Genomic DNA, 57,671 nt, shown 5'->3' with positions numbered 1-57,671 from the left:
GCAGATGACGGCCGTCCACTCCGAGGGCCTGGCGCTGCGGCGCTGCCTCGCCTGGCAGGGCCAGGACCCCGTGGACTCGCCCGTCGGCCGGTCCTTCGGCCCCCGCTCCTACGGCCACACCGGCTTCACCGGCACCAGCGTCTGGATCGACCCGGACACCACCCGCTACGCCGTCCTCCTCACCAACCGGGTCCACCCCTCCCGCACCACCGACGGCATCGTGGCGACCCGCCGCGCCTTCCACGACGCGGCGAGCTGACGAGCCGAGGCGACGCGGCAACCTGACGCGGCGAGCTGATGCCGCGTCAGCTCACGTCAGCTCGACTCGTCGCGCAGCCACTGCTGCTGCGCGCTGAAGAGGTTCGGCAGCCGGATCGAGGCGAGCACGGAGCGCAGCTCGCCGCGCTGCGTCCCGCCGACCAGGACGGCCGCCGACACCTCCCGCCAGTCCGTGACGGTGTCCAGCCGTTCCATGTCCGCGCAGCTCAGTCCGGCGAGGTCGAGGGGGATGACGGTATGGCTGAGGTGCCAGATGCCGACGTCGACCTGGCGCCGCAGCACCGCTGTCGGGACCTCGGGGAACCGGCAGTTGACGTAGGTGTACCCGCGGTCGGGGGGGAAGGCCGACTGCGTGAGGAGCACGTGGTCCGGTGAGTCGTCGTCGATCGCGACGCGGGCGCCGGGGCCGGGCGGGTCGTCGCCGGTGCGGGTGACCGCGACGAGGCGGTGGGGCGCGTAGTACGTGCCCGGCGCCAGCGTCAGCGAGGGCGCCGCGTCGGAGGCCTGGGTCGCACCGCGAAACGCCCCCGACGAGACGACGGCGAGGTCGTACGCGCCCGCGTGCAGGGCGGCGAGGCGCCGGGTACCGCCTCGCTGGTGGCGGATGGTGTGGGGCACGCCCAGTTCGGTGAGTTCGCCGGCGAGGGCCTCGGTGAGGGCGTCGATCTCGGCCGGGCCGCTGGGCGGGAAGAGCAGCCGCAGCGGGGCCAGTCCGGCGATGTGCCAGGCCGCGCCGACATGGAGCGACCCCACGGTGCGCCCCTGGTGGCCGTGCGACGCGGTCACGAGCGCTTCCTGGTCGGCGAGCGTCTTGATGGCCCGCTGGACCGTGCCCGCGCTGGCTCCCACGGTGCGCAGGTAGTGGCTGTTGGTGGGGAGCGTCTCGCCGACGCCGACCCGCAGCGCGTCCACCACGATCGCGCGCAGCACCTGGTCCAGCGGCCGACGGACGGCCGGCGCGGGCAACTGGTTCGTGCCGTGCACCTGGGAACTCCCGCTTCTCTCGCTCGCGCGACAGGACCGCGCGGTACGGCCCCCGACTGGTCACGTTACAGCGGGCCCGTGATCACGCTCCAGCGCACACAGCGTTGACACCTCGGCTCTTCGCCCGTACCTTTGCTCCGAAATTCGAGTACTCCAAATATGGAGTACTCTGGAACGGTCATCGGCCGAGGGAGTCCGGATGCATCTCACGCTGGAGGCGGTGGCGGCTGCCGCCGCGGGCGGCCTGTTCGCCGCCGCTGTCGGAGCCCTCGCGGCATTCGTGCTGTGCGGGCTGATGATCCTGGTCGGTGTCGCCGCCGTGATCGGCGCGGGGAACCCCTGGTTCCTGGAGCACGTCGCGCTCGGGGAGTGGTTCGGACCGCACATCGCCTTCGCCGGCGCGGTCGGCGCACTCGCCTACGCGGCGCGGCGCGGCAGGACCGCCACCGGTCGGGACATCGTGCCCGGGCTGCTCGGCCTCGCGGACCCCGGCACCCTGCTCGCGGGCGCGGCCTTCGGGGTACTCGGCCTGGTCGTCCAGAGCGCCCTGAACACGAGCGACTGGATGACGCGGTACGCCAACACCACCGCCCTCACCGTGGTCGCCTCGGCGTTCGTCGCGCGGCTGGTGTTCGGCCGGACCGGGCTGTTCGGCCACGCGGAGGTCAGCCGGCTCAGAGACCGCTTCCGCACCACGCGGACCGCGGCCTGGCTGCCGGCGCAGGAGAAGCCGGTGATGGCCGCACTGCTCGGCCTCGCCGTCGGGTTCCTGGCGTCCTGGTCGGCGGTCGAACTGGTCAGGACCGATCCGTCGCTGAGCCTGGCGGCCGGCGTCCTCGCCTTCGGCGTCTCCGCGCTGTCCCTGGTCTTCCTGGCCACGCCGGTGACCGTCCCCGCCACCCACCACATCACGTCCGTCGCCGCCGCGACCGGCCTGGCGTTCTCCTCCGTATGGGTGGGCGCGCTGGCCGGCTTGGCCACAGCCCTGGTCGGCGAGGGAGCCTCGCGGGTCTTCTTGATCCACGGCGACACGCACATCGATCCCCCGGCCGTGGCGATAGCCGTCATGACGCCGGCCTGCCTGACGCTGGCCACCGTGCTCACCTGACGGCTCCGGCCCGCCACCGCTCCGCACCGACAGAAGGAACAAGGAACACCGTGCCTGACATCTCGCCTCTCCTGGACCAGCTCGCCGACGACCTCGGGATCGATGCGATCAGTACCGACCCCGCGGCCCTCGCCGCCACCAGCCACGACACCTGGCCGGTCGCCACCAAGTGGAACCGGCAGGACAAGCACCCGTACCAGGCGCAGGCCGTGGTCAGGGCGGCGACCGAGCAGGACGTCGTGACGGTGCTGCGCGCCGCCGGCGCCACCGGCACACCGGTGACGACCCGGGCGCTGGGCTCGTCCGTCACCGGGCAGCCGCTGCCGACCCGCGGCGGCATCGTGCTGGACGTCTCCGGCCTGGTCGGGCCCCCTGTCGTCGACGAGATCGACATGACGGTGACCGTGCCGGCCGGCAACAACGGCGGAGAACTCGAGGACGCGCTCAACGCGTCCGGATGGACCATGCGCTTCTCCCCGCAGTCGCTGTACCGCTCGTCGGTCGGCGGGTGGCTGGCCACGCTGGCCACCGGCCAGTTCTCCTCCCGCTACGGCGGGGTCGAGGACCTGGTCGTCGGCTACCGCGTGGTGCTGGCCACCGGCGAGGCGGTGGAACTCAAGGCGTCCCCGAGGGCGGCCATGGGACCGGACCTGCGTCAGCTCTTCCTCGGCTCGGAGGGCACCCTCGGCGTGGTCACCCAGGTGACCTGCAAGATCGTCCCGCTGCCGAAGGAGCGTCTGCTCCAGACCTTCCGGCTGCCCGACCTGGCGGCGGGCCTGGACGTCATGCGCGGACAGGCCGCGCTCGGCCTGAAGCCCTTCCTGCTCCGGCTCTACGACGTCGACGAGGCCCGGCACGCGCTGAACGACGCGCACATCGACCGCCCCGTGCTGTTCGCCGGCACCGAAGGGGAGCCGGCCGTCGCGGCCGCAGAACTGGAGGTCCTGACCGATCTGGCCACCGCGCGCGGCGCCGACCTGCTCGGCCCGGAGCCGGCCGCGGCGTGGATGGCGCGCCGGTTCGACTTCTCCACCGTGGAGAAGCAGCTCGACGCACCCGGCGGCTTCGCCGAGACCATCGAGGTCGCCCACACCTGGCGGCACGTCCTGGAACTCCACGCGGCGCTGAAGGAGGCCCTGAAGCCCTTCGCGGACGAGGTGCTCGCGCACTTCTCCCACGTGTACACGCAAGGGACCTCGATGTACCTCATCCTGCTCGGCCACGCGCCCGACGACGCCGCGGCCACGGAGCGCCTGGAGACGATCTGGGCGACCGCGATGGAGGTCTGCCTCCAGCACGGCGCCGAGCTGTCCCACCACCACGGCGGCGGACTCGCCCGCTCGCCCTACTCGCGCCGCTCGCTGGGATCGGCCCACCTCGTGCTGCGCAAGCTCAAGCAGGCGCTGGACCCCGACGCCCTGCTCAACCCCGGCAAGCTCGGTCTGTGACCGGCCGGGCCACCCTCCCTCCCGGCACCGCCTCCACAGCGGCGCCCTCCCAGGACATGGAGCTCGACGATGAGTGACCCATCCCGCCTTCTCGTCATCGACGAGGGCACCACAGGAACCCGCGCCCTGGTGTTCGACGGCGCGGGCGCCGTGCGCGGCCGCGCCTACAGCGAGTTCACCCAGTTCCACCCGGCCGCCGACCGGGTGGAACACGACCCCGAGGAGATCTGGCGGCTCACCTCCGCCCGTATCGCCGACGCCCTGCGCGAGAGCGGCACCCGGGCCGAGGAACTGTCCGGCATCGGCATCACCAACCAGCGCGCCACCACGGTGCTGTGGGACCGCGGCACCGGCCGGGCCGTCGCTCCGGCCATCGTCTGGCAGGACCTGCGGACCGCGGCGATGGCGGACCGGCTGCGGCCCGAGTGGGGGGCGGCCGTCCAGGCCCGCACCGGCTGGACGCCGGCCCCGGTCTACTCGTCGCTGTCGCTGTGCTGGATGCTGGAGCACGACAAGGACCTGGCCCGGCGCGCCGAGGCCGGCGAACTGGCCTTCGGCACCATGGACTCCTGGCTCATCCACCGGCTGTCCGGCGGCGCCGTCCACGCGATCAGTGCGTCGAACGCCGCGGTCACCGGCTCCTACGACCTGCTCACGGACTCCTGGTACCGCGACTGGCTCGGCGCGCTCGGCCTGCCGATGAACCTGTTCCCGCAGGTCGTCGACGACTCCGGCCACATCGCCACGACCGACCCGGCCGTCCTGGGGGCCGAGGTGCCGATCGCCGCCGCGGTCGCCGACCAGTCGGCGGCACTGTTCGGACAGGGATGCGTCCACCCCGGCGACGCCAAGACCACCCACGGCACCGGGACCTTCCTCGACGTCAACACCGGCAGCACCCCGGTGATCTCCCGGCACGGGCTCAGCACCATCATCGCCTGGCGCCGCGACGGCCGGACCACCTACGGCCTGGAGGGGTACGCCCCGGTCACCGGCGCCGCCGTGCAGTGGCTGCGCGACGGGGCCGAACTGCTCGGCAGCGCCGCGGAGACGGAGGAGTTGGCCCGCAGCGTCGACGACAACAACGGCGTGTACTTCGTGCCGGCCCTGACCGGCCTCGGCGCCCCGTCCTGGGACGCCAGTGCGCGGGGCCTGCTCATCGGCATCTCGCCGGGCACCACCCGCGGCCACCTGGCGCGCGCCGCGCTGGAGGGGATCGTCTACTCCATCAAGGACTTCATCGAGCTGATGTCCGAGGAGTCCGGACGCGCCGTCACCTCGATGCGGGCCGACGGCGGCGCCTCCGCCAACGACTTCCTGCTCCAGTTCCAGGCCGACATGCTCGGCGCGGTGATCCACCGGCCCTCCAACGTCGAAGCGACCGCGTCGGGGGCCGCCTACCTGGCCGGGCTCGCCGTCGGCACCTGGTCCGACCCCGAGGACTGCTTCCGGGCCACCGGCGACGACGCGGTCTTCGTCCCGGCACTGGACGACGCCTCCCGCGACGCCCGGTACACGCAATGGAAGCGCGCGGTCGAGCGCGCGAAAGGATGGGTCGTCCAGCAGTGAAGCGATTCTCGCCGTCAGAACTGCCCACCGAGGCCGACCTCCTCGTCATCGGCGGGGGCATCACCGGGGCCTCGGTCGCCCGGGACGCCGCGCTGCGCGGGCTGTCCGTGGTCCTGGTCGACCGCGACGACTTCGCCGGCGGCACCTCCAGCCGGTCGTCGAAACTCATCCACGGCGGCCTGCGGTACCTCCAGACGTACCAGTTCAGGATGGTCCACGAGTCGGTCCGCGAGCGCGAGGTCATGATGCGCATCGCACCCCACCTGGCCGACCTCCAGCCGTTCATGTACCTGATCTACGACGGCTACCCCGAAGGGCGCGCGCTGCTCAACCTCGGCCTGACCTTCTACGACGCCTTCTCCCGGGCGCCGTTGAAGCGGTGGCACCGCATGCTGGGCCGCGACGCGGTGCTGCGCCGCGAGCCGCACCTCAACGCCACCGGCCTCAAGGGCGCCGGGCTCTACCACGACGCCCTCACCGACGACGCCCGCCTCGTCATCGACGTGCTGGAGTCCGCGTCCCGGGCCGGCGCGCTGCTGGGCAACCACCGCGAGGTCACCGGCTTCCTCCGGGACGGCGGCCGGATCGCGGGCGCCGAGGTCGTCGACCGGCTCACCGGCGAGCACATCACCGTACGGGCCAGGACCGTGGTGAACGCCGCCGGTCCCTGGGTGGACCGGGTCCTCGGGCTGGAACGCGCACCCGAACACCCCACGCTGCGCCCCACCAAAGGGGTGCACATCGTGCTGCGCACCGAGGACTTCCCGCTGCACACCGCCGTGTTCCTGCGCTCCCCCTCGGACTCCCGCGTGGTGTGGCCGACCCCCGCGGGCGACGGCCGGCATGTGTATGTCGGCACCACCGACACCGACTTCAGCGGCTCCCTGGACGAAGTCGTCGGCGACGAGGAGGACTTCACGTACCTGCTCGAAGCGGCCAACCACGCGCTGCCCGGCGCGCACGTCGACAGCAGCCACATCGTCGCCTCCTGGGCGGGCCTGCGCCCCCTGATCGCACCCCTGCCGGGAACGTCCAACTCGGCCGCGTCCCGCGAGCACAGCATCACCGTCGGCGACTCGGGCCTGATCACCGCCGCCGGCGGAAAGCTGACCACCGCCCGCCTCATGGCGGCCCAGATCGTCGACACGGCCGCCGGGCAGCTCGCCGACCGGTGGGGTCTGCACGGCCTGCCGCCGTCCAGCACCGGCAAGGCCCCGATCGCCGGCGGGGACCCCGGCGAACTCGCCGGCGCCCGGCAGGCGTTGAGCACGGCACCCGTCGCGGAGGCCACCCGGCAGCGATGGCTGCGCCGGTACGGCGGGAACGCGGCGCCGCTGGCCCGCGCGGCCACCCGGCACGCGGCGGACGGCGAACCGATCGGCGACAGCGTGCTCACCCCTGCCGAGATCCGGCACGCCGTCGTCCACGACATGGCCATGACCGTGTCGGACGTCCTCGTCCGGAGGACCGGCTCCTTCTTCTGGTCCGCCGACGGCGACGCCGCCGCCGTCGAGCAGGTCTCCGACGCCCTGGAAGCCGAACACGGCTACTCGCCGCACGACCGGGCCCGCCAGCAGGCCGACTACGCGCACTGGGTCGCCCGCAACCGGGGAACCCGGCCGCGATGAGCGACGATCACGGCCCCGGGGACACCGACGGGGAGCGGTGCGGGGGGACCCACGGGGGAATCCAGGTGCCCGGGGCGTCGGGGGTGGGGGCGGTGGCCGCGAGGTGGGTGCGGAGGGTGGCGAGCGCCGGGTGGGGGTTGTCGCGGTGCCAGAGGAGGGAGTGGGGGTAGACGGGGGTCGGATCGGTGATCGGGATGCGGCGCAGGTCGTAGCCGGCGGGCCAGACGAGGCGGGCCCGGGTGCCCATGAAGGTGGCGAGGGCCGGGGTGTCGGCGATGGTGTCGAGGAGCGCGTCGGAGCCGAAGTTGGGGCCGGTGGCCTCGATGGTGAGGTCGTACGCGGCGAGGAGGTCGTCGTAGTAGGCGGCCCACTCGGTGCCGGGGGTGATGCCGGGCATCCAGATCCGGTGCCCGGCGAGCTGGGCGACGGTCACCGACCGGGCGTTCGCCAGCGCGTGGGCGGGGCCGGTGAGGAGCTGGAGCGTCTCGTCGAGTACCCGGACGGACTCGATGCCCTCGGGAAGGGGCCGCCCGGGGGCAGCGACGGCACGGAAGGACGCGTCGATCGCGCCGGACCGGATGGAGGCGACGGCCGTCTCGATGTCGAACAGCATCAGCACGTCGAGTTCGATCTCGGGGTACGCGCGGTGGAAGTCGCGCATCAGGCCGGACGCCGCGCCGCGCGAGGAGATGACGTCGACCCGCAGTTGCCGGCGGCCGGTGCCCACGGACGCGACGGCCCGCTCGGCGACGCGCAGCAGTTCGCGCGCGTGGGGCAGGAACGCCTGCCCGTCGATGGTGAGTTCGGCGCCGCGCGCGGTCCGGGTGAACAGCCGCACGCCGAGGGTGCGTTCCAGCGCGGCGATGCGCTTGGAGACGGCCTGCTGGGTGACCGCCAGTTCCGCGGCGGCCTCCTGGAACTGCCCCGCGTCGGCGGCGGCGACGAAGGTCCGGACGGCGGCGAGATCCATGGTGACAACCCTAGTCCCACAACCGGTGGTTGTGGGACGGCGGTGCTTGGGTGGTCCTTCGGCGATGCTTCGGCGGTGCTCGGCGGCGGCAACCGCGCTCCCGGTGACGCCTCCGGTCGCGCCTCGGTTGTGCGGGCCGGCGGCGACGCCTCGACCCGCCCTTCGGCGATCGGATAATCGGTTGCCGCCGGCGCCGGCGGCGGATGCAATGTCCGCCATGGCCATCCAGGTGCGCCCGCCTGGTGAGAGCGGCGGCGTGCCACCCGGCCCCGCCGAACCGCGCTCCGCGACCCGGGCGCACCGCACCCGACTCGTCACACGGGAGACGCCGGCGCATGAACACGCCACCACCGCAGCCCGAAGCGGACCGGACCGACGGATCAGCGGTCCGGATCGGCGCCCTCGTCCCGCTGACCCCGCCCGGCTGGGTCGAGGCGGGCCGGCACCTGCTCGCCGGGCTGGAACTGGCAGCCCGCGAGGTCAACGACGCCGGCGGTATCGCCGGGCGGCCGCTGGAACTGCTGGTCCGGGACACCGCGGCCGATCCGCGGCGGGCCGAAGCGGCCATCGACGAGCTGGCCGGCCTGGGGGCGGTCGCCGTCGCGGGGGAGTACCACAGCGTCGTCGCCCGCGCCGCCGCCACCAGGGCCGACGCCCTCGGCCTGCCGTTCCTCTGCTCCTCGGCGGTCCTCGACGCGCTCACCGAGCAGCCGACACGATGGGTCGCCCGCCTCGCCCCGGCGCAGTCCCACGGCTGGCGGATCTACGCCGACTTCCTGCTCGCCGCGGGTCACCGCCGGATCGCCGTGGCGACCCAGCCGAGCGCCTACTGGGCGGCAGGCACCCGCATCCTGCGGGACCACCTCGCGCCACGCGGCGGCACCGTCCTCGAACTCGACGCCGCCGCGCTCGACCCCGCCGCCCTGTGCGACGGGCTCGCCGCCGGTCGCGCGACGGCCCTCCTCCTGCTGGTCGGCCACCCGGAACCGGCGGTGCCGATCGTCACGGCGGTACGCCGCGACCCGCGCCTCGCCGGGATGCTGCTCGGCGCCCCGGCCGGGCAACCGGAGTTCGCCGGGTGGGAGACGGTGCTGGGCGCCGACGGCGCCGCGGTCCCGTTCCTGCGCTACCTGCCGGAGCAACTCGGCCCGCTCGGCGTACGCGTCGGGACCGCGCTGCGCGAACGGCTCGCCGAAGCGCCCTCCTTCGTCGCGTTCGAGGGCTACGACACGGTCACCGTCCTCGCCGACGTGCTGCGCGCGCACGGCACGGACCGGGCACGTATCGCCGAGTCCTGGCCGCACGTCGCGGTCGAGGGCACCCGCGGGCAGATCCGGTTCACCCGCACGCCCGGGATCGGCGTGTGGCAGTGGGCGTGGCCGCCGGTCCGCGTCGTCGACCGGGACCCGGCGGCACCCGACCGCTTCCGCGTCCGCCACGCCGGCTGAGGGGGGTCCCGCCGGGGGAGAGCGGGCGGCGCTGCCTGCGCGTCAGGGCCGACGCCCCCGGTCGTCACATGCGCCGCATCCGCCTTGCGAACCTCGCACGCCTCCCGCACCTCCCGCACCTCGGCGGAGCAAGTGCGGCACAGAGGTGTCGCGGGCCGTGTGCAACGTTGTAATCTCGGCTCGGCTCGAACGTGATCAGACGTGTTCTCCCCCCTCGACCGTCTATCAAGGAGGCGGTCATGCCCCGCACAGCATCCAGCCGTCCGCTGCGATCCGCCGGGAACGTCGCGCTCGTCCTGCTGCTCACCGTCCTGTGCTGCATGGGCCTGAGACCGTCGAGCGCGCACGCGGCCGGCGGGACCTTCCGCAACCCGCTGGGCACCAGCCCCGACCCCTACATGACCTACTACCAGGGCAACTACTACCTGGCCGCCACCGAGGGCGACGCCGTGCGCATCGCCGTCGCGCCCACGCTGGGCGACCTGCTCACCGCGCCGCGCGTCACCGTCTGGCAGGACCCCGACGCCTCCCGCAACCAGCAGGTGTGGGCGCCGTCGTTCTATCTGATCGACGGGCACTGGTACATCTACTACACCGCCGACAACGGGGTGGACGACAACCACCGCCTCTACGTCGTCGAGTCCGAGGGCACCGACCCGCTCGGCCCGTACCACTTCAAGGCCGAGCTGCAACCGCCGAACGCCCCCGACGAGTGGGCCATCGACCCCGTGCTGCTGCGGCAGAGCGACGGGAACCTCTACCTGCTGTGGTCCGGCGCCGGCACCGAGGGCCACAACCTCATCTACATCGCCCCGATGTCCGACCCCTGGACGGTCTCCGGCGACCGCGTGTACCTGCCCTCCGACGGCGGCTGCTCCACCATCCGCGAGGCCCCCTCGATCCTGCAGCACGACGGCACCACGTACCTCGTCTACTCCACCTGCGACACGGGCCTGCCGGACTACCAGCTCTGGATGAAGTCCATTCCGAGCAGCGCCGATCCGCTCCAGCCGGGCAACTGGACCCAGCACGCGGGAGCGGTCTTCTCCCGCAACGACGCGACGGGCGTGTGGGGCCCCGGCTCCAACGGCTTCTTCAAGAGCCCGGACGGCACCGAGGACTGGATCGTCTACCACGGCAAGAACACCTCGGACTACACCTACGACGGTCGCACCACCCGTGCGCAGAAGATCAGTTGGAACGCCGACGGCACCCCGGACCTCGGTGCGCCGCTCGCCGCCGGCGCCACCCAGGACCTGCCGTCCGGCGACCCCGGCGGCGGCTCGTACTGGATCAACGACACCGGCAGCAGCAGCGGTTCGGGCTCGATCGCCTACACCGGCGACTGGAACTCCGGCGGCGGCTGCGGCGTCCAGTGCTTCTGGGGGGACGACCACTGGAGCGCCGAGCCCGGCGCCACCGCCACCTGGACGTTCACCGGCACCCGGATCGCCCTGCTGTCGGTGCGCGACACCGGCAACGGCATCGCCGCCTTCTCCGTCGACGGCGGCCCGGAGACGACCGCCGACTACTACGGCGCGATCCGGATGGGGGAGCAGCTGAACTACGTGAGCCCCCAACTCGCCTACGGGCAGCACACGTTGCGGGTGCGGGTCACCGGCGACAAGAACGCCTCCTCCGGTGCCGCGTACATCTCCATCGACCGCGCCGAGGTCTACTCCAACTGACCTTCTTGCCGAGGCTGTTGAGCGGCACCAGGCCATTCGGACCGGCCGCGGTTCCTGACGGCACGTCAGGAACCGCGGGCCGGTCAGTCGCCCAGCACCAGCCGTTCGAGCGCCGCGCGGGCCCGCGCGTCGGCCTCGGCCCGCTGCGCCAGCGCCGCGGCCAGCTCGGCCGCCCACGCGTCCAGCGCCACGGGAGTGCGCGACAGCACCACGCCGCGTACCACGGTGGCCACCTCGCCCTGCGGCCGTCCGTGCGCCAGGGTCAGGATCAACCGCCGGTCGTCCAGGGCGACTTCGAGCCGCTCCACCCGTCCCTCGCGTCCGGCGAGCCGGTCGCTCATGGTGCGCTTGCGCTCGGACGTCACCGAGCCGGCCGGCAGCGCGTCCGCCAGCGACCCGGTCAGCACCTTGGCGTAGATCTCCAGGTCGGCCGAGTCACGGCGCAGCGCGGCGGCCACCATGTCGATCGACGCGCCGGAGGCCGGCTCCCCGCCGTCGCGCGTGCCGCCTTCGCCCGTACCGCCTTCGTTGCCCGCCCGCCCCTGGAACGGGTCCTGCTCGCTCATCGTCGTCCCCATGCTCGTGAAGTCGTCCTGTCCCGCGGATGCCGAGCCTGTCACCCGTCGAGACTGAGCACCATCGTGGGCCGCTCGATCTCGTGGTCGGGCCGCAGCGGCCGGACCGCCGTGCCGATCGAGAAGAACTCCGTGGTGTGGCCGCCCCACCGGTGGTTGTGCGCGTTGAGCTGCACCCCGACCACCCCTTCCGCCTGGAGCGCCTCCGCCTCCGCCTGCATCCGCGCCATGGCCAGCTCGCGGGCGTCGTACAGCGCCTGCGTGAACTGCTCGATCTCCACGTTCCGGCCCATGTTCGACATCACCGAACCCATCTTCTGGTGCGCGATGTGGTAGACGCAGCTGCCCATCACCATGCCGAGCGGCGCGTAGCCGGCCCGGATCAGCGTCCAGAAGTCCTGTCCCGACAGGTCCGAGGTGAACGGCTGTCCCTTGTTGTTGCGCCAGGTGCCGCCGCCGGGAGGAGCGGCGTCGCCCTTGACGGCGGTGCCGATCGCGATGAACTCCGCGATGTCCTTGCCGAACTCCCGCGCCTCCACGGTCAGCCGGACCCCGACGATGCCGTCCGCGCCCAGTGCCGCGGCCTCCGCCTCCATCCGGGTCATGGCCAACTCCCGGGCGTGGTACATCGCCTGGCTGAGGGTGTCCAGCTCCTGGTTCTTGCCCCAGCGGCCGAACTGGATGCCGACGTGGTAGATCGAGCTGCCCAGGACCAGGCCGATCGGCTTGAAGCCCGCCTCCCGCACCAGCAGGAACTCGTTCACCGACAGGTCGCTGGTGAAGATCGACCCGGCGCGGCCGGGCGCCAGCTCGGACAACCGACGCATCGCGTCTGCGGGAACGCCCTCGGCGCTCGGCTGTTCGTTCGTCATGTCAGTACCCCTCGTCAACCGTGCGATGGTGCGATGCGAAAGCGGTCAGGGACGGTGGCGGCTCCGCGGCCGGCCGGCCGTCCCGGTCGTTCTGGTCGTCCTCGTCCTCGTCCTCGTCGTCCTAGTCGTTCAGCTCGCTGATCTCCTGGACCAGCCGCCGGTACTCCGCGCGGTCCGCGTACGGACTGGACGCGACCGTCGCCAGCCGCTTGCGCAGCCTGACCCCGCGGTCGCCCAGCGGCATCACCGACAGCGTGCGCGGCGGCTCCTTGCGGACGTGGAAGCGTGCGATGCTGGTGCCGATCATCGTCGCCTCCGCGACGTGGTCCTCCTGGTCGGAACTGCCGGACCGCAGGCAGCTCTCCGCCCACACGCGCAGCTCGCTGTCGGCCATGACGACCCCGTCGCCGCCCCGCCGGGCGCTCTGCGCCCTGAGCTGGCTCCGGGCGTCGGAGCGGACCGCGTGGACCAGGTCGCTCCACCCGCTCACCTCGATGTTGGACCAGGAGAACGTCTGCGACGCGGTCCGGTAGTCGTCGTGCCGGACCCCGATCGACATGCCCACCAGCAACTCGACCGGCACCCACCCGGCACCGAGCAGCTTCGCGAAGCCCTGCCCGTCCAGATGCGAGGTGAACGGCTGCTCGACGTGCCGGCTGCCCCGCGCCCGCACCGCCGTGCCGATCACCTTGAACTCCAGGCAGTTGGCCTGGCCGATGAACGGTGCCATGGTCAGCGCGGCAGCCACCACGCCGTCGCCCCCGAGCGCCCGGCACTCCGCGGACATCCGACCCAGCGCGGTGCGCCGGGCCTCGTCGAAGACGCCGACCAGCGCCTGCGACGGGGAGCCGCCCCCCGACAGCGCGACCGGGGCGCCGGTCCTCGAACCGAAGGTATAGCTGTACCGGGCGCCCGGGTACTGGCAGTCGTGATAGCCCCAGTACCTGCCGCTGCGACCGATGTGGAACACCGCGGAACCCATCACCTGGCCGACCGGTTCGAAGCCCACGGAGCGGATCGCCGCGAACTCCCCGGTGGACAGCGCGGACGTCCACGTCCCGCTGCCCCCGGCCGAGGCCAGCCGTTCGGCCGCGGCGGGCGGAAGGCCCTGCCCGCTCCATGACACCGACATCGGTCCCCCGTCTCCCACTGGGCGTAGCAGCGATGCTCTGCCCTGAACCTTAGAGGCTCCCACCCCCACCCCGCTCAAGGACGCGCTCCACCACGACAGCAGGATCAGTCCGGCGAGCGGCACCACCGCCGTCGTGAGGGCCATGACGGTGTGCTGGGCGAACACGGTTCCGGGCGGGCCTGTCGGAGCGATCGCGTTGCGACGGGTTTCTCATTGGAGCGGGCCGGCTGCCTGTGGGAGGGTCCGGGGTGTGATCAGCCTGGACGGGGTGCCGGTGCGCGAGCTGGTGCTCGTGGGTGGAGCCCGGCCCGCGGACGTCGTGCGTGTGCATCGCGAGGCGCTGGACGTGTTGCGTTCGAGTGTCGATGCGGCCCACGTCGATGCGTACAGCGGTGACGCCTGGCCGCCGGAGGTTCTGGCGTCGTATGAGCGCGTCCTGTCGCAGGCGCGGGAAGAGGTCGCGCGCGGACGCCGCTCCAGGCGGGCCGATCCTGGGATGGGGATCGACATCGACGTCGGGGACGACGGGCAGTTCGCACTGCTGTCGGACCTGGTCCCGTACACGATCCACGCCGAGGGCCGGCGGGACGGCCGCGTGGTCTTCACCGCCGACGACACCGGTACGGCCCTGTGGATCGAGGTGACGCGGGAGCAGGAAGCGGTGCTTCGGTCCCGATTGGACCTGCTGGGGATTCCGCCGGGCACGCTCGCGGCCCCCGGGCGGTAGACCGTGAGGTGGACGTGGCGCCGGACGCCCGAGGAGTGGGACCCGCGTTGGGTGTGGCGCTGTCGCCGCGCCGGCTTCGGGTGCGCCGCGGGGCAGGGGAATGGGGTGGAGGCGGGGGCGCGGGGAAACGTAGGGTGCCGGGGTGGAGGCAGCTGACTTTTACACCGGCATCGTCGCGGAGATCTACGGGCCGCTGAGGTCGGCCGTCCAGGACCCGGAGTCGTCCGCGGCGTTCGTGCGGGAGGCGGGCTCGCCGGCGCTGGAACTGGGGTGCGGTGACGGTGATCCGCTGCTCGATCTGCGCGGGCGCGGCTTGGACGTGGAGGGGGTCGACTCCTCGGCGGACATGCTGGACCGGTGCCGTCGCAGGGCGCGGGAGCAGGGCGTCGACGTGGTCGTGCACCATCAGCGGATGGAGGCGCTCGACCTGCCGCGCCGCTATCGTGCGATCTTCCTCGCCGGGCCGACGTTCAACCTCCTTCCCGACGACCGGGCCGCGTCGGCCGCGCTCCGGGGCATCCGTGCGCACCTCGCCGAGGGAGGCACCGCCCTGGTGCCGCTGTTCGTCCCGACCCCCACGCCCGCCGAGGACATCGGCCGGCTGCGCACCGCCGTGGCGGACGACGGTGCGGAGTTGCGCGTGTCGGTGGTGTCCGAGGAACGCGACGACGACGCGCGGACGCAGACGACGTTGCTGCGCTACGAGCGGCACGGCGACGGGGAGAGCACCGTCGTGGACCGGCCCTGGGTGATCCACTGGTACACCCGCTCGGGTTTCGAGCGCCTTGCGGCGGAGGCAGGCCTGGCAGCGGTGTCCGTCCAGGACGTCCCGGGTACCACCCTCCTGCACCACCGGCTGCGGGCCCGCGGTCCGCACGCCGCGTCACACGCTGCGTAAGGGAAGCATGGGCATGGCTCTCGACTGGGAACTCGGCAGAACCTTCGACAGCGCGTCGGGCGAGGTGCGTTGGGAACGGTTCGGTGATCCGGCGGCCGAGCCGGTGGTGCTGCCGCACGGCACGCCCTTCTCCTCCTACGTCTGGCGCGCCGTCGCCCGCGCGCTCGCCGCGCGTCACCAGGTGTACGTCTGGGACATGCCCGGCTACGGTGCCTCCGCGAAGTTCGACGGGCAGGACGTCTCGCTGGCCGCCCAGGGCCGGGTCTTCACCGAGCTGCTGGCGCACTGGGGCCTGGCCGAACCCCGCGTGGTGGCCCACGACTTCGGCGGAGCCGTCGCCCTGCGCGCGCATCTGCTGCACGGCGCGCGCTATCAGCGGCTCGCCCTGGTCGATCCGGTCGCCCTGGCGCCTTGGGGCTCACCGTTCTTCCGCCTGGTCGGCGCGCACGCCGAGGTCTTCGAACAGTTGCCACCCGACCTGCACCGGGCGCTCGTCCGCGAGTACGTCGGCTCGGCGAGCAGCCCGGGGCTCCACCCGGCGACCCTCGACCGCCGGGTCGCACCGTGGCTCGGTGCCGACGGTCAGCCGGCCTTCTACCGCCAGACCGCCCAGGCCGACCAGCGCTTCACCGACGAGCTCCAGCCGCGCTACGGCGCCCTCGCCCTCCCCGTCCTGGTCTGCTGGGGCGAGGACGACACCTGGATTCCCGTCGCCAAGGCCCACGAGCTGGCATCGCGCATCCCCGCCGCCGAGTTGCACCTGCTCCCGGGCGCCGGCCACCTGGTCCAGGAGGACGCCCCGGCCGAACTCACCGCGGCCCTCCTGCACTTCCTCGCCTGACCGGCACGCGCTGACCGGCGACCCGGCGAAGGAGGAGGCGCTACGCCGGGTCGGCTCCCACGAGACCGTCACCGACCCGGCCGCGCTCCAGCGGCTCGACCCGGTGCCCGGCCTGGCCGAACTGGTCGGCCCGCCTGTTTGGCGATGGGCTCCAGGGGCGCGTCCGGCTCCTCCTCGGCGAACACGCGCACCGCGGCCGCGTGGATCTTGGCCCTGTTGCGCCGCGCGTCGGCTCGCAACGGGCGCTGTGCACTGTCGGCCATCGACGGTCGCCGCTCCCTTCTCGGATTCCGGGCAACGTGCCATCCCGCCCTCCGCCATCGGTTGCGCGATCGAGCGGCCCGACCTCATCGACGTGAGCGAGATCGTGGTCCGCCCCACCGTCCGAGCATGAACCCGGCGAGGCTGTCGGCAGCACCCCCCAACATACCGACGGGCAGGGTGCGTGCCGTCGCCGTCCCACAGGGTCCGGCCCGCGCCGGCGGTGGCTTCCGGCGCGGGCATCGGTACGCGGCTCCTCCCGAAGGCGCCGGGTTACGGCCGGTAGGCGCGGACGGCGACGATGTGGGCGTGCGGTGCGCCGTGGACGCCGTCCACGGCGATGCGCAGCGCGCCGGTGCGCACCGGCTCCGGGAGGCGGTGAACGCGGTGGCGGCGGCGGTTGGCGCTGACGGTGACGCAGGTCCGCCACTCCCCGTCCTCGTCCCGGACCTGGACGCGGTAGTCGCTCACGAGTTCCGGCATGATCTCGAACGGTGTGCGGTGCCGGTGCAGGTTGTTGAGGTACTCGTCCACGTCGTCGTCGAGGACCACGTGGACGCTGCCCAGTTCCTGGGGCTCGTCCCATGCGAGTTGCAGCCACTCGCCGGCGGCGGTCGTGGGGTCGGCGTGGTCGACGGCATCGGCGTGGTCGGCGGGGTCGGGCAAACGGGCGGAGGACCACATCTGGGGCCCGCCGTAAGGGCGTTGATAGCCGCCGACGGCCTTGTCCGGGGCGAACGCGGCGGTGGCCGGCTCGGCGCGGAAGCAGAAGGAGCGGCGGCGCAGTTCGCGGGCGGACCATTCGAGCACCCGCTGCCCCTCCTCCTCGGGGATGTCGTGGTCCACGCCCGGGTCGCCCTCGGCCCTGCGGCGCAGCGAGAGCACGCCGTCGACCCGCCCGTCCCACAGGTGCAACTCCGCGTCCGGGCAGGCGCGGACGATGACGACGACGTTCCCCGGGTGCTCCGGTCGATACGCGAAGACCGCGGTGGCCCAGTGCGGGTCGCCGGGCCCGACCGGCACGGTGGTGGCGGCGATACGGTCCACCGGCACCCCGTTCTCCGGCAGGCCGGTGCCCCACAACTCAACGGTGAGCGTGGCCCCTTGGGGGTTCCCGGTCCGGACCAGCAGGTCGATCGAGTCCAGCGCCGGATCGACGGGCAGCAGGAGCGCCACGTCACGGGTGAGCGGGTAGGGCTCCGTTCGCGCGTCAGGCTCCGTCCGCGTGCCGGGCTCGGTCGGCGCGCCGGGGGGCGGGGCGCCGAGGGTGTCCTGGGTGGAGGAGGCGGTGACGCGGGCGGCGCGGGCGAGGTCGGCGGGGTCGGTGTTCCGGGCGCCGATCACGGAGGCGTCCTGCCGCAGCAGGGTGCGGGTGACCAACTCGACTTTCTCGGTGGCGAGTTGGCGGGGTGTGACCTGGTGTTCCGCGCACAGGGCCGCCGCGGTGCCGGCGGCCTCGCCCAGCGTCGCGCAGGTCGCCATCACCCGGGTGGCGCCGAAGGCGATGTGGGTGGCGGAGATGTTCCGGCCGGCGAGCAGCAGGTTGTCGACGTTCACCGAGTACAGGCAGCGCAGCGGGATGTGGAAGACGCCGTCGGCGTAGCGCTGCCTGGCGCCGGGCTCCTCGGCGTACATTCCCTGCACGGGGTGCAGGTCGATGGACCAGCCGCCGAAGGCGACCCGGTCGTCGAACTGCCGCTGGTCGAGGATGTCCTGCTGGGTGAGGGTGTGGTCACCGACGAAGCGCCGGTACTCCCGCTTGCCGGGCAGCGCGCCGACCCACTCCAGGGTGAGGGTGTCGGCGTCGAACTGCCCGGAGTTCTTGATGTGGTCCCAGATGCCCATGACCACCGACTGGAGTTCGTCGCGGATGCGCTCGTTGTCGTGGACGGTGTCCAGCTCGCCGCCCCACTCGATCCACCAGTAGTCGCAGCCGTTGTCGCCGGTGCGCAGCACCCGGTTGCGCAGGATCGGCGTCGTGGACAGGTCCTTGGCGTACGACGGGGGCACGAACTTCACCGGCCGGCCGGCGTCGCGGGTGGAGAAGAGGATCGTGGAGCCCAGCAGCGCCCGGTCGGCGGTCTCCGGCGCCCAGCTCTCCCCGTACTCGGCCCGCGCCTCCCGCCCGATCCGGTAGCGGGCGCCGGCCAGATGCCCGATCAGCCCGTCGCCGGTGCAGTCCAGGAACTGCCGGCCACGGAAGACCGTGGTGCGCTCCGCGCCCATCGTCCAGCCGGTCACGGCGTGGACGTGGCGGACGTCGTCCGGGCCGGTGGCCTCCACCTCGCGTACGTCGGTGTTGAGGTGGAGGTCGATCAGGGGCTCGGCGAGGACCGCGTCGAGGACGACCTGGTCCCAGTAGTGCGGGTTGCCCTCGGGGTTGCGGTACTGGTTCTCGGTGTAGAGCTCGCCCATGATGCCGGTCTCGCGCGCGTAGCGCTGCACACCGTGTGCGGTCGCCCCGCACACCCAGACCCGTACCTCGCTGCTGGAATTGCCGCCCAGCACGGGCCGGTTGTGCACCAGCGCGACCGTACGGCCCAGCCGCGCCGCGGCCACCGCCGCGCACACCCCGGCCAGGCCGCCGCCGACCACCACGACGTCGTAGCGGCGTTCCTCAGCGAGCACGGCCGGTCTCCGTTCCGGTGGTGGGCGCGAACCGCGAGGGCAGCCAGTGGAGTTGGCGCAGCGACTGGAAGGGGCCGCCGCCCTCGTGGTCGTTGAAGGGGTAGACCTCGATGCTCTTGTCGGTGCCGCGGTAGGCGTTGAAGGCCGCGAAGACCGTCGAGGGCGGGCAGGTCTGGTCCTCCAGGCCGACGGAGAACAGCGCCGGGGCGGTGGCGCGCGCGGCGAAGTGGACCCCGTCGAAGTACGACAGGGTGCGGAAGACCTGCTCGGTGTGGTCGCGGTGGGCGCGCAGGTAGCGGGCCACCTCGCGGTAGGGGTCGCGGTCGGTGAGGCTGACGGCCCGCTCGAAGTGGCACAGGAACGGCACGTCCACGGCGACCGCCGCCAGGTCGGGGACGAGTCCCGCGACGGCCAGGGTGATGCCGCCGCCCTGGCTGCCGCCGGCCACCGCCACCCGCGAGGCGTCCACCCTCGGGTGGCTGCGCGCGGCTTCCACCGCCCGGACCGCGTCGGTGAAGACCCGCCGGTAGTAGTAGCCGTGCCGGTCGCCGATCCCGCGGGTCATCTGGCCGGGCTGGGCGGGGGTGCTGCCCACCGGGTCAGGGGTGTCGCCGACCGACCCGCCGCTGCCCTGGCCGCGGGTGTCCATCACGAAGCAGGCGAACCCGGCCGCGGCCCAGAGCAGATGCTCGTGCGGCAGGCCGCGCCCGCCGTTGTACCCGATGTACTTCACCACCGTCGGCAGCGGTTCGCCGCCGCCGGCCGGCAGCACCAGCCAGCCCTTCACCGGGTGGCCGCCGAACCCGGCGAACGTCGCGTCGAGCACCTCCACGCCGGGCAGCGGCAGCTCGACCGGCGTGAACCGCGCGTCGATCGCGGACGCGCGGGCCTCTTGCAGCGTGCCGTCCCAGAACGCGTCGAAGTCGTCGGGCGCGGGCAGGTCGGGCCGGTAGCTTCGGAGTTCTTCCAGCGGCAGGTCGAATCGCGACATCAGTGGCTCTCTGTGGTGGGTCGGTGTGCTGTCGGTCGGCGGAGCAGGGTGCCGGGGTGGCACGCGGTGGCAGATGGCGGGGAGGTGTCGGTACGTGGTGGCAGGTGGCGGCTGGGCGGCGCGGCCCAGGCGGGAGCCGGGCTCGCCGAGGCGGGCGGACACGGGTGCGCGGGGCGGCGGATCAGGGCCGGTCGGGCAGGCGGAAGCGGGCCTCGATCCGGGCTCGTCGGGCGCGGCCGCGCAGCAGCACCACGCCGAGCGGCAGCCCGGTCGGGTTGCCGTCGGCGACGGCCGCGTACGCCACGAAGCCCTGCGGTACGTCGAGTTCGAGCACGGGCGACCCGGCGGCGTCCCACGCACCGGTCAGCCGGCGGTCGGCGGGAACGGGCAGCCGGCGGACCTCGCGCAGCCAGCCGTGGCCGGTGTCGTGCTCCGGCTCCCGGGGGCTGCCGCCGGTGGCGGTGGATGCCGAGCCGGCGTCCTGGTCCAGGGCGGCCTGGTCCGAAGTGTCCTGGTCCGGGCCGTCGTCGGTGAGCAGGGCGGGGTGCCCGGCGCCGGGCGCGAACGCGCCGTCGCCGTGGAAGACCCACTCCAGCAGGCCGGTGGCGGGCGCCTCGGTCTCGAAGACGTCCGTCCAGCCGTCGTCGGCCAGTTCGAGCGTGCGGCGCAGGGTGTGGCCGTCCCAGGCGGACTGCGCCGACACCCGGTGCTCGGAGGCGTGCAGCAGCCGGCCGGTGTGGGCCGGCTGGCGCCGCCCGTCGCAGATCATCAGGTTGTGGGCGACGGGGGAGCGCATCCAGGCGGTGAAGCGGGCGCCGTAGCCGCTGGTGCCCAGGTCCAGGCTCTGCCAGCCGCCCGCGGTCTCGGCGTCGACGGCGAGCTTGTCGCGGTGGTCGTGCCATCCGCCGTCCGGGCCGAACCGCAGGGTCAGCCGGGCGCGGTCCGAGCGCAGCAGCGCCACCCCGGCCTCCGGCCAGACCAGGGACCGTTCTTCGTCGCCGGGCGGGGTCGGCAGCTCGTCCGGTCCGAAGACCAGGGCCGCCACCGAGCGGCGCGGGCCGAGCACGCCGACGCCACCTGGCAGGTCGGCACCGGCCCACAACTGCACCGGCCCCGGCCGCGGCACGCGATAGTACGGCGCGGGGTCCACCGGCCGCTCGGGCAGCAGCGTCCAGGCGGCTTCCGCGTGCGGGGCGAAGTCCGCGGTCCAGCAGTCGGGCCACCCGTCGCCGTAGGCGGGCAACCGGCTGTCGGAGTAGGCCAGTTGGGGCGGGGCGCTGACGGCGCGGGACAGGCGGGCGGCGGAGTCCTCGTCCAGGCCGTCGAGGCCGGTCGCCTCGCGATACGACAGCAGTGCCGCGACGGCGTAGTAGTGGTAGTGGGCGTTCGACTCGAACCACAGGCCCTCGGCGTGGAAGCCCCGGGCGATCTGGGCCCGGGCGCCGAACTCGCCGTCCCGGCACCAGTCGAGCAGTTCCCGGTCGGCCAGCAGCGCCGCGCATTCGGCCACCGCGGCCAGCAGCCAGCAGTGGATGTTGTGGATCGCGGAGATCTGGGGGCGCAGCAGGTCCGCCACCGCCCGGGCGAACCGCGGCAGCGCGGCGCGGGTGCCCGCGCCGAGCGCGTCCGGCCCGGCCCAGCGCAGCGCGCGCAGCAGCAGGACCGCCCAGACCGCCTCGTCCAGCGACTGCGGCTGCACCCGCCCCCGGCCGGCGTGCACGCCGTGCGGCTGGTAGTCGAGGTAGTCGCGGGTGTACGTCGCGAAGATCCGCTCCAGTGCGGCCCGGGCCCGCTCGCGCTGTGCGGGTTCGGGTGACAGGCGCAGCAGCAGTGCGGCGCGCTGGGCCTGCGCCGCCACGCAGTTGTGCACGGTGGTCCGCCAGGCGCCGTCCCACGGTTCGCCGCGGTAGACCCGCCCGCACGAGGCGCAGACGTGCCGGTGCGGGGAGTCCGGGGCGAAGGTGAGGGCGGAGCCGTCGTCGTCGCAGAAGTAGTGGTGGGTCCAGGCCGTCGGGGTGGCGGGACCGGGGATGACGAGGCCGGGCTGCCAGCGGTCGAAGTCCGCACGGACGTGGTCGGTGATGTCGCGCGCCCATGCGTGGTCGTCGACACGTCGGACGACCTCGGGCCAGTCGGGGGTCATGGAGTCTCCTCGTCCCGGAACGCTAGGAGAAAGCGGTTTCTTATGTCAATGGCCCAGCACGGAAACGGTCTACGGCGAGCGGCGGGTGCGCATATTTCGAGAGCGCTTTCTGCGCATCGAGGCGCCGGCCCCGCCGACACCACTGGACCCGGCCGTCGGCACCCGCCACCTCGGCCCCGCGCTACATGTACGTACAAGTGGTTGATTCCTGCCCGTCGCTTATAACAAGTTCGGGCCATGAATGCTTCGGAGGAGACGGTCCCGGTACGTGCACGGGGGAGGCGTCGGCCCCGAGCCTGGTCCGACTCCGTTCGCGGAGTGAGGAGTTGGCGATCGGGAGCCGGGAGCCGGGAGCCGGGAGCCGGGAGCCGGGAGCCGGGAGCCGGGAGCCGGGAGCCGGGCACCGGGCACCGGGCACCGGGAGCGAGGAGCTGGAGCCGCCTCGCCGACCGCGCCCCTCGGGTGTTGTTGACGGTCACCGTGGCCACGTCCGACCGGTAGCGGTCCTCGGACCACTCGATCGGCACGCCCGGCGCGTCGACGGTCAGGCGTCGTTTCCTCAGCAGGGGAGTCCCCGGCGCGAGGTCGAGAACTCCGCGCACAGCTCGGCCTCCGACGGCAGATGATCGCCGACCTGGTCCTCGCCGCTTCGGACGCGCCTGCACAACCGGGCCGCGATGGCGCTGTGCAAGGGCTCCCTCACGCACCTGACGGTACAGGTGTGTTCGCGTGGTCGTGTGTGCGGGCGGCGGGGCCTCGGAGTCGGTCGGGGTGTCATGACACAGCGGGCCGCGGATCGCCGAGCGCAGGTGGATTCGTCCAGATCGCGAGCTGGTGTCCAACTCGCCCAAGGGTCCGCCCAGGTGAACAGCGGATGTCTTGTACGTACAAGTCATTGACGCGTTCCCGAGTGGGCTGCGAGAGTTCTGCCAAGCTCGAAGCTCGAAATGAGAAGGCCGAGCGGACTCCCCGGGTTGTCCCGGCCCTCGCTCGCGTACCGGATCGGAGCGCGCACGGCAGGTCGGCGCAGGCCCGCGGGGAGCCCGGCGGCCGTGACCGCAGTCCGGTCACCTCGGCACCATCCCTAGCGAAGGACAACCATGCCCGAATCCGTACAGCTGGTCTGCCTCGACATGGCCGGCACGACCGTCGAGGACGGCGGCGCTGTTCTCGCGGCCTTCCACGAGGCGCTGCCCGTGGCCGGGTTCACCCCGGGGAGCCCCGAGCACGCCGCTGCGGTCGCCTACGCGCTGGAGACCATGGGCCAGTCGAAGATCGCGGTCTTCCGGGTGCTGACCCGGGGCGACGAGGACCGTGCCGCCCGCGCGAACCAGGCGTTCGAGCAGGCGTACGCGCGCTCCGTGGCCGAGAACGGCGTCGCTCCGCTGCCGGGCGCGGCCGACGCCATCGAGCGGATGCGCGCCGCCGGCCGCCAGGTCGTCCTGACCACCGGCTTCTCCCCGGCCACCCGCGATCAGATCCTCGACGAGCTGGGCTGGCGCGACCTGGTCACCCTCGCCCTGTCGCCGGTCGACGCCGGCCGCGGCCGCCCCTACCCGGACATGCTGCTCACCGCGCTCCTGCGCACCGGCACCGAGTCCGTCACCCGACTCGCCGCCGTCGGTGACACGACCAGCGACCTGCTGGCCGGGCACCGCGCGGGTGCGGCAGTGGTGGCGGGGGTGCGGACCGGCACCCACACCGACGCGGACTTCGCGACCGTGCCCCACACGCACGTCCTCGGCAGCGTGGCGGACCTGCCCGACCTCCTCAACGCCTACGACGGGGCCCTCGTGTGACCGCCGCGTCGCGGTGGTCCTCGGCGCGGCGCACCCCTCCTCGGTTTCCCTCCCCAGTACCGACAGTACCGACGTTCCCGGCGCTGCCCGAGACGTGCTCAGCCCTGTGAAAGGCCCCTCCCGTGCCGCTCTTCGACCTCCCACCGTCCGAACTCGCCGGCTACCTCGGCGACCTCCCCGAGCCCGAGGACTTCGACGCCTTCTGGGAGCGTACGATCGCGGCCACCCGCGCGCTTCCGCTGGACCTCGCCCTCGCCGAGGTGGAGACGCCGTGGCGGCTCGTCGACACCTATGACGTCTCCTTCGCGGGATTCGGCGGCGCCCCGATCAAGGCGTGGCTGACCGTGCCGGCGGGGGCGACGGGCCCGCTGCCGGCGGTCGTGCAGTACCACGGGCACACGCGCGGCCGGGGCTTCCCGCACACCGACCTGCTGTGGGCCACGGCCGGATACGCGCACTTCTCCATGGACAACCGGGGCCAGGGCAGCGGCTCCGGCGGGCCCGGCGCCGGCACCCCCGATCCGGACGCGGCCGCGGGACTGCCGCACGCCCCGGGCTACCTGACGCTCGGGATCACCGACCCGGAGACCTTCTTCTACCGCCGCCTCTACACCGACGCCGCCCGCCTGCTCCAGGCCGCCGCGGCCACCGAACTGGTGGACCCGGCCCGGATCATCGTGACCGGCGCCAGCCAGGGCGGCGGGATCGCCCTCGCCGCGGCCGCGCTGGCCGCGCACGTCGACGTGGACCTGCTGGGCGTCGCGGCCGACGTGCCGTACCTGTGCGCCTTCCCCCGCGCGGTCGCGCTGGCCGACCGGCGGCCCTACGACGAGGTGACCGCGTACCTCGCGGCGTGGCGGGACCGGACCGAGACCGTCTACCGCACCCTGTCCTACTTCGACGGCGCGCTGCTCGGCCTACGCGCGAGCGCCCCCGCCCTGTTCTCGGTCGGGCTGATGGACCGCACCTGCCCGCCCTCCTCGGTGTACGCCGCGTTCAACCGCTACGGCGCGCACTCCGCGGGTCCGGTCGAGAAGTCGATCAACGTCTACGGACACAACGGCCACGAGGGCGGCGGGGACTACCAGACCGCGGCCCAGGCGGAGTTCTTCGCCCGGCTCGTCCACCAAGCCGTGAGGAGATCCCACGGATGAGTACCCCCCAACCCGTAGCGGACCCGACCACCGCGGGCCGGCGCCCGAAGGCGCTGCTGATCGTCGTGGACGGCACGCGCTACGACCGGCTGAAGGCCGCGCGTACCCCGGCGATCGACTCGGTCGGCGAGGCCGGCGTGCTGGCCCCCTCCCACATCACCGACACCGCCCTCACGCTGCCGGTGTCCGGCCCCGGCCACGCGAGCCTGCACACCGGGGTCTGGCCGGACAAGCACCTGGTGTTCGAGAACGAGTTCGCCGGCCACGACCTCACCCGGTACCCGCCGCTGTTCACCCGGATCGGCCAACTGCGGCCGGACCTGGTGACGTTCAGCAGCGCGGACTGGGCACCGATCAACGACTTCCTGATCGCGTCGGCCACCACCAGGCTCCAGCCGGAGGAGGGCGACCCGGTCCGCAACGACGCCGCCACCACCCGGGACCTCGTGCACGCCCTGAAGGACCGGGAACTCGACCTGGCCTACGCCTACTTCCATCAGGTCGACGCCACCGGTCACGCCGTCGGGTCCGACTCGGACGCGTACGGCGCCGCGATCGAGCGGGTCGACGGCCACATCGGCGACATCCTCTCCGCCGTGCGGGCCCGCCCGACCCACGCCGAGGAGGACTGGCTGGTCCTGGTCGCCACCGACCACGGCCAGACCGGAGACCTGCACGGCGGCGACGAGGAGACCACCAGGACCGCGTGGATCGCGGCGAGTGCCTCCTGGATCGACGCCGGCATCGCCCGCGCCCGCACCTGGCGGCAGGTGGACATCGTCCCCTCGGTCCTGCGGCACTTCGCGATCCCGGTGGACCCCGCGTGGGGCCTGGACGGCGTCCCGATCGGCACCCCCGGCCAGGACCCCTTCGACACCGTCGCCGTCCCCGAGGGCGCGACCTCGACCGAGCAGGTGCCGGCCGGCTGGTCCCGGCTGGAGCGCACCCCGGACTGCGGCGATCCCGGATACCGCGGATGGCGGCTGATCCGGCAGCAGGACTGGGCACGCGAGGACGGCGGCCGGGGCCGGGGCTCCTTCGTCCGCAGCCGGGACATGATCGCCGTCGCCGACTCCCGGCGCTGGGGCGGCACCGGCGACTTCGACTCCACCCTCTGCTCGCCGTGGACCCCGGTCACCCCCGGGGCGCGGTTCACGGTGTCGTTCCTGAGCCACTACCGCCTGTGGAACGCCATCCCCGAGTTCGGCGCCACCGTGCACGCCGAGTTCGACGACGGCAGCACCCACCGGCTCTGGCTGCGGCTGCGGCCCGAGCCGCAGCTCAGCACGCCGCTGACGCTCAGCGGACACTGCCCCGACGGCGCGGGCCAGGTCCGGATCGCCTGGCGGCTGGTCGACCCCGGCACCCGCGGCTACTGGGCGATCAGCGCGCCCGAGATCGCCGTGGCCACCGCCTGAGACGGCACCGGCCCCGGCATCCTCCGCACCACCCACTCACACGACCCATTTCCCCTTGAGGACAGCTCATGCCTGAAACATCTCGACGCGCCTTCGCCGCCGCGGTCACCGCGCTCGCCGCGGGCCCGCTGCTGGCCGGTTGCGGCCGCGTGGTCGGCGGCAAAAAATCCTCCGGCGGCTCCGCCAAGGGCTCCTTCACCTTCTGGTCGAGCTGGAGCGAGGGCGAGCCGCAGCAGAAGGTCCTGGCCCAGCAGATCGCCGCGTTCACCAAGGACACCGGCATCAAGGTCGACGTGCAGTGGGGCGGCCGCGACGTCTTCGCCAAGATCTCGCCGACCCTCAACGCCGGCACCACCCCGTTCGACCTGATCGACGGCGCCCAGCGCAACGTGCGCTCGGTGCTGGTCAGCACGGGCAACGCGCTGTCGCTGAACGACGTGCTCGGCAAGCCCGCCGAGGGTGAGACCCAGCCGCTGTCGGCAGCCGTCAAGCCCGCCTACACCGACCTGGTCACCACCGGCGGCGACACCTGGATGATCCCCTACGAGGTGGCCTCCTCCGGGTTCTGGTTCAACGCCGCCGCCCACCCCGACGTCGCCGCCAACCCGCCGAAGACCTGGGACGAGCTGACCGCCCTGTTCCAGAAGGCCAAGGCGGCCGGCCGCGCGCCGATCGCCCAGGACGGCGACATCGCCCTCTACAACCTCTACTACTTCGCCGAACTGGTGGTGAACCAGCTCGGCCCCGGCAAGCTGCGCGCCGCGGCCGGCGACAAGACCGGCGACGCGCTCAAGGACCCGGCGATCCTCGCCGCCGCCCAGCGGATCGAGGAACTGGTCACCAAGCACTACTTCGCGCCCGGCTACAGCAGCAGCAAGTTCCCCGCCCTCCAGCAGAAGTGGGCCGCGGGCAAGGCCGACTTCCTCTACTGCGGCTCCTGGATTCCCTCCGAGACCGCCTCCTACCTGGCACGCGGCTTCAAACCGGGCTTCTTCCCGATGCCGAACGTCGCCGCGGGCGACGGCGGCAGCCCCGAGGCGTACCTGATCGGCTTCACGGTGCCGAAGAAGGCGGCCCGCGCCACCGAGGCCAAGCAGTTCATCAGCTACTTCATGAACAAGCAGCGGCTGGCCGCCATCGCGACCGACACCGCCAACCTGACCCCGCGCTGGGACGTCGCCGCCCCCGCGGTGCTGGCCGGCGTGCAGAAGAACCTGGACGCCGCGACCAAGCCGCTGCACGGGCAGTACGACGGCCTCGTGGACTACCAGAGCGACTGGACCACCAAGGTGCTCGAACCGCTGGTGAACAGCCTCCTGTTCGGCAAGACCTCCGCCAAGGACTTCGCGGCCAAGCTGCCCGAGCAGAGCGCGGCGTACTGGTCCAACAACGGCTGATCCGGCCCCACCGCAGCGGCCGTACGTGCTGCGGGCTCGAACCCCCTTCCGGAGGTACCCCAGTGACAACGACCATCCGCGGCGCCGAGGACCGCCACCGCACCGTCCGGAAGGGGACGGCCGGGAACACCGACCAGGACACCCCGGGCGGACGCTCGGCACCCACCAACCCGCTCGAACGCTCCAAGCGGCGCCTGTTCGGCTGGTTCGTCATCCCCGCCGCCCTGCTCTACGCCGGGTTCCTGGTCGTCCCGGGCCTGATCACGGTGGGGCTCGCCTTCACCAAGTGGTCCGGCTCCGGGCCGGTCAAGCCGGTCGGCTTCCAGAACTTCCGCATGCTGTTCCACGACCCGACCTTCCGGTCGTCCTTCACCAACACCCTGATCATCCTGTTCGGCGTCGGCGCGGCGACCTTCGTGCTGGCCTTCATGATGATGCTCGCCCTGCGCGACATGCGGGGCCGCAAGTTCATCCGCATGGTGGTGTTCTTCCCGAACATCGCCCCGGGCGTGCTGCTCGCCATCGTGTGGGGATTCCTGTTCCAGCACGACGGCATGATCAACCAGATCCTCGGCTGGAGCGGATTCCACCACCCGCCCCAGTGGCTCGCCGAGGACAACCTGTTCGCCGTCGTCCTGGTCGGCCTGATCTGGATCAACACCGGCTTCTACACCACGATCCTGATGGCCGCCGCGGACCGTATCCCGCCCTACCTGTTCGAGGAGTGCGAGATCAGCGGGGCCAACGCCTGGCAGCGGTTCCGCTATGTCATCCTCCCGCTGACCTGGGACGCGGTCGGGGTCGCGGCGATCCTGTGGGCGATCAGCTCCGTCAAGATCTTCGAGTTCCTCTACGCCTTCGCCGGCGGTGGCGGCTACCTGCCGCCGCTGAAGATCTGGAACACCGCCGTCTACTCCTACTCCGAGGCGTTCGCCTCGGTCGGCACCCCCCGGTACGGAACCGCGGCGGCCTCCTCCGTGGTGACGATGCTGCTCGCCGCCTGTGCCGTCGTCCTGCTCAGCCGCGTCTTCCGCCGTGAGTCGGTGGAACTGTGAGGTCCACCGCCGTGACACCCCGCGAGCCCGCCCGCACCCGCTCCTCCCGCTCCCGCCCTTCCCGTACCTTCCCCGCCCTCATCGGCAGCACCGTCACCACCGCGGTGCGCGCCGCCACCTGGATCATCGCCGGATTCAGCATCTTCGTGGTCCTCTGGATTCTGCTCGCCTCGCTGAAGACCACCAACGAGATCTTCAGCAACCCGCTGTCGCTGCCCCACACCTGGCGATGGGGCAACTTCGCCGACGCCTGGCAGGAGAGCAACTTCGGCGTGGCGCTGGTGAACACCGTCGGGCTGGTCACCGCCACCGCCCTGGGCACCGTACTGTTCGCCGCGCCGGCCGCGTACGCGCTCGCCCGGTTCAAGGTGCGCGGCACCCGGGCCATCTCCCTCGGCTTCGCCCTGGGCCTGGGCGTCCCGGCCCAGATGGTGGTGCTGCCGCTGTACGCGGCGATGAACCAGGCCGGCCTGGTGGACAGCTTCCTCGGGCTGTGGCTGATCTACGTCGGCACCTCGCTGCCGTTCGCCGTGTTCTTCCTGACCAGCTTCTTCGCCTCGCTGCCGCGCGAACTGGAGGAGGCGGCGTCCCTCGACGGCGCCTCACCGCTGCGCACCTTCCGCTCGATCATGTTCCCGCTGGCGCGTTCCGGGATCGTCACCCTGCTGATCCTCAACGTCGTCGCCCACTGGAGCGAGACCACCTTCGCACTGGTCTTCCTGCAGAGCTCGATCAACGACACCCTCCCGCTGGCGCTCATCCAGTTCATGCAGCGCCTCCAGTACACCGGCGCGGACTGGGGCCAGCTCTTCGCCGGGATCGTGATCGTGCTCCTCCCGCTGCTCCTCATCTACATCTGGCTCGGCCGGCGAATCATCGAGGGACTCACCCTCGGCGCCGGAAAGTAACGGAAGGGAGCACCACCCCTCCATGAGATCACCGCTGCGCACCCTCACCACGCGCGCCCTCGCCTTCGCGCTGCTCGGCACCGGCCTCATACCCCTCACCGTCGCCGGCGGGGCCACGCCCGCCACCGCCGCCGACCCGCTGCCCGTCTCCGACCCGACCGGGTCCGGCAACTGGGTCTACTCACCGGCCTACTCCGACGACTTCGGCGCGACCAGCGTGGACACCTCCAAGTGGCAGCCGATGCCGCTCACCTACAGCGACGTGTGGCGCTGGGACGCCAGTGACATCGCCGAGTCCGGCGGCAACCTCTCGCTCAACTCCGAGTACGCGCCGAACGACTCCTTCAACGAGACGCCCTCCGGCTGGCAGACCGTCAGCGCCGACTCGTGGTCGCCGCTCGCCGACTACGTCACCACCACCCAGCACCGCTCGGGCTCCTCGGCGCTGGTGCACTACAACTACTGGAGCTACGACGTCACCACCCAGCAGAAGGTGAGCAGCCTCGCCGACGGCACCTACACCTTCTCGGCCTGGGTGTGGACCGGCGGGGCGAACGACCAGACCCAGTCCCTGGTCGCCAACAACTGCGGCTCCACCAACACCGCGACCTCGTTGTCCATCCCCAAGTCCAACGGCGCGTACACGCTCTACACCCTCAGCGGCATCAAGGTGACCGGCGGATCGTGCAGCGTCGGGCTCAAGAGCGCCTCCAACGAGAAGGGTTGGACCCGGCTCGACGACGCGAGCTTCACCGCGGACGGCGGCGGCACCAACCTGCTCACCGACCCCGGCTTCGAGACCCGGGTGAACACCCCCTACCAGTCGGGCGGGGTGATCAGCCTCGACACGATCAAGTACGGCTACGTGGAGGCGAGCATCAAGGCGTCCGCCACGGCGTTCCCCGGCACCTGCCCGGCGTTCTGGCTGGAGCACATCGACCCGGTCTGGGGCAACGAGATCGACATCGAGGAGATCGGCCAGAGCACCAGCTCGCCGAAGTGGGTCAGCATGACCGACCACAACTGGAAGTCGCCGACCTCCACGACGCTGACCAGCCACACCGGTGACTACACCGCCGGCAGCAGCCTCAACGGCTCCTTCCACACCTACGGCCTGGAGTGGGGGCCGGGCTACCTCAAGTTCTACGTCGACGGGGTGCTCGCCCGCACGTACGACAACACCGACTACAACCAGACCGGCATGAACATCATCCTGTCCCAGGGCATCCGCTCGCCGTACAACTCCAGCCCCACGGCGACCGGGTTCCCCGCCACCAGCCAGATCGGCTACGTGCACGTGTGGAAGAAGGCGGACATGGAGGTGGACGACGCCGACATGGTCCGCGGCGCCACCGCCACCCCGCAGGTGCCCGGCGACGGCCAGGGTGAGGACCTCTTCCGCTACGGCGGGACGTGGGCGCAGAACAGCGACAGTGCGGCCTACACCTCCACCACCCACACCTCCTCCTCGGCCGGGGCGACCTCGACCTTCGAGTTCTACGGCACCGGCGCCTCGCTGGTCGGGGCCACCGGCCCCGCGCAGGGGCAGGCCAAGGTCTCCATCGACGGCGGAACTCCCGTCGGCATCGACGAGTACTCCGCCACCGCCGCGGCGCAGCACACCGTCTTCAGCAGCACCGGCCTGACCGCCGGGCACCACACGCTGACCCTCACGGTCAGCGGCACCTCCCAGTCGGCCTCGGCCGGGACCGCGGTCAGCGTCGACGCGGCGCACGTGCTCAACTGACCTTCGGACCACGCCTCCCGGGCACCACCGGGGATGTGTACCAGGGCCGCCCCTTCCCGTCGGAGGGGGCGGCCCTGTTCCGTAGCGGCCGAGACGGTTTCATACGTGAATGAAGGTCGGTTCATTGAACGTCGAGTCGCCAGGACATCGCCCTGGGCTGCACGTTGAGGTCACTCCCTGATCCGAGCTTCACATGAGTGAACCCATGTGGGGAAGTGTTTCCTCGTCTTGAGTCTTGACCTCAAAAGCGACACCACTGCACACTGAGCGTCATCCCCCTCACCGGGCGCACCGCATCTTCACGCAGCGGACGGGCCGTTGCCGCGCTCCGGTGCCGCGTTCACGGCGTACGACCTTCGCGTGACCTTCACGCGCGTCTTCCTCAGCACCTCACCAGCACCTCAGCGAAACACGGCCGCCTGCCCCCACCGCGCGCGTTCCGCTGCCCGCAACGAGACGAGGAGCACCCCCCATGACCGGTTTCAGTCGTCGCGTCTTCCTCAGGGCCACCGGTGTCGGCTCCGCCGCGCTGGCCCTTCCCCTGGCGGGAGCGGTCGGGCGGGCGAGCGCGAGCAGCGCGGCACCGTCGAGGCCGACGGTGCTGCGCGGAACCGTGAACGCGTCCGGCACGTGGGAGGTGACGGCGAGCGTGCTGGGGTGGACGTTCAGTGGTTCGCTCGGCTCGGCGGCGACCGGGATCGCCACCCGCTCGGGTGCGGACGCGCTGGGCGGCTACACGGAGACGACGTTCACGTTCCGCGCGGGTGCGCGGAAGGGCGGTATCCGGGTCTACGACGGTGCGTCGGCGGTGGTCTTCACGGACACCTACGTGACGGCCGCGGCGAACGCGGGGCCGTTTCCGACGTTCACCGGATACCCGCGGCTGGCCCACCGGTTGAGCCACCGTGACTGCTTCGGGCGGGCGCAGTTCAACACGTTCGAGGGCGCGTCGGACAGTCCCTGGGTGTTCTTCGACGACGCGGGCGACACGTTCGTGGTCTCGGCCGCGAACCACTTCCAGGAGGCGCAGACCTCGCAGGGTGCGGACGGGTCGATCGCGGCGGGGGTGCTCGGCTCGATCGCGACGCTGCCGGCCGGGTACTCGCGGCAGACGGTCCTGTCGGTGAAGGCGGGGGTGGGGGCGGCGTACCGCGCGTGGGGCTCCGCGGTGCGGACCCTCGCGGGCAAGTCCGTGCCGGCCAGTGACACCGGGGTCGTGCTGAGCACGCTGGGGTACTGGACGGACAACGGCGCGGACTACTACTACACGTTCGACCAGGCCAAGGGGTACACGGGCACGCTGCTGGCGGTGCGGGACGAGTGGGCGGCGCAGAACATCCCGATGGGCTACATGCAGTTGGACAGCTGGTGGTATCCCAAGGGCCCGGACGGGAAGTGGGACGACCTGCCGGACGGCACGTCGCTGTACGAGGCGGACCAGGAGCTGTTCCCGGACGGATTGGCCGCGTTCCAGCAGGAGTTGGGGATGCCGTTGGTGACGCACGCGCGGTGGATGGACCAGTCCAGCCCGTACCACGGCCAGTACCGGTTCTCCGACAACGTCGTCATCGATCCGGCGTACTGGCAGAGCATCATGGCCTACCTGCGGGAGGGAGGAGTGGTCGTCTACGAGCAGGACTGGCTGTGCAACAACGCCAAGCCCGCGGAGAACCTCACCGACGCCGACGCCTTCTTCGACAACATGGCGCATCAGGCGGCCGGCAACGGGATGGACCTGCAGTACTGCATGGCGCTGCCGCGCGACTACCTGCAGAGCGTCCGCTACCAGAACCTGACCACGATCCGGGTGTCGGACGACCGGTTCGACCGGCCGAAGTGGGACGAGTTCCTGTACGACTCGCAGTTCGCGGGGGCGCTGGGGATCTGGCCGTGGGCGGATGTCTTCCTCAGCGGGGAGATCGACAACCTGCTGCTGGCGAACCTGTCGGCCGGGCCGGTCGGTGTCGGCGACGCGCTGGGCAAGGTCGACGCCGGCCACCTGCGCCAGGTCGCCCGCGCGGACGGGATCATCGTCAAGCCCGACACGCCGATCGTGCCCACCGACGCCACCTACGTCGCCGAAGCGGCCGGGAAACTCCCCCCGATGGTCGCGGCGACCCACGTCCAGCACGCCGGCGGCCTGGGCTACGGATACGTCTTCGCCTACGCCCGCCAGACCCCCACCCCCCAACAGCTCTACCAGGCCGAGGACGCCACGCTGTCGGGAGCGGTCGTCGGCAGCGACGAGGACGGCTACACCGGCACCGGCTACGCCGACTACCAGAACGCCGGCGGCGACTACGTCCAGTGGACCGTCCAGGCCGCCACGGCCGGCACCCACACCCTCCAATTCCGCTACGCCAACGCCTCGTTCACCGACCGCCCGCTGGCGATCAGCGTCAACGGGGGTGCGTCGCAGGCGCTGTCGTTCCCCTCGACGGAGTGGTGGACGAACTGGACCGTGGTCGGGCTGACCGTGACCCTGGCCAAGGGCGCCAACACCGTACGGGCGACCGCGACCGGCGCCGGCGGCGGGAACATCGACTGGCTCGGCGTCACCCCCGGCACGATCCCCACCGGCCCCGTCCAGACCGCGTCCTTCACCCTCGCCGAACTCGGCATCTCCACGGCCGCGTACGCCTACGACTACTACGCCGGCACCGGCGCGCTCATCTCCGCGGGCGGCAAGGTGAGTTCCACGGTGACCAGCGGAACGTACTGGGTGGTGGCCCCGGTCGGCCGTTCCGGGATCGCGTTCCTGGGCGACGCGGGGAAGTTCGTCGCGCACGGCGACAAGCGCATCCAGCACCTGAGCGACGACGGAAGCGTCCACACCACGGTCGCCTTCGCCGCGGGCGAGGGGCCGGTCACCCTGCACGGCCACGCGTCCCGCAAGCCCACCGCCACCGCCACGACCGGAAGCGTCGGTACCGTCACCTACACCGCGTCTACCGGCATCTTCACGGTCACCGTCACCGCGGGCGCGGGCAACCAGGCCGTCGTCACCCTCGCCCCCTGACATCACCATCACCCCTGACAGAAGGTGGGCACGGGAATGAGAGGACTTCTCGCGGAGGTCGCGGTCGCGGTCACCGGGCTCCTCGTGTCGGTCGGCGCGGGCGCGCCGGCCGCGACGGCCTCGGCCCCCGGGCCCGCCTCGGCCCCCGCTTCGGCCGCCGCGCCCGCCACCCTGCGGGTGATGCCGCTGGGCGACTCGATCACCTGGGGCGTCGGCAGCAGCCTCGGCAACGGCTACCGGGTCCCGCTGCGCGACGCGCTCAAGGCCGAGGGCCACCCCCTGGACTTCGTCGGCAGCCTGCAGAGCGGCAGCATGATGGACCCGGACAACGAGGGCCACCGCGGCTGGCGGATCGACCAGATCGCCGGCATCGCCGACTCGGTCCTCAGCACCTACCGGCCCAACGTGGTCACCCTGATGATCGGCACCAACGACCTCAACCAGGACTACCAGGTGGCCACCGCCCCGGACCGGTTGCACGCCCTGGTCGACCGGATCACCGCCGACGTGCCGGGCGTCACGGTGCTGCTCGCCTCGCTGATCGTGTCGACCAACTCGGTCGAGGAGCCGTACCGGACGGCGTTCAACCAGCAGGTGCCCGCGATCGCCCAGGCCGAGCAGGCGGCGGGCAAGCACGTCCGCTTCGTCGACATGAGCGCGCTGACCGCCGCCGACCTCTCGGACGCGCTGCACCCGAACGACGGCGGCTACCAGAAGATGGCCGACGCCTTCGACGCCGGGATACAGGCCGCCGACGCGGCCGGCTGGATCGGGACGCCGGGCCCCAGCGGCGTGGTGTACTCCGGCATCGCGGGCAAGTGCCTGAACGACGACCACGCCAGGACCGGCAACGGCACCCCCGTCGAGGTGCGCGGCTGCAACGACACCAACGCGCAGTGGTGGACCCGCCGCACCGACGGCACCCTGCGCATCTACGGCAAGTGCACGGACGCCACGGGCGGCGGCACGGCCGAGGGCACCCTGGTGCAGCTCTACGACTGCAACGGCACCGGCTCCCAGGTCTGGCAGCCGTACGACGGCGGCTACCGCAACCCGCAGTCCGGCCGCTGCCTGGACGACCCCGGCTCGTCCACCGTGGACAACACCCAGCTGCAGCTGTGGAACTGCAACGGCACCGGCGCGCAGAAGTGGACCACGCTGCAGGAGATGTGATCCCGCGTCACCCGGCCTCGGGTTGCCGTCAGTAGGGATTCCCGAGGTGCCGGCCCGCAGCGATCAGCTTCGCCACGGGCGGGTAGTCCTTCGGCTCCTTCCTCGGGTGGCGCCACATGAAGAGCCGGGCCGGAACCAGGACGACCAGCAGCGCGGCGGCCATGAACCCGGCGACGACCAGAGCGCTGTAGTGAGGGACGGTCAGAGCGGCGATGGCGCCTGCCGACGCGAGGAAACCGACGAACCCGCCGCCGATCCTCAGCGCCGAGTGGTACGTCGCGTACGCGAGGTTGATCCGCCGGCAGCGCGGGCAGCGGGGCACCGACACCTCCCGGGACCGCCACTCGTCGTGGTGCCCCACGACGACCCAGCTCCTGCACACGTCACGGCTCAGGTGCACCCGGTGCGCGGCAAGCGGGTGCGCGGGCCCGGCCCGGCAGTTCCAGCACACCGACGCGTCACCCATCGCCCCTCCGAAGCCGCCACCGCGGCGGGCGCGGTACCCCGATTGTGGCGGCGGCCCGCGGGAGGGGTCCCGCCCGCGCGGCCCGTTCTGGGGGAGGCTACGGGCTGGTGACCTTCCAGGCCGCCTCGATCATCCGGAAGATCTCGTCCACCGCGGCCTGCGGGTCGGCCTCCTCGCGGGCCACCGCGTAGGCGTCGATCGCGAACCGCGCGAGCGTCCGGCAGGCCGTCGTGCTCTGCGGCAGGTCGGGATCGGCGGCGATGGCCGTCGCCAGCGCCTCCGCGTGGCGCAGCCGCATCGACTCCTCGTACTCCCGCAGGGCGGGGGTCTCGTCGATCATCCGCCAGATCGGGGCGGCGCTGTCCGCCGTGCAGTGCCGGACCATGGCCTGGATCTCGCGGTGCAGTGCGGGAATCAGCGGCTCGTCCGGCGCGCGGCCGGTGACCGCCTGGGCCAGGCGCTGCTCGAAGTTCTCGTCCTGCTCGAAGACCAGGGCCTCTTTCGAGGCGAAGTGGGAGAAGAGCGTGGTGACGGCGACGTCGGCCTCGGCGGCCACGTCGCGGATGCCCACCGCGTCGTACCCGCGATCCAGGAAGAGCCGCAAAGCGGTGTCGGCGATCTTCCGGCGGGTCGCGGCCTTCTTGCGTGCACGGCGTCCGGGCTCCACGGTCATGCGATCACGCTATCAGATACGAAACTGAACCTGTTTCGAAAAGCTAACCGTTAGTGTTACGGTCGCCGGCATGAAGAAAGTGAGCTTCGCCGAGTTCGGCGGTCCGGACGTCCTGCACCTCATCGACGCCGAGGAGCCCCACGCGGGCCCTGGCCGGATACGCGTCGCCGTACGGGCGGCGGGCGTGAACCCCGTCGACTGGCGGCTCCGGGAAGGCCAGGTCCTGGGGGCCCATCCGATCCGGTTGCCCGCCGGAGTCGGGCTGGACGCCGCCGGGGTGGTGGACGAGGTCGGCGCGGGCGTCGAAGGGGTCGAGGTCGGTGACCGGGTGTTCGGCGAAGGCACCGACACCTACGCCGAGTTCGCCGTGCTGTCGGCCTGGGCCCGGATGCCCGAGGGCCTGACGTTCGAGGAGGCGGCCGGGTACCCCTCCGTGGTGGAGACCGCGCTGCGTATCCTCCGCGAGGTCGGGGTGCGGTCCGGGCAGACGCTGCTGGCCAGCGGCGCGGCCGGGGGAGTCGGATCGGCGGTGCTGCAGATCGCCCGCGACCGCGGCATCACGGTGATCGGCACGGCCGGCGCCGCGAACCAGGAGTACCTGCGGAGCCTGGGCGCCCTCGCCACGACCTACGGCGAGGGCTGGGTCGCGCGGGTGCGCCGGCTCGGCCGGGTCGACGCGGCGCTCGACCTGGCCGGCTCGGGCGTGATCCGCGAACTCGTCGAGCTGACCGGCGATCCGCGGAAGGTGGTCTCCATCGCGGACCTCGGTGCGCCGGAGTTCGGCGTGCGCTTCTCCGGCGTGGCCGGGAGCGTGCCGGACGCGCTCGCCGTGGCAGCCGACCTCATCACGCGGGGCAGGCTGTACATCCCCGTTGAGAAGGCGTACCCGCTCGCCGGGGCCGCGACCGCCCACGTCGACAGCCAGGCCGGCCACACTCGGGGGCGCCGCGTCCTGGTCGTCCGAGCCGGAACCCCCGGGTGAGCCGGATTCTCCCGCCGACCGATCACCGGGCGCCTCGCGGCGCGTCATACAGGTGACGACGATGTCCGTTCCCGATCCTGTGACCGAGCCGCTCGCGGCGGGCAGGCGCTCCGGCGCCGTCAGGGAACGCGGGCGGGCGACGCCGTACCGCTGAACGCACCGTAGGGACGCAAACCCCCGGTGGGGAAGCACAGTTGGGCCCGTGTGCGCCGGTTCGTCCCGGCGCGCCCGCGAGGAGCTCACCGCCTTCGCGACGTGATGTGCCGTGAAAGAGGAGGAAGTCGATGACCGTTCAGGTGGCGACGCTGAAAGCCCGCGCGGAAAGGCTGCGCGCGCTGCACACGGGCGAGCTCCTGGTGCTGCCCAACGTGTGGGACGCGGGGAGCGCGGCGGTCGTGGCGGAGGCGGGCTTCCCCGCGGTGGCCACCGCCAGCGCGGCCGTCTCGGCGACGCTCGGCCATCCCGATGGCGAGCGCGCGCCGTGGCAGGAGATGTTCGCCGCGGCCGGGCGGATCAGCCGCGCGGTGGAGGTCCCGGTGACGGTGGACGCGGAGGCGGGATACGGCATGCGGCCGCGGGAGTTGGTGGACCGGCTGCTGGACATCGGCGCGGTCGGCTGCAACCTGGAGGACACCGACCACCGGCAGGGCGGCCTCGCCGACGCCGGTGCCCAGGCGCAGTGGCTCGCGGATGTCCGCGCCGCCGCCGACGACGCCGGGGTCCCGATCGTCATCAACGCCCGTGTCGACACGTTCCTGCCCGCGAGCGAGCTGACCGGGCAGGCGCGGGTCACGGAAGCCGTACGACGCGGCCGGCTCTACCTGGAAGCCGGCGCCGACTGCGTCTACCCCATCGGGATGCGCGACAAGGACGACATCGCCACCCTCGTCAGCGGGCTCCCGGGCCCGGTCAACGGCAACACCGGTGAGGACCTCGACCTGGCGGCGCTGCGCGAACTGGGCGTGGCACGGGTGTCGTACGGCCCCCGCTTCTACCGCGCGGCCCTGGCCGATCTGAAGACCGCGGTGGAGAAGCTGCGGGTATGACCGCGCGCCGCGGGGAGGTGCGGGCCCACCGATGAGTCCGCGCCTCCCCGCGCGTCATACCTGTGTGGAGCAACCAGATGTCGACGCCGCGCGCGCCGGGAGCGCAGACGCCTTCGAGCGGCTGGCCGAACCGTACCGCCGCGAGCTGCAGGTGCACTGCTACCGCATGCTCGGCACCATCGAGGACGCCGAGGACGCCGTCCAGGAGACCTACCTGCGCGCGTGGCGGCGGCTGGACAGCTATGCCGGGAGCGCGCCGTTCCGGGCCTGGCTGTACGGCATCGCCACCCACGCGTGCCTGGACGCGCTCCGCCGGCGGAAGGCGCGGGTCTGGCCCACCGACGTCTCCCCGCCGGGTGATCCGCGCCGGGGGCCGGCGCCGCCGGTCGAACTGCCGTGGCTGCAGCCCTATCCCGACCGGCTGCTCGAAGCGGCCGCGCCTGCCGAGGACGAGCCGGAAGCGTTCGTGACCGCGAAGGAGACGATCGAGCTGGCGTTTCTGGCGGCGATCCAGCGCCTTCCGCCGCGCCAGCGAGCCGTCCTGGTGCTGCGTGACGTCCTGGACTGGTCGGCCAAGGACACCGCGCTCGTGCTCGGCTTCACCCGGGCAGCGGTGAACAGCGCGCTGGCGCGGGCGCGCGCGACCCTGGCCGACCACCTGCCCGCCGGCCGCAGCGAATGGACCCGGCGCTCCAGCGCGGCCGAGGAAGGCATGCTCCGGCGACTCGTCGCCGCTTGGGAGTCGTCGGACGTCACCGCGCTGGTGGCACTCCTGCGCGCCGACGCGCGACTGGTCATGCCGCCGAGGCTGTCGTGGTTCTCCGGGCGGGCGGACATCGAAGTGTTCCTGCGCGAGCACGTGTTCGGCGTGATGGGCGACGGATGGCGGGTCCGGCCCACCAGGGCGAACCGTCAACCGGCGTTCGCGCTCTACTGGCGGGCGCCGGGCGAGCCGGAACACCGGCCCTTCGGCATCGGCGTGCTCTCCGTCGAGGACCGGCGCATCACCGAACTCGCCGTGTTCATCCAGCCGGACCCGTTCCGGCACTTCGCGCTCCCGGCCCGGCCCTGACGGACGACGCGGGGGAGAGGGCAACGCGCGGGGAGGGCACGGGGAGAGGGCGACGCGCGGGGAGGGGTGGGGCCCGCCCCGCGCGTCGTGGCGGCTCAGACCGTCGGGGACTCGGCGGGGACGTCGAGGAATATCGCGTCGGCGACGAAGCCGGGGCCGTAGCTCACCAGCACGCCCGGGCCCTGCGCCGGGCCCTCCTCCAGGGTGCGGCGCAGGACGTCGAGCACGGCGCCGCCGCCGAGGTTGCCGCCGGTGAGGGAGTCCACGGAGTGCCGGCCGGCCTCCGGCGGGAGGCCGAGGGCATCGACGGTGTCGGTGATGATCCCCGGTCCGCCCGGGTGCACCACCGCCCACTCCACGCGCCTGCCGTCCAGCCACTTCACCAGGTGGGGCATGGACTCGCGGGCGCCCTTGGTGGCGTCCCGGTTGGACTCGAACGTGATCCGTCCCGCGCCCGGCACCCCGGCGGGGTGCAGCTCGCCCCAGTAGGGACTCTCGCCGGGCTGCAGCCACTCCCAGCTGTCGACGTCCGCGATCAGGCCGCCGCCCGCGGCGACCAGCCGGCGCGCGGAGTCCTCCTGCCCGGGCCCGGCGCCGGCCATGACGGTGGCGGCGGCGGAGTCCCCGAACAGTGCCCCGTAGAGCACGCCGGTCCTGGATGGCTCGCGCCAGGGCATGTGCAGGATCGACAGCGCCTCGCCGGCGACGACCAGGACCACGCCGTCGGGCCGGTCGGCCAGATACCGCTTGGCCTGGATCAGGCTGTGCGCGCCGCCCGCGCAGGCCAGGGTGGCGGCCGGCACCCGCGCCACGTCCCGGCGCAGGCCGAGCCGGTTGACCAGGGCGACGTCCAGCTGCGGAATCGTCCAGCTCGTGGTGTGGGTCGTCACCACGCAGTCGACGTCCTCCGGCGCCAGACCGGCCGCCTCCAGCGCCTGGAGCGAGGCCGTCGCCGCCATGTCCACCACCGCGGCGAACGCCTCTGAGTAGACCGTGCGGGAATCGCGCTCCCCGTCGCCGACGACGTCCAGCGGCGCCACCCACGGCCGCGACGTGACGCCCGTCGAGCGCACCATCCGCAAGGCGGCGGCGAGCCGCCGGCGCCGCTCCGGCGGCTGGGTCTCCAGCGGCCACCTCTCCAGCCAGTCCGCCTCGATGGCATCGGTCGACACCTCGTACGGCGCCCGCACCACCACCGGCTTGGTCACTGCCACTCGCATGCCGCCCCCTGCTTCCTCGGTCGAAAGGTCCGGTAGGGCCCGGTATGGCCGGGTTGGATTCATCGTGCCGGACGTCCGGGTCCTGGAGGCCAGGATGCCGCAGTGAGGGCCGCCACATCCGGGATCGCCCGCAGGAACTCGGGGCGGTGGCCCGCACTGTGACGAACGACTCCCGGCGAGGGGAGTCGTGACGGTGGGCTCGCCGCCGGTGGGTTCCGCGACGAACGGCTCCCGGCGTACGGCTTCGCGGCGTACGGCTTCGCGGCGTGCGGCTTCGCGGTGTGCGGCCTGTGGGCTTACGGTTCCGCGACGAACGCGCCTGGACGAACGGCTCCCCGGCGTACGGCTCCTGGCGAGCGGCTTCCCGGCGAAGGCGATCGGCGCGAACCCGCCCCCCTTCTCCCGCCCCGCCGCTATCCGGCCTCGCGCGTCGCCGGCTCCGGCAGTTCCGGCAGTTGCGGGGTGACGTCGGGGGCCGGGACCCCGACCACCAGCCGGAGGTCCGGCCTGCTGACGGGCACCAGCGCCGTGACGGTGATCTCGACGGCGCCGTCGGTGTACGGCCGCCACGGCGGCATGACCATGGGGCGGGTGGTTCCGTAGGCGCGCGGCTGGCTCTCCGCGGTGGCGCGCCAGATGCGGTCGACCACCGGGTCACCGGTCACCAGCCGGTCGACGAGCCCGTGCAGCGCCGCGTTGTCGGGGGACTGGATCAACTCCCGTCTCAGCTGGGCCAGCAGCAGCGGGGCCCATCGGGTCTCCCAGTCGGCGCACTGCGCGCGGCCGGGACCCCGCAGCAGCGAGACCATGACGTTGGTGCCCGTGTCGGCCATCCACGGCCAGTTGCCCAGGGCGCGCCGGTTGGCGGCGAGTACCTCGTAGTCGGCGGAGCACCAGTAGGCGCCGTGCTCCTCGCGGTCGAGCACCGACAGCAGGTCCGCCTGCACCCCGGCGTCACTGGGGGGCGTGCGCGGCGGGGGTTTGCGGCACCACAGGTACAGCAACTCCGTCTCGTCCGCGGACAGGTGCAGTACCTGGGCGATGGCCTCGATCAGCGCGGCGCTCACACCGTGCGCGGTGCCGCGCTCGATCCGGCGGTAGTGGCGCTCGTCGGTGTGGACCAGGCGGGACATGAGGGCCACCGTCAACCGTTCCGGAAGCGGCTTCAGTCCGGCCGCCTCGGGCAGGTCCCGAGGGTGGATACGTGCCCGCCAGGTCGGCAGCAGGTCCGTGCCGAGCCGCGGACGCTGACCCGGGTCCGCCATCCGGCACCCCCTGACGTCGCAAGCCCGTAATAAGACTGTTCGCCACCATAGGTGACATTCGGTGCCGGTGCCTGGTGACAGCCCGACCCGGGTCGTCGACTGACCCGGGTCGGCCGCCGACCCGGGTCACGTTCGACCCTTCCGGCCGCCGCCCGCAGGGTCTCCCCTGGAAGCATGGACACCACGACGCGCACCGGGCACAGCCGGCGGGACACGGTCCCGTACGAGGCGCACGTCCGTCGCACGCACGGCCCGCCGCCGGCCCGCCGTGCGTGCGACGGCGTGCGGCGGCCCGGAGCCGGACCCGTCCGGCGGCCGGCAGCTTTCGGCGGCGCCCCCCGGTCCGCCCGGTCCGCCTGGTCAGCCCCGCCGCCCGGCCCGGCGCCGCGCGCGGAGGTCCTGCGGTGACCCTCCCGACCCCCTGCTGGCAGACACCGATCCGCCCCGCCCCCACCCGCGACGCCGTCGTGCTCACCGATCCGGACACGACGCTGCCGATCGGCCCGACACTGCGCGCGGCGGGCATGACCGTGGCCGCCGCGACGGTGCCCGCCCTCCGAGGCGACCCCTACCGCGAGGCGATGGCCGCGCTCGACCGCGCGCCGCTGATCATCTCCGCGTGGTCGCATCCCGCCGTGAACCGCGCCACCAGCGCTCTGGTCGCGGCCCATGTCGCCCAGCGGTCAGCCACTCCCGGGACCGGGCCGGTGTGGATACGCCTGTCCCGCAACCCCCTCACGCCGGCCCCGCCCTCCACCGTCCACATCCCGCTGGACCGGTTCGGCGCGCTGGCGCCCGAGGCCCACGACGCGCTCCTGGACCTCGCCGCGAGCGACCTCGCCCGGCAGGTGCCCGGCGCGGCGCTTGCCGCCAAGCACCTCCTCACCGCCTTCGCCCGCACCCGCCGCGGCACCCTCACCCCGCCCCTGGCGATCCCCACAGCGGCGGAGCCCCTGTTCTGAGGACGACGTGGGCCACCGCGCGCCGCTCTCCGGGCCGATCGGGTTCCGCGCTCCGGCCTGACCGGCTTCACAAGGAGCCGTACGAGTCCCTGCCCGGTGGCACTCCCTTGGGTCGCCGTAGCAACGGCCGCAAAAACAACGGATATCGCCGACCTGGGACGATGACACTCGGAGTGGAGCGCAGTGTCGTCCGGTCCGCCCGTACGGCGGAGACCTCGCGAGAGCCCGGGGTGCCGCACAGCCGCTGACGGCGGGAACAGCAGTCCCCTTCACGCCGTGTCTTGAGGAGTGGCCGGCTCGTTCACCATGTAATGCGGTAAGCCGTCGATACGACAACGGTCGCCGTAGGGGATTGCTTGTAGTGGGGGTTCTCGGTGGCGACCCGTGTGTTCGCGGACGACGTCACTTCAGCGCCCGCGGCGGAGGTGGCCCGGCAGTCCGAGCACTTGCGGATTCCCGTGGGCGAGCTGCGGTTCTACGGGGAACGGACGCAGACCCGCACCGGGCACCTTCGCGAGGTGATCCGGTGCCTGAACTGGAAGCCCGCGAAGGCGCCGGAGCTGGAGGAGTTGGACGAGTTCCTGCTCGCGCGGGGCCGCTCTGACGGGTGGGGGAAGTCAGCGCGGCTCCGCTTTGCGTCGCAGGGGGATGAGCAGGGCCGGGATCAGCGTCAGCAAAGTGACGGCCAGGACCCACCAGAACGTGTCCGCGAAGGCGCGCGCCGGTGTGTTGAAGTGGTGGGCTTCCCTGCTCTGCAGGATCGCGGTGAGCACGGCTGCGCCGACCGACGCGCCGACGGTCTGCACCGTGGTGATGGCGCTCGTGGCGCCTGGGATGGCGGTGGGCGGCAGTCCGTCGTACGCGGCGGCCGACACCGGCACGGCGACGGCCGCCACCCCGATTCCGAAAACCAGCAGGGACGCACCGAGAACCAGGTCGCTGGTGTGCGCTTCCACCTGGGTGTAGGCGAGCGTGCCCAGTGCGGTGATGGCGATTCCGGTGAGGACGACGGGGCGCGCGCCGATCCGGTCGGTGAGCTTTCCGACGTAGGGAAGGGCCAGCATCGTGCCGAGGCTCTGCGGTGCGAGGAGCAGGCCGGCAGTCAGCGCGCTGTGGCCGCGGACCTGCTGGTAGTACAGCGGCATCAGGACCATCGCGCCGAAGATCGACAACCGGGAGAGGAAGTTCAGCGCTGACGCGGCGGCGAACGGCCGGTGGGTGAACAGCCGTAGATCCAGCAACGGGGCGATGGTGCGCGTGCGCAGCGCGTGGACGGCGAAGGCGATGAGCAGAGCCGCCCCCGTGACCAGCAGCGGCAGCCGTGCCGTACGCGCGGAGAACCCATAGACGATCATGGCAAGGGCGGGGGAGAGCAGCGCCAGGCCGATCGTGTCCAGCCGGCCTTCGCCCTGCCGGCGTGACGTGCCGGTAGGGATGCCGCGCCGGGCCAGCAGGAGCGCGGCCAGGCAGACCGGCACGTTCACGTAGAAGATCCAGCGCCAGCCGACGGCGCCGACGAGCAGACCGCCGATCATCGGTCCCGCAATGGGGGCGACCTGGCCAGGCACGGCCACGATGCTCATGACGCGTCCGCGCTGCTCGGGCGGAGCCGCCTGGGTCAGGATCATCATGCTCAGCGGCACGATCATGCCGCCGCCGATGCCTTGGAGGGCCCGGAACGCGATCAGGCTTGCCATCGACCAGGCGGCCCCGCACAGAACCGAACCGGCGAGGAAGGCGCTGAGCGAGAACATCCACATGGCTCGGATGCCGAAACGTTCGGCGAGACGGCCGGTCGCCGGGATGACCGTCGCGATGGCCAGCAGATAGGCGGTGCTGACCCACTGGACCGTGGTCACTGACGCGCCGAACGTACCTGCGAGGTCGGCGAGGGCGACCGTGACCATCGTCATGTCCAGCATCGCGGTGATGGACCCGGTCACGATGACCGCTCCGAGCTTCAGTACGGCGGGATCGAGGCGGTCGGTAGCCGGCGCGCCGGTCGTCGTGTTCGTCATAGTCGCGACACTACACCGTGCAGTGTAGCTCGACTATACTGCACGGTGTAGTAATAGCCGTGAGGGAAGGAAGCCGTCCGTGCCCGACACATCGACCCTCCGTCAGGGGTCGCCCGCCAAGCGCGCCGCCATCGTGCGAGCGGCACTCGAGATCTTCGTATGCGAGGGCTACGCGCGCGCCAGCGTCGACGCCATCGCTCAGACGGCGGGCGTATCCAAACGCACCATTTATGACTACTACGGTGACAAGGAGCGGCTGTTCCTGTCCGCTGTGGAGGAGACCCAAGCCACGCAGGCCGCGTCCTTCCAGGAACTGCTGGACCGGACCCTGGGGCCCGTCACGCGGAAGGCGGATCTGGAGACCGCGCTCACCGACTTCGGCCGGGCATTCGGGACCGAGGTCGCCCGCTCCGCCGAACGCGCCGCGGTCCTACGGCTGATGATCGCAGAGGCGCCCCACTTCCCGGCGCTGCTGCGGCCGTCACCTGAGGACCGCCCCGTCCAGCGCGCCCTGGCCGCACGCCTGGCCGAACTCGGCAAACAGGGCCTCCTCGACATCCCCGACCCGGACGAGGCCGCCGAGTTCTTGGGCCTGCTGGTCACCGGGCGCGTCAACCACCGTTCCTGGTACGGGGCCGTACGGCTTGACGACTCCGAGATCGACCAGTTGGTGACCGGCGGCGTACGCATCTTCCTGCGCGCCTACGCTCCACGCTGACCGACGGGATCGCCTGAAGCAGTCGGGAGTTGCTGTCGGAGAGTCGGCGGTTCCGTAGGGCCGGGGCATCCCAGCCCGCAGGCCGAAGCGGGGCTGACGACTGCGGATCTCAGGCAGGCCGTCGCGCTGTGCGAGAAGACCTCACCGGCTGCGGACGGGCGCTGGGTGAAGAGCACCCGATCTCGGTCACGGTCCGCGACGATCTCACCGTGGCTGCCGCCGCGGCGCCTTCCTGCACACGCTCGCCGACGAACTCGCCGTGCACACCAGCGAGCCAGGGCCCGGGACGGACATGGCGGTGCGCCTGTCGGGGCCGGGGCGTAGCCGCCGGGGAAGCCCCCGGAAGGGCCCCGGTCGCGGCGTGACCGGACCGGGGACCGGCGAGGGCGGCGGACTCCGTCAGGCCGTCGTCGCCTTCGGGTTGACGTTCTGCGCGAGGAGTTCGTTCATCTCCTTGTGCGCCATCGACGCCTTGCTGTTGCTCTCGTCGTGGAACCGCAGCAGGTAGTGGTACATCACGGCGACGCACTTGTCGCGGCTCTTGTACTCCGCGTTGTCGGTGAGCTCCAGGCGCTCGGAGATCTCCTTGATCTTCCCGTCGGGCGTGGTGTAGAGCGGGTGCCACATGAGGGTCACGGCGGGGTTGAGCTGCTGGATCATGCGCAGTTGGGGGATCTCCTGCGCGATCAGGACGCTGTCGGGGTTGTACGCCCGCAGGAACACGTGCACCGGGCCCGTCGCGCGCTCGACGAACGCGGTGGACAGGACGTTCCACAAAGGCGCCTGGAGCTTCCAGTCGGCGTGCAGCTCCAACTGGTCGACGACCTTGCCGAGCCGGGTGAACTCCAGCGAGGTGTGGCCCTTGCCGTGGGCGTAGACGCTCACGTCGAAGCCGCCCGACCAGAGCGCCAACGTCGGGGTGGTGATCCGCAGATGCTCGCCGACGAGGTTGACGAGCTCGCGGAACCAGGTGTTCGAGGCCCGGATCTTGCGCCGCTCCGCGGAGTCGATCGACGGGTCCGAGGACTTCTGGTTCAGGACCGCCTGCTCGGCGATCCCGCCCAGCAGCAGTTGCCAGGCGCTCTCGATCACGTCCGCCGGGAACCCGCCGGCCTTCATCATCTTCTGGAACACGGCCCACTCGGGGTGGTCCTGCGCCTTGGCCGCGTAGTGGTCCTTGGGAGCGTCTGCCGACGGCTTGCGGCGCTGCACGGCGTGCGCGGGCCCCGCGCCGGCCGCCGTATCGGTCACGGTGCCGTCCACCGCGTCGTCCACCGCCCGCTGGGCCGTCCGCCCGGTGGCGGGGGCACTCCCGGACATGACCCGCCGGGCGTTCTCCTCCGCGGCGACCTCGAAGCGGTCGGACGGGTCGGAGATCTTCATCCCGTTGCCGTTGTCCGTGCCCGCGACGGGGCCCCGCCGCTGCTGGAGGACGTGGGTGAGTTCGTGGGCGAGCGTGTGGCGGTCGCCGCCGCCCTCGCCGATCACGATGTGGCTGCCGGAGGTGTAGGCGCGGGCGCCGATCTCCTGCGCCGACTTCTTCGCGGCCGCGTCGTTGTGGATGCGGACGTCGCTGAAGTCGGCGCCGCCGAACCGCGCCTGCATGTCGTGCAGTTCCGGCTCGGGCAGCGGCCGGCCGGGACGGCCCAGCACGTCATGCGCGGCCGTCCGGCGCTGCACCGGGCCCTCTTCCGGCGCGGTCTGCTGATGGCCGCAGGACGCCCCGTGGACGTGGCGCTGCGTCTCCAGCAGGTGGGCGACCGTGGCGTTGCCGACCGAACGCTGCAACGCGATGACCGACGCCGGTGAGTGCCCGCCCGGCGCCTGCGTGGCGGAAGCGGCCGCCGGCCCGAGCCCCTCGGTACGCGGCAGTGCGGCGGGCTTGCGCGGCACCGTTCCCGGCCGCTGCGCAGCGCTCACATCCTGCTTCCGCTCCTGCACGTACTCACTCCTTCGGTGCTGCACGCCGCGAGCCGGTCGTCCGACCCGCGGGTTGCTCGTCGAGCCGGCTCCCGCGTCCGGCCGGCCCGCGCGTCCGGCCGGCTCCCTGTCGAGTCGCTCACCCGGGCCCAGCCGGCTCTCCGTCGAGCCTGTTCCCTGTCTAGACGGGGTCGACGGCGCGCGGCAAGAAGCGGAAGGGCACGCCCGTACGTTCGCGCGGGTACCGTCCGTGCCCCCACCGGGCAGGGGATGCGCGCCGCCCGCGCCCCCGGCCCGGGCAGCGCGGGCGGCGAGGAGTCAACGCGGCGTCAGAAGACCGTCCACCAGGGCCCGGAGCCCGTCCCGGTAGGTGTCCTCGGCGGTCAGCGGCGCCCAGCGGTCCGCGACCTGCGCCAGGCGGGGCAGGTCGCCCGGGTCCAGAGCGGCGAAGACCTGCTCCCGGTAGGTGGGGCGGTCGTCGCCGGTGCGCCGCCGGGCCGCCGACGTCCGGACCACGATCTCGCCGGCGGTGTAGTACCAGATCGCGCGGTACCCCTGCACGGCCCGCTCGGGGGAGAGGCCGCATACGACCAGGCCGTCGACGATCTGCTCGACGAACCACAGCGCGGCGGTGGACATCAGGTCGTCGGCGGTCAGCACCTCCACGATCCAGGGGCAGGCGGCGAGCGCCTCGTGGATCGTGGAGGCGGCGACGACGATCCGCTCGCGGGGCTCGGCGGGCAGTTCGGGGCGGCGCAGCGTCCGCTCGGTGTAGTCGTCCAGCAGCAGGACGAGCAGTTCCTCCTTGTTGCGGACGTGGTGGTAGAGCGCCATCGGCGTGCTGCCGATCTCCGTGGCCAGCCGCCGCATGGTCAGCCGGTCCACGCCTTCCTCGGCGACGATCCGGCGGGCCGCTTCGATGACCTCCTCGCGGGAGATACGGGGAGGTCGGCCAGGGGCTCTGCGCGGTGCGGACGGCTGCGGCATGACCCCATCATCCCCCGGACATCGACAGAAGCACCCTCGGGAGGCTAGTTTCCTTACATGTATAAAAACTCACGGGGGCGGCCCGGAGTGGTGCTGGCGGCCGCGGCCGTCGCCCAGTTCGCCATCGCCCTGGACATGTCGGTGGTCAACGTCGCCCTGCCCGCGATCCGCACCGCCCTGGGATTCACGCCGCTCGGACTGTCGTGGGTCGTGCAGGCCTACGCGCTCGCGCTCGGCGGATTCCTGTTGCTCGGAGGCCGCGCCTGCGACCTGTACGGCCGGCGCCGGATGTTCGTGCTCGGCCTGGCCGTCTTCGGGGTGTGCTCGCTGGCGGGCGGGCTGGCCCAGGCGCCCTGGCAGCTGATCGCCGCCCGCGCCGGGCAGGGCCTGGGAGCCGCCGCGGCCGCCCCGGCCGCGCTGGCGATGCTCACGACCACCTTCACCGAGGGCCCGGGGCGCGTACGCGCGCTCGGCGTGTGGAGCGCGGTGAACGCCGCCGGGGGAGCACTGGGTGTGCTGGCGGGCGGGCTGCTGACCGAGTACGCAGGCTGGCGCTGGGTGATGCTGATCAACCTGCCCATCGTGGCGATCGCGCTCGCCCTGGTGCGCACCGGTGTGCCCGCCGAGGAACGCCCCGCCCGGCGCGAGCGGTTGGACGTGCTCGGCGCCGTCCTGGCCACGGGCGGAGTCGGGCTGCTGGTGTTCGCGGACCTCCGCACCGACGTCGAAGGGTGGAGCTCGCCGGTCACGTTGACCATGCTCGCCGCCGCGGCCGTGCTGCTGGTCGCCTTCGGGTACGCCGAATCCCGTTCCCCCGCACCGCTGTTGCGGCTCGGCCTGCTGCGCAGCCGCTGGGTGGCCGGTGCCAACGCGCTGGTGTTCCTCGCCGCGGCCGGGCAGTTCGCGGCGTTCTACTTCGTGTCCCTGTACATGCAGCAGGTGCTGGGCATGGGCCCCGCGGCGACCGGCGCCGCGTTCCTGCCCTTCTCCGCGGGCCTGATCGCGGGCACCCTCGTCGCGACCCGCGTCACCGCGGCACGCACCCCCCGGGCGTGCCTGGTACCCGGAGCCCTGCTCGCCGCCGCCGGCCTGGTGTGGTTCGCGTTCATCAGCCCCGACGGAGGTTTTCTCACCGACGTGCTCGGCCCGTCCCTGATGACCAGCGTCGGAACCGGACTCGTGCTGGCCCCGGTCGCCACCGCCGCGACCAACGGCGTCGCCGCCCGCGAGGCCGGCATGGCCTCCGGCCTGTTCAACAGCTCCCGCCAACTCGGCGGCTGCATCGGCCTGGCCGCGCTGGCCACCGTCGCCGCGCATCGCACCGGCGCGGCCACCGGCCCCGCGGCGCTCAACGACGGGTACGCCCTGAGCCTGACCGTCGCCGCAGCCCTCTTCGCGCTCGCGGCCGTCGTGGCGTTCGTCGCGCTGCCCCGCCGCGGAGCAGGAGCCGGAACCGCCCGACCGCGACCCTCCACCCCCGCAGAGAACCGACTGGAAGGAACACCCTCATGACGACGAACCCGACCTCGTCCCCCTCCTCCATCGACGCCATCGACCTGTTCGCCTTGGCGCTGACCTTCCACCCCGACGGCGACGTCCGGGCCGGCGAACGGCGGATGGACGGCAGCGACTCCGATGCCTGGCAGGTCGCGACGTTCCACGTGGAGACCGACGCCGACGTCCACGCCGACCACTGGGAGATGCACCCGTCGGCCGAGGAGGGGGTGTGCTGCCTGACCGGCGGCGCCCGCGTCTACTTCCGCGCCACCGGGCCCGGCGGCGCCGAGGACATGGTGCGGTTGCCGGCGGGCACCGCCGTGATCGTCCCCCGCGGACGCTGGCACCGGCTGGAACTGGACGCCCCCAGCGACCTGATGTCGATCACCCGCCGCCACGGCACCCGCCTGGAGAAGCGCACCGACACCCCCTGACCGCAGTGCGGCCCGGCAGCACCCTGCTGCCGGGCCACCTCGCCGGAGGAACTGGGCGGCGCGGTCAGCAGGTGACGCTGCCCTCGCGGATCGCGTGGTCGTCGTCGTCGGAGTCGTCGGCCCAGTACACGGGCTTGGAGCCGCTCACGCACTCGTCGGCGCCGGCCAGGGAGAAGCCCTCGTTGTTGTAGTCGGGCATGCCGGTGGGGCGGTTGTAGACGGCGCTGAGGGCGAAGGTGCCCGAAGAGCCGATCGTGAAGGTGCGGTGCTGGCCGTCGCAGGTGTCGTCGCAGACGACCCACAGGCGCGACGCCTGCGGCTCCCACTGCAGTTCCATCACGCCGTCCATGCCGCTGCTGAAGGAGGCGACGCGGGTGAACGCGCCGGAGTCCTGGAGGACGTAGCCGTAGACCGTGCCGGAGCCCTCGACGCCCACGAAGAACACGCCGCCGGTGTGGGAGCCGTAGTTGGCGGGGTTGTAGGCGGCGCCGGTCGAGGAGTCCTGGAAGCCGGCGCCGGTCAGGTAGCTGTCGGGGACCCAGGTGATGCCCTCGAAGCCGAGGTTGGCGCCGGTGGAGGGCAGGTCCGCGGTGAGGTTCCACTCGTTGGTGGCGGTCAGCGAGCTGCCCGTACCGGAGACGTCGTAGCGCAGCACCGACAGCCGGCTGGTGCCGGAGTGGTCGCCGTCGCGCTCGCTCGCCAGGTAGACCCCGCCCGCCGAACCGGACCCGGTCAGGGTGACACCCTCGTCGTCGGGGGTGCCCGAACCGCCGGGGTAGTGGACCTTCTTGCCGGAGGTCCAGCCGCCGGACGTGTCGGGCTGCCAGCCGCCGGAGCCGTCCGGGAGCAGACGCCACAGCTTGCCGCTGTTCTGCGCCCCCCACATCACACCGCCCTCCTGGTAGAGGCCGCTGAGGTCCTCGCCGAAGACGCCCGAGCCGTCGGCAGTGGTGACCGAGCTGCTGCCGGGCCAGGCCACGGGCGTGCCCGGGTCGCTGGGGGGAGTGGTGGGCGGGGTCGTCGGCGGGGTGGTGGTGCCGCCGGAGCCGGGAGCGAGGGCGACGCCGCGGAAGGCCTCCTTGGCGGGAGCCGTGGCCAAAGTGGTCACGGAGCCGTTCATGACGGCGGCCGGGCCGCTGGTGTCGGTCACCGTGGAGAGGGTGCCGCCGGTGCCCGAGGAGCCGCTGCCGGTGGCGTACAGCACGGCCTGCCCGCCGCTGACCGAGCCGGTCAGGCCGGTGACGCCGGAGACGCTCCTGCTGCCCTCCGCCTTCCAAGTACCGCCGACCAGGCTGAACTTGTTGATCTTCCCGGCGCTGGAGTCCGCTGCGTACAGGGTGTCGGGGCCGGCGCCGCCGGAGAGGTCGAGCAGCGCGTAGCCGTAGGGGTCGCCGCTGCTCTCGGGGCTGCCGGGCAGGTTGGTCAGCGTCTGCCCGGAGGTGGTCGGGGTGCCGCTGCCCACGGTGGAGACGCCGGTGCCGTTCTTGTCGGAGGAGGCGTACAGCCGGCCGCCGGCGATCTGCACCGCGCGGACGTTCTTCGACGTGAGCTGGGTGAAGCTGCCGGAGCCGAGGGTGGTGTAGCCGATGCCGCCGGCGGCACCGGAGACCCAGATGCTCGTGCCGTCGGTGCTGGCCGCGCCCCGGACGTTGTTGTCGGCGGCGAACTCGTCGAGCATGGTGCTGGTGTCCACGGTGCCGTCGGCGCCGACGCGGGCGATCGTCACGTCGTCGGTGGTGGCGACGGCGCTGGCGCCGACCGCCTTGTGGTAGCCGGGAGCCAGCAGGTAGCGGCCGTCGGCGGAGAGCGTGAGCTGTCCCTCCGACGAGGCGGTGCCCGAGGCGGTCAGCTCGTGCGTGCTGCCGCTGTCGGCGGTGGGCAGCGCGACGGAACGCACCAGCGCCCCGGCGGGGGTGTACTCGTCGAGGAACACCGGGGCGGCCTTGTCGCTCAGGGAGCTGCCGCCGTCACCGACGCGGTAGACCACGACGTCGCCGGTGCCGAACGCGGTGGTGGCGGCGCCGCTGATCGTCGCGTGGGCGACGACCGGGGCGGTGACGGCGCCGAGCGTCATCAGGCCGGCGACGACGCTGCCGATCACGGTCCTGCGGCCGGCGCGAACCGGCACGCGGCGCACGGGTGGGGGGACTTTGCCGTTCACAGGCGGACTGCCTTTCGACGGTGGACCGACGCCAGGTCCAAAGGACCCGCGCAGCAGGGGAGTTGACCGGTCGGAGTGCAAACGGCGCAACTGTGCCGCCGGGGGATGGCGCCGCGGTGAACTTCGTACGTCGCCCGTCCGTCCCCACGCCGTACACATCGGGCGCCGAAGGGACTTGGGGGTCGCCGGGTGGCGGAGCTCGGGGGCGGCTCGCCGATTGCGCTGGTGAGAGCATATCTGCAGGTCAAAGTAGGTGGCGTAACATCGGCGTCATCAGCGGACCCTAGATTGGGACCACTGCGGGAGCGTTTCCCGCACGGGGATTCCGGGATCTGACCGGGCCCGCGCGCAGCGACAGAGAGGCGGTGCCCTTGATGCCCCCCGTGTCCAGGACCGGCTCCCCTCCGGGCACTCCGGCTCGCGCCGACAGAGCCCGGCAGGTCGCCGACGTGCTGCGGCAGCAGGCCGCCGCGGGGCTGTTCCCCACCGGTCTCCTGCCCGAAGAGCGGCTTCTGGTGGCGGACTTCGGGGTCTCGCGCAACACCGTCCGCGAGGCGTTGCGCATCCTGGCCGACGAGGGACTGGTCCAACGCCGGCGCGGGGTCGGCACCGTGCTGGTGGGCCGCAAGGTCGAGCATCCGCTGGGCCGGATGACCGGGCTCGCCGAGACCCTGCACCAACTGGGCACGGTGGACAACCACTTGCGTGCTGCGGGCAGCGTGCTGCCGCCCGCCGCCGTCGCCCGCCGACTCGGCACACCCCGGGGACAGCCGGTCGTACGACTGGAGCGGCTGCGCCACCTCGACGGCGTTCCGCTGTCGCTGGACCTGACGTATCTGCCGGCCGACATCGGCACGCCGTTGCTGGAACTCGACCTGGCCGGACGGGACGTGTTCGCGCTCATCGAGGAGACCGCGGGCGTGCGGCTGAGCACCGCGACGCTGACGGTGCAGGCGGTGAACGCCGACCCTCGCACCGCCGAGGTCCTGGACACCTCGCCGGGTGCGGCGCTGTTCGCGGTGGAGCGCCTGAGCACGCTGGCGGGCGGCCGCCCGGTGGACCTGGAGTTCCTGTCCATCCGCGGTGACCGGCTCGTGCTGCGCGCCGACCTGGACCGTCACACCGGCTGACCCCTTCCTCACCCTCCTTCTCTCCCGCCACTCCCGCCCCCTACCCTTCCGGCCGCCGCCGCAGCCCCGTTTCGTCGACCCGGTCCCCGCCGGGGCGCGACGCGCGAGGGGCCGTCGCGCCCAACGGCCATGCCGCCATGCCGTCTTCCTGCCCCGCCGCCCCGCCGCCCCGCCGCTGTGCCGCGCCGCATCGCCGAGCCGCCTCGCCGCGATGCCGCCAAGGTGCCGTGCCCGGGCACGACTGCCGGAGGTTCCCCGTGCCGAGTCCCCGACCCGTTCCGCCACCCGTCGCCCGCCCGCCGTCCCCGCGCCAGCCCCGACCGCGCCGGCGCCCCCGTCCCGACGCCCTGACGGCGGCCATGGGACTGTGCGTGACCCTCGTGGTGGGAATGGTCTCCGCGGTCAACCTCGCCATCCCCTCGCTGTCCCGCAGCGCCCTGCACCCGTCGGCGGCCGCCGTGCTGTGGGTGGTCGACGGCTATGTCGCTGTCTTCGCCTGCCTCCTCGTGCCGGCCGGGGCGCTGGCCGACCGGCTCGGCCGCAAGGGCGTCCTGCTGGCCGGAACGGCGGTCTTCGCGGTGGGCTGCCTGCTCGCGGGAACCGCCACGGACGTGGGTGTGCTGATCGCGGGGCGGATGGTCAGCGGTGTGGGGGCGGCGGCCGTCCTGCCCACCACGCTGGCGCTCATGGTGGCCGGCACGCCGCCCGCGGGCCGCGCCGGACGGATCGCCGTCTGGGCGGCCATGACCGGACTCGCCGCCGTCCTGGGCAACGTCGGCGGCGGCGCCGCCATCCAGGCCGGCTCCTGGCGCGCGCTGTTCCTGGCCGCGGTCCCGCTGTCCCTGGTCGCCCTGGCGCTGGCCGCCGCTGTCGCCCCGAAGACGCCCCGGTACGCCCGCCCGGTCGCCCCGCTCGGCGTCCTGCTGCTGACCTGTTCCTTCTTCGTCCTGCTGTTCGCCCTCGTCTCCGGCCCGCAACAGGGCTGGACCAGCCGTACGGTCCTCGGATCGTTCGCCGCGGCGGCCGCCGCGCTGGCCTGGTGGGTCCGGCGCGAACTGCGCAGCGCGCACCCGCTGCTCGATCCCCGGCTACTGGCATCGCCCCCGGTACGGGCCGGCGCGCTCGGCATGACGGTCGTCTTCACCGGCATGTTCGGCCTGTTCTACCTCAACGGCCAGTACCTCCAGTACGCGAAGGGCTACTCCCCCCTCGGTTCCGGAATCCGGCTGCTGCCCATGGCCGTCGCCCTGCTGCTGGCCCCGCGGTGCGCGGTCGGCCTGCGCCACCGCCTCGGCGAGCGGCGCGTCGTGGGGCTGGGCCTGCTCCTGCTGGCCACGGGCCTCGGTACCGTCTCCCTGGTCGGCGCGCGGACCCCGTATCCCTTCTACGCCCTCGGCGCCGTACTCACCGCCGCGGGCTGCGGGCTGGCCACGCCGGTCCTCTCGCACGCCATGATGTCCGCGCTGCCTCCCGAACAGGCGGGCACCGGATCGGCGTTGCAGAGCCTGACGCGCGAACTGGGCAGCGCGTTGGGGGTCGCCCTCAACGGCACCGTGATCGCCGACCGGTTCACCGCGAACCTGCCGCACGCCCTGCGTGGACCGCACGCCCCGAGCACCGTCGCCCAGGCACAGCGCTTCTCCGACCACCCCTCCCTGCGGCACGCGGTCCTCCAGGACTTCACCGGCGCGCTCGACACCGGCATGCGCGTCCTCGCCGCGATCGTCCTGACCGCCGGAGCCCTCGTGCTCCACTGGTTCTCCCGCCCCGGCCCGGTGGCGGAGCGGACGAGGGGGAGGCGGTGACGCGGGAGCGGCGGGGACGTCAGCGCAGCCGGACCGGGAGGGAGAGCAGCCCCCGGTGGCGGGGGTTGTCCTGCCAGGCGGGGGCGCGGTCGGGGTCCGCCAGGCGGAGCGCGGGATAACGCCGCAGCACCTGGCCGAAGGCGATCTCGGCCTGGAGCCGGGCCAGCGGTGCGCCCAGGCAGCGGTGGATGCCGTGGCCGAACGCCAGGTGCCCGGCGGCGTCACGGGTGACGTCGAACCGGTCGGGGTCCGGGAAGACCTCAGGGTCGCGGTTGGCGGCCAGCAGCGCGATCTGCACGAACTCCCCGGCCGGGATCGTGGTGCCCTCGATCTCCACCGGCTGCGTGGCGTAGCGCAGGCTCGCGATGCCGAACGGGCTCTCGTGGCGCAGGACTTCCTCGGTCAGGCCGGGCAGCAGCGACGGGTCGGCGCGTACGGCGGCGAGCTGATCGGGGTGGGCGAGCAGGGCGTGCAGGCCGTTGGCGATGAGGTTGGCGGTGGTCTGGTGGCCCGCGATCACCAGCAGGAACGCCATCGAGGTGACCTCTTCCTCGGTGAGGCGGTCACCGCCGTCGCGGGCGGCGACGAGGGCGGACAGCAGGTCGTCGCCCGGGTGCGCCCGCTTCTGCTCGATCAGGGCGCGCAGCCGGTCCAGCATCGCCTCGGCCGTCGGGACGGACACCTCGCCGTCGCCCTCGTCCCCGGTCACCGTGTGGCCACGGACCTGGAGGACCCCGGGATCACCCGGGTCCGCGCCGAGCAGGTCGAAGATCACCGCCAGCGGCAGCGGGAGCGCGAACCGGCCGATCAGGTCGACCTCGTCGCTCCCGTCCAGGGCGTCGAGCAGCGCGGTGGCCCGGGCCTCGATCCGGGGGCGCAGCATCGCCACCCGCCGCTGGGTGAAAGCCTGTTGGACCAGCCGGCGCAGCCGGGTGTGGCGCGGCGGGTCGGAGTTGAGCAGGTGGGTGGTGAGCGCTCCGCCCGGGCCGCCCGTGGGCAGCCCCTCGTGCCGGGCGAACGCCTCGGTCGCGCCGTCCTTGCTCAGCCGCGGGTCCACCAGGGCCGCCCGGCAGGCCGCGTGCCCGGTGACGACCCAGCCGGCCAGCGGCACCGGTCCGGAGAAGCGGACCTGGCGGACCTCGCGCGTCTCACGCCAGCGCCGGTACGACTCGTGCGGGTGGCGGGCGAAGGACCCGTCCACGGTCTCGGCCCCGCCGGGCGGTTCGGGCGACGCGGACGGCTCGTTCACCTCGGACCGCGGCTCGGGTATCCCGCACGGTACGGACACGTCGGCCTCCTCGCTCCCCTCAGGCAGCCGCACCGCGCACCGCCGTCACCTTGACGTCCTCCACGCCGAGCAGCCCGACCAGGGGCACCTTTGCGGAGGTCTGCCCGGGGTCCACCGCCAGGCCGGAGGCGCGGATGAGGTCCAGGAGCAGTTCGGCCAGGGGCATC

General features: G+C 72.7%; 48 protein-coding genes and 1 pseudogene (2 of these 49 only partly in view). 29 read left to right on the top strand and 20 right to left on the bottom strand.

Annotation, left to right across the window (positions count from 1 at the left end):
* Positions 1-259 carry the final stretch of a serine hydrolase domain-containing protein gene (locus OG370_RS03700; protein WP_328460540.1) on the top strand. 761 nt of this gene lie to the left of the window's left edge, so 259 of the gene's 1,020 nt are visible here — the last part of the coding sequence; its start codon lies off the left edge, out of view; it ends in the stop codon at positions 257-259.
* Between the two features lie 56 nt (positions 260-315).
* On the opposite strand, the gene OG370_RS03695 is transcribed toward OG370_RS03700, so the two are convergent.
* A complete protein-coding gene (locus tag OG370_RS03695; RefSeq protein ID WP_328460538.1) occupies positions 316-1,263 on the bottom strand; it encodes a YhfZ family protein in 948 nt (315 codons plus the stop codon).
* A 199-nt stretch (positions 1,264-1,462) separates the two neighbouring features.
* On the opposite strand from OG370_RS03695, the gene OG370_RS03690 reads away from it, so the two are divergent.
* The 4 genes from OG370_RS03690 (at position 1,463) to OG370_RS03675 (ending at position 7,016) form a co-directional block, all read left to right on the top strand.
* Entirely contained in the window at positions 1,463-2,371 is a 909-nt protein-coding gene (locus OG370_RS03690) for a hypothetical protein (RefSeq protein ID WP_328460536.1), read from the top strand.
* A 50-nt stretch (positions 2,372-2,421) separates the two neighbouring features.
* Positions 2,422-3,819 (top strand): FAD-binding oxidoreductase, encoded by a 1,398-nt coding sequence (locus OG370_RS03685; protein WP_328460534.1) that lies wholly within the window; start codon positions 2,422-2,424, stop codon positions 3,817-3,819.
* A gap of 69 nt (positions 3,820-3,888) precedes the next feature.
* Complete coding sequence (locus OG370_RS03680; RefSeq protein WP_328460532.1) at positions 3,889-5,388, top strand: FGGY family carbohydrate kinase; 1,500 nt, start codon at positions 3,889-3,891, stop codon at positions 5,386-5,388.
* Positions 5,385-7,016 (top strand): glycerol-3-phosphate dehydrogenase/oxidase, encoded by a 1,632-nt coding sequence (locus OG370_RS03675; protein ID WP_328460530.1) that lies wholly within the window; start codon positions 5,385-5,387, stop codon positions 7,014-7,016. The genes OG370_RS03680 and OG370_RS03675 overlap by 4 nt, the downstream gene beginning before the upstream one ends.
* A gap of 7 nt (positions 7,017-7,023) precedes the next feature.
* On the opposite strand, the gene OG370_RS03670 is transcribed toward OG370_RS03675, so the two are convergent.
* On the bottom strand, positions 7,024-7,986 hold the full coding sequence (locus tag OG370_RS03670) for a LysR family transcriptional regulator (RefSeq protein ID WP_328460528.1): 963 nt from the start codon (positions 7,984-7,986) through the stop codon (positions 7,024-7,026).
* 335 nt (positions 7,987-8,321) lie between these two features.
* On the opposite strand from OG370_RS03670, the gene OG370_RS03665 reads away from it, so the two are divergent.
* Positions 8,322-9,434, top strand: coding sequence for an ABC transporter substrate-binding protein (locus OG370_RS03665; RefSeq protein ID WP_328460526.1), 1,113 nt, complete (start codon positions 8,322-8,324; stop codon positions 9,432-9,434).
* 239 nt (positions 9,435-9,673) lie between these two features.
* Positions 9,674-11,122 (top strand): glycoside hydrolase family 43 protein, encoded by a 1,449-nt coding sequence (locus tag OG370_RS03660; protein ID WP_443060609.1) that lies wholly within the window; start codon positions 9,674-9,676, stop codon positions 11,120-11,122.
* Between the two features lie 83 nt (positions 11,123-11,205).
* Here the strand turns inward: OG370_RS03660 and OG370_RS03655 are convergent, their stop codons facing one another.
* From OG370_RS03655 to OG370_RS03645, 3 genes are all read right to left on the bottom strand, one after another.
* Positions 11,206-11,688, bottom strand: a complete 483-nt coding sequence (locus OG370_RS03655; RefSeq protein ID WP_328460524.1) for a hypothetical protein — start codon at positions 11,686-11,688, stop codon at positions 11,206-11,208.
* Between the two features lie 50 nt (positions 11,689-11,738).
* The gene (locus tag OG370_RS03650; protein ID WP_328460522.1) at positions 11,739-12,569 is read right to left on the bottom strand and encodes a heavy metal-binding domain-containing protein; all 831 of its coding nucleotides are present in this window, start codon (positions 12,567-12,569) and stop codon (positions 11,739-11,741) included.
* Between the two features lie 121 nt (positions 12,570-12,690).
* Positions 12,691-13,701, bottom strand: a complete 1,011-nt coding sequence (locus OG370_RS03645; protein WP_328460520.1) for a heavy metal-binding domain-containing protein — start codon at positions 13,699-13,701, stop codon at positions 12,691-12,693.
* A gap of 250 nt (positions 13,702-13,951) precedes the next feature.
* Between OG370_RS03645 and OG370_RS03640 the strand changes: the two genes are divergently transcribed.
* The 3 genes from OG370_RS03640 to OG370_RS03630 all read left to right on the top strand — a co-directional run bounded on the left by OG370_RS03640 (position 13,952) and on the right by OG370_RS03630 (position 16,167).
* On the top strand, positions 13,952-14,428 hold the full coding sequence (locus OG370_RS03640) for a hypothetical protein (RefSeq protein WP_328460517.1): 477 nt from the start codon (positions 13,952-13,954) through the stop codon (positions 14,426-14,428).
* Positions 14,429-14,570: 142 nt separating this feature from the next.
* Positions 14,571-15,326: a class I SAM-dependent methyltransferase gene (locus OG370_RS03635; protein ID WP_328460515.1), complete on the top strand. Its 756-nt coding sequence runs from the start codon at positions 14,571-14,573 to the stop codon at positions 15,324-15,326.
* A gap of 13 nt (positions 15,327-15,339) precedes the next feature.
* Positions 15,340-16,167, top strand: coding sequence for an alpha/beta fold hydrolase (locus tag OG370_RS03630; protein WP_328460513.1), 828 nt, complete (start codon positions 15,340-15,342; stop codon positions 16,165-16,167).
* Between the two features lie 534 nt (positions 16,168-16,701).
* On the opposite strand, the gene OG370_RS03620 is transcribed toward OG370_RS03630, so the two are convergent.
* The 5 genes from OG370_RS03620 to OG370_RS41410 form a co-directional block, all read right to left on the bottom strand.
* Positions 16,702-19,056, bottom strand: a complete 2,355-nt coding sequence (locus tag OG370_RS03620; protein ID WP_328460511.1) for an FAD-dependent oxidoreductase — start codon at positions 19,054-19,056, stop codon at positions 16,702-16,704.
* On the bottom strand, positions 19,046-20,047 hold the full coding sequence (locus OG370_RS03615; protein WP_328460509.1) for an acetylxylan esterase: 1,002 nt from the start codon (positions 20,045-20,047) through the stop codon (positions 19,046-19,048). The genes OG370_RS03620 and OG370_RS03615 overlap by 11 nt, the downstream gene beginning before the upstream one ends.
* Before the next feature lie 181 nt (positions 20,048-20,228).
* Positions 20,229-22,190: a heparinase II/III domain-containing protein gene (locus OG370_RS03610; RefSeq protein WP_328460507.1), complete on the bottom strand. Its 1,962-nt coding sequence runs from the start codon at positions 22,188-22,190 to the stop codon at positions 20,229-20,231.
* Entirely contained in the window at positions 22,187-22,792 is a 606-nt protein-coding gene (locus tag OG370_RS03605) for a UTRA domain-containing protein (protein WP_443060608.1), read from the bottom strand. Before OG370_RS03605 ends, OG370_RS03610 begins: the two co-directional genes overlap by 4 nt.
* Positions 22,750-22,968 carry a GntR family transcriptional regulator gene (locus tag OG370_RS41410; protein ID WP_443060607.1) on the bottom strand — a complete coding sequence of 73 codons (219 nt, stop codon included), beginning with the start codon at positions 22,966-22,968 and terminating at the stop codon, positions 22,750-22,752. Before OG370_RS41410 ends, OG370_RS03605 begins: the two co-directional genes overlap by 43 nt.
* 322 nt (positions 22,969-23,290) lie before the next feature.
* Here OG370_RS41410 and OG370_RS03600 point away from each other — a divergent pair, with 322 nt between their 5' ends.
* From OG370_RS03600 to OG370_RS03560, 9 genes are all read left to right on the top strand, one after another.
* Complete coding sequence (locus tag OG370_RS03600) at positions 23,291-23,989, top strand: phosphonatase-like hydrolase (protein WP_328460503.1); 699 nt, start codon at positions 23,291-23,293, stop codon at positions 23,987-23,989.
* Between the two features lie 122 nt (positions 23,990-24,111).
* Entirely contained in the window at positions 24,112-25,143 is a 1,032-nt protein-coding gene (locus OG370_RS03595; RefSeq protein WP_328460501.1) for an acetylxylan esterase, read from the top strand.
* Entirely contained in the window at positions 25,140-26,561 is a 1,422-nt protein-coding gene (locus OG370_RS03590) for an alkaline phosphatase family protein (RefSeq protein ID WP_328460499.1), read from the top strand. Before OG370_RS03595 ends, OG370_RS03590 begins: the two co-directional genes overlap by 4 nt.
* 68 nt (positions 26,562-26,629) lie before the next feature.
* Entirely contained in the window at positions 26,630-27,958 is a 1,329-nt protein-coding gene (locus OG370_RS03585) for an ABC transporter substrate-binding protein (protein WP_328460497.1), read from the top strand.
* A gap of 62 nt (positions 27,959-28,020) precedes the next feature.
* Positions 28,021-29,013 carry a carbohydrate ABC transporter permease gene (locus OG370_RS03580; protein WP_328460495.1) on the top strand — a complete coding sequence of 331 codons (993 nt, stop codon included), beginning with the start codon at positions 28,021-28,023 and terminating at the stop codon, positions 29,011-29,013.
* 11 nt (positions 29,014-29,024) lie between these two features.
* Positions 29,025-29,921 carry a carbohydrate ABC transporter permease gene (locus OG370_RS03575; protein WP_328460493.1) on the top strand — a complete coding sequence of 299 codons (897 nt, stop codon included), beginning with the start codon at positions 29,025-29,027 and terminating at the stop codon, positions 29,919-29,921.
* Positions 29,922-29,943: 22 nt separating this feature from the next.
* Complete coding sequence (locus OG370_RS03570) at positions 29,944-31,668, top strand: glycoside hydrolase family 16 protein (RefSeq protein ID WP_328460491.1); 1,725 nt, start codon at positions 29,944-29,946, stop codon at positions 31,666-31,668.
* A 472-nt stretch (positions 31,669-32,140) separates the two neighbouring features.
* Entirely contained in the window at positions 32,141-34,687 is a 2,547-nt protein-coding gene (locus tag OG370_RS03565; RefSeq protein ID WP_328460489.1) for a CBM35 domain-containing protein, read from the top strand.
* 36 nt (positions 34,688-34,723) lie between these two features.
* Positions 34,724-35,860, top strand: a complete 1,137-nt coding sequence (locus OG370_RS03560) for a ricin-type beta-trefoil lectin domain protein (protein ID WP_328460487.1) — start codon at positions 34,724-34,726, stop codon at positions 35,858-35,860.
* Positions 35,861-35,888: 28 nt separating this feature from the next.
* On the opposite strand, the gene OG370_RS03555 is transcribed toward OG370_RS03560, so the two are convergent.
* Both OG370_RS03555 and OG370_RS03550 read right to left on the bottom strand, forming a co-directional pair.
* A complete protein-coding gene (locus OG370_RS03555) occupies positions 35,889-36,326 on the bottom strand; it encodes a hypothetical protein (RefSeq protein WP_328460484.1) in 438 nt (145 codons plus the stop codon).
* 97 nt (positions 36,327-36,423) lie between these two features.
* Positions 36,424-36,999 (bottom strand): TetR/AcrR family transcriptional regulator, encoded by a 576-nt coding sequence (locus OG370_RS03550; RefSeq protein ID WP_328460482.1) that lies wholly within the window; start codon positions 36,997-36,999, stop codon positions 36,424-36,426.
* 70 nt (positions 37,000-37,069) lie between these two features.
* Between OG370_RS03550 and OG370_RS03545 the strand changes: the two genes are divergently transcribed.
* From OG370_RS03545 to OG370_RS03535, 3 genes are all read left to right on the top strand, one after another.
* Positions 37,070-37,981, top strand: coding sequence for an NADP-dependent oxidoreductase (locus OG370_RS03545; RefSeq protein WP_328460478.1), 912 nt, complete (start codon positions 37,070-37,072; stop codon positions 37,979-37,981).
* A gap of 284 nt (positions 37,982-38,265) precedes the next feature.
* Entirely contained in the window at positions 38,266-39,027 is a 762-nt protein-coding gene (locus OG370_RS03540) for an isocitrate lyase/PEP mutase family protein (RefSeq protein ID WP_328460476.1), read from the top strand.
* A gap of 64 nt (positions 39,028-39,091) precedes the next feature.
* On the top strand, positions 39,092-40,099 hold the full coding sequence (locus OG370_RS03535) for an RNA polymerase subunit sigma-70 (protein ID WP_328460474.1): 1,008 nt from the start codon (positions 39,092-39,094) through the stop codon (positions 40,097-40,099).
* 95 nt (positions 40,100-40,194) lie between these two features.
* Here the strand turns inward: OG370_RS03535 and OG370_RS03530 are convergent, their stop codons facing one another.
* Complete coding sequence (locus OG370_RS03530; protein ID WP_328460472.1) at positions 40,195-41,319, bottom strand: PhlD; 1,125 nt, start codon at positions 41,317-41,319, stop codon at positions 40,195-40,197.
* Positions 41,320-41,732: 413 nt separating this feature from the next.
* Positions 41,733-42,584: an MmyB family transcriptional regulator gene (locus tag OG370_RS03525; protein WP_328460470.1), complete on the bottom strand. Its 852-nt coding sequence runs from the start codon at positions 42,582-42,584 to the stop codon at positions 41,733-41,735.
* A gap of 404 nt (positions 42,585-42,988) precedes the next feature.
* Here OG370_RS03525 and OG370_RS03520 point away from each other — a divergent pair, with 404 nt between their 5' ends.
* Both OG370_RS03520 and OG370_RS41405 read left to right on the top strand, forming a co-directional pair.
* A complete protein-coding gene (locus tag OG370_RS03520) occupies positions 42,989-43,546 on the top strand; it encodes a hypothetical protein (protein WP_328460468.1) in 558 nt (185 codons plus the stop codon).
* A 374-nt stretch (positions 43,547-43,920) separates the two neighbouring features.
* Positions 43,921-44,127: pseudogene (locus OG370_RS41405) on the top strand (DUF4158 domain-containing protein); the annotation flags it as partial.
* Between the two features lie 36 nt (positions 44,128-44,163).
* Here OG370_RS41405 and OG370_RS03515 read toward each other — a convergent pair.
* On the bottom strand, positions 44,164-45,564 hold the full coding sequence (locus OG370_RS03515) for an MDR family MFS transporter (protein WP_328460466.1): 1,401 nt from the start codon (positions 45,562-45,564) through the stop codon (positions 44,164-44,166).
* 79 nt (positions 45,565-45,643) lie between these two features.
* On the opposite strand from OG370_RS03515, the gene OG370_RS03510 reads away from it, so the two are divergent.
* Positions 45,644-46,282: a TetR/AcrR family transcriptional regulator gene (locus tag OG370_RS03510; protein ID WP_328460464.1), complete on the top strand. Its 639-nt coding sequence runs from the start codon at positions 45,644-45,646 to the stop codon at positions 46,280-46,282.
* Between the two features lie 399 nt (positions 46,283-46,681).
* On the opposite strand, the gene OG370_RS03505 is transcribed toward OG370_RS03510, so the two are convergent.
* Positions 46,682-48,223, bottom strand: a complete 1,542-nt coding sequence (locus tag OG370_RS03505; protein WP_443060606.1) for an eCIS core domain-containing protein — start codon at positions 48,221-48,223, stop codon at positions 46,682-46,684.
* Between the two features lie 297 nt (positions 48,224-48,520).
* The gene (locus OG370_RS03500; protein WP_328460462.1) at positions 48,521-49,189 is read right to left on the bottom strand and encodes a TetR/AcrR family transcriptional regulator; all 669 of its coding nucleotides are present in this window, start codon (positions 49,187-49,189) and stop codon (positions 48,521-48,523) included.
* Between the two features lie 57 nt (positions 49,190-49,246).
* Between OG370_RS03500 and OG370_RS03495 the strand changes: the two genes are divergently transcribed.
* Positions 49,247-50,701, top strand: a complete 1,455-nt coding sequence (locus OG370_RS03495) for an MFS transporter (RefSeq protein WP_328460460.1) — start codon at positions 49,247-49,249, stop codon at positions 50,699-50,701.
* Positions 50,698-51,120 carry a cupin domain-containing protein gene (locus tag OG370_RS03490; protein WP_328460458.1) on the top strand — a complete coding sequence of 141 codons (423 nt, stop codon included), beginning with the start codon at positions 50,698-50,700 and terminating at the stop codon, positions 51,118-51,120. Before OG370_RS03495 ends, OG370_RS03490 begins: the two co-directional genes overlap by 4 nt.
* Before the next feature lie 64 nt (positions 51,121-51,184).
* Here the strand turns inward: OG370_RS03490 and OG370_RS03485 are convergent, their stop codons facing one another.
* Positions 51,185-52,537, bottom strand: coding sequence for a lamin tail domain-containing protein (locus OG370_RS03485; RefSeq protein ID WP_443060842.1), 1,353 nt, complete (start codon positions 52,535-52,537; stop codon positions 51,185-51,187).
* 1,118 nt (positions 52,538-53,655) lie between these two features.
* Here OG370_RS03485 and OG370_RS03480 point away from each other — a divergent pair.
* The gene (locus OG370_RS03480) at positions 53,656-54,411 is read left to right on the top strand and encodes a GntR family transcriptional regulator (protein WP_328460456.1); all 756 of its coding nucleotides are present in this window, start codon (positions 53,656-53,658) and stop codon (positions 54,409-54,411) included.
* Positions 54,412-54,782: 371 nt separating this feature from the next.
* Entirely contained in the window at positions 54,783-56,216 is a 1,434-nt protein-coding gene (locus OG370_RS03475) for an MFS transporter (protein WP_328460454.1), read from the top strand.
* A 19-nt stretch (positions 56,217-56,235) separates the two neighbouring features.
* Here the strand turns inward: OG370_RS03475 and OG370_RS03470 are convergent, their stop codons facing one another.
* Positions 56,236-57,504 (bottom strand): cytochrome P450 family protein, encoded by a 1,269-nt coding sequence (locus tag OG370_RS03470; protein WP_328460452.1) that lies wholly within the window; start codon positions 57,502-57,504, stop codon positions 56,236-56,238.
* Positions 57,505-57,523: 19 nt separating this feature from the next.
* Positions 57,524-57,671, bottom strand: partial view of a cytochrome P450 gene (locus tag OG370_RS03465; protein WP_328460450.1) — the end only. 896 nt of this gene lie beyond the right edge of the window; only the last 148 of its 1,044 coding nucleotides appear in the window; its start codon lies beyond the right edge, outside the window — the gene reads right to left on this strand; it ends in the stop codon at positions 57,524-57,526.

Source organism: Streptomyces sp. NBC_00448, from assembly GCF_036014115.1.
In the GTDB taxonomy this organism is placed as follows: domain Bacteria; phylum Actinomycetota; class Actinomycetes; order Streptomycetales; family Streptomycetaceae; genus Actinacidiphila.
The sequence above is the reverse complement of the archived record's forward strand: the minus strand, read 5'-3'. Positions and strand labels throughout refer to the sequence as shown.

Bases quoted from the DNA above. Each gene is read 5' to 3' on its own strand.
- OG370_RS03540 (WP_328460476.1), top strand. From the start codon at position 38,266: ATGACCGTTCAGGTGGCGACGCTGAAAGCCCGCGCGGAAAGGCTGCGC.
- OG370_RS03570 (WP_328460491.1), top strand. From the start codon at position 29,944: ATGAGATCACCGCTGCGCACCCTCACCACGCGCGCCCTCGCCTTCGCG.
- OG370_RS03565 (WP_328460489.1), top strand. From the start codon at position 32,141: ATGACCGGTTTCAGTCGTCGCGTCTTCCTCAGGGCCACCGGTGTCGGC.
- OG370_RS03655 (WP_328460524.1), bottom strand. From the start codon at position 11,688: ATGAGCGAGCAGGACCCGTTCCAGGGGCGGGCGGGCAACGAAGGCGGT.
- OG370_RS03495 (WP_328460460.1), top strand. From the start codon at position 49,247: ATGTATAAAAACTCACGGGGGCGGCCCGGAGTGGTGCTGGCGGCCGCG.
- OG370_RS03670 (WP_328460528.1), bottom strand. From the start codon at position 7,986: ATGGATCTCGCCGCCGTCCGGACCTTCGTCGCCGCCGCCGACGCGGGG.
- OG370_RS03585 (WP_328460497.1), top strand. From the start codon at position 26,630: ATGCCTGAAACATCTCGACGCGCCTTCGCCGCCGCGGTCACCGCGCTC.
- OG370_RS03480 (WP_328460456.1), top strand. From the start codon at position 53,656: ATGCCCCCCGTGTCCAGGACCGGCTCCCCTCCGGGCACTCCGGCTCGC.
- OG370_RS03630 (WP_328460513.1), top strand. From the start codon at position 15,340: ATGGCTCTCGACTGGGAACTCGGCAGAACCTTCGACAGCGCGTCGGGC.
- OG370_RS03490 (WP_328460458.1), top strand. From the start codon at position 50,698: ATGACGACGAACCCGACCTCGTCCCCCTCCTCCATCGACGCCATCGAC.
- OG370_RS03530 (WP_328460472.1), bottom strand. From the start codon at position 41,319: ATGCGAGTGGCAGTGACCAAGCCGGTGGTGGTGCGGGCGCCGTACGAG.
- OG370_RS03680 (WP_328460532.1), top strand. From the start codon at position 3,889: ATGAGTGACCCATCCCGCCTTCTCGTCATCGACGAGGGCACCACAGGA.
- OG370_RS03545 (WP_328460478.1), top strand. From the start codon at position 37,070: ATGAAGAAAGTGAGCTTCGCCGAGTTCGGCGGTCCGGACGTCCTGCAC.
- OG370_RS03690 (WP_328460536.1), top strand. From the start codon at position 1,463: ATGCATCTCACGCTGGAGGCGGTGGCGGCTGCCGCCGCGGGCGGCCTG.
- OG370_RS03660 (WP_443060609.1), top strand. From the start codon at position 9,674: ATGCCCCGCACAGCATCCAGCCGTCCGCTGCGATCCGCCGGGAACGTC.
- OG370_RS03650 (WP_328460522.1), bottom strand. From the start codon at position 12,569: ATGACGAACGAACAGCCGAGCGCCGAGGGCGTTCCCGCAGACGCGATG.
- OG370_RS03500 (WP_328460462.1), bottom strand. From the start codon at position 49,189: ATGCCGCAGCCGTCCGCACCGCGCAGAGCCCCTGGCCGACCTCCCCGT.
- OG370_RS03515 (WP_328460466.1), bottom strand. From the start codon at position 45,564: ATGACGAACACGACGACCGGCGCGCCGGCTACCGACCGCCTCGATCCC.
- OG370_RS03645 (WP_328460520.1), bottom strand. From the start codon at position 13,701: ATGTCGGTGTCATGGAGCGGGCAGGGCCTTCCGCCCGCCGCGGCCGAA.
- OG370_RS03665 (WP_328460526.1), top strand. From the start codon at position 8,322: ATGAACACGCCACCACCGCAGCCCGAAGCGGACCGGACCGACGGATCA.
- OG370_RS03525 (WP_328460470.1), bottom strand. From the start codon at position 42,584: ATGGCGGACCCGGGTCAGCGTCCGCGGCTCGGCACGGACCTGCTGCCG.
- OG370_RS03600 (WP_328460503.1), top strand. From the start codon at position 23,291: ATGCCCGAATCCGTACAGCTGGTCTGCCTCGACATGGCCGGCACGACC.
- OG370_RS03550 (WP_328460482.1), bottom strand. From the start codon at position 36,999: ATGACCGTGGAGCCCGGACGCCGTGCACGCAAGAAGGCCGCGACCCGC.
- OG370_RS03615 (WP_328460509.1), bottom strand. From the start codon at position 20,047: ATGTCGCGATTCGACCTGCCGCTGGAAGAACTCCGAAGCTACCGGCCC.
- OG370_RS41410 (WP_443060607.1), bottom strand. From the start codon at position 22,968: ATGACACCCCGACCGACTCCGAGGCCCCGCCGCCCGCACACACGACCA.
- OG370_RS03610 (WP_328460507.1), bottom strand. From the start codon at position 22,190: ATGACCCCCGACTGGCCCGAGGTCGTCCGACGTGTCGACGACCACGCA.
- OG370_RS03560 (WP_328460487.1), top strand. From the start codon at position 34,724: ATGAGAGGACTTCTCGCGGAGGTCGCGGTCGCGGTCACCGGGCTCCTC.
- OG370_RS03555 (WP_328460484.1), bottom strand. From the start codon at position 36,326: ATGGGTGACGCGTCGGTGTGCTGGAACTGCCGGGCCGGGCCCGCGCAC.
- OG370_RS03590 (WP_328460499.1), top strand. From the start codon at position 25,140: ATGAGTACCCCCCAACCCGTAGCGGACCCGACCACCGCGGGCCGGCGC.